This is a genomic window from Chloroflexota bacterium, from assembly GCA_038040195.1.
Classification (GTDB): domain Bacteria; phylum Chloroflexota; class Limnocylindria; order QHBO01; family QHBO01; genus DASTEQ01.
In genome coordinates, this window is record JBBPIR010000003.1 from 101672 (window position 1) to 143530 (window position 41859).

Here is a 41859-nt window from a genome sequence, read left to right on the forward strand (position 1 = left end):
GCCCAGGCGCTGCTGGCCGAGGCCGGCCTAACCAATGGCTTCTCGACGGTTCTGAACTACCGCGACGTGGTCCGGGGCTACCTGCCAGATCCAAACGTCGTGGCCGTGGACCTCCAGGAACAGCTCAAGGCAAACCTGAACATCGACATCACGATCGAGGTCCAGGAGTCGGGGACGTTCCTCGACAACGCGACGGCGGGTGCGCTGAGCGGGCTGTACCTGCTCGGCTGGGGCGCCGACTACCCCGATCCCACCAACTTCCTGGACTACCACTTCAACAACGACGCCAACCACCAGTTCGGGGACACGTTCCCGGCGGTGACCGAGCCGCTCACCACGGCCGCCACCACGCTGGACACGGAAGTGCGTCGCGCCTCTTACGTGGAGGCCAACAACGCCATCCGTGAGAACGTCCCCATGGTTCCCATCTCCCACGGAGCCTCGGCCACCGCCTGGCTGGCGGATGTCACCGGAGCCCATGCGTCGCCGCTCGGCAACGAGTCGTTCGCGCACGTCACGCCGGGCGACCGCGCCCAGATGGTCTGGATGCAGAACGCCGAGCCCATCGCGCTGTACTGCGCGGATGAGACGGACGGAGAGACCCTCCGCCTGTGCGAACAGGTGAATGAGCCGCTGTACCAGTACGAGGTCGGCGGCGTGGCCCCGATCCCGGCCCTGGCGGAGGAGTGCGTCGGCAACGCGGACGCGACTTCGTTCACCTGCAACCTGCGCTCCGGCGTGACGTTCCACAATGGCGCTCGCTTCGACGCCAACGACGTGGTCCTGTCGTACGCAGTGCAGTGGGACATGGCGCATCCACTCCATATCGGGCGCACCGGGTCGTTCGAGTACTGGGCCGGGTTGTTCGCCGGGTTCCTGAACGTTCCGGCGGAGGAGTAACCGAAAAGCCATCGGCGGGCGCGAGCCCGCAGACGAAACGTCGCAACGGGCGCCACCTCCGGGTGGCGTCCGTTGCTATTCCCCGCCTCGGGACAGCGCACTACACTCGGCGCCAATGCTCCAGTTCATCGCCCGCCGCCTGCTCCTGACCATTCCGGTCCTGGCCGGCGTCATCTTCGTGGTGTTCGCCATCGCGCGGCTGCTGCCGGGCGACCCGTGCTTCGTCGCCCTGGGGCAACGCGCCACGGTAGAGGCGTGCGACGCGTTCCGTGATCGGTACGGCCTCGACGAGCCGATCCCGGTCCAGTTCGGCATATTCGTCGGCGACCTGGTCTCGGGTGACCTGGGCACCTCGATCGCCTACGGGCGACCGATCTCCGAGATCCTGGTCGAGCGGATGCCAGTCACGATCGAGCTGACCCTGTTCGCGCTGACGATTGCGACCGTGGTGGGGATCGGTCTGGGGGTGGCCTCGGCGGCCCGTCGCAACTCGAAGGTCGACGTGGGGACCATGATGTTCGCCAACTTCGGGGTCTCGATCCCGGTCTTCGTGCTTGGCCTGATCCTGATCTTCTTCTTTGCGGTGGTCCTGAAGGACACGCCGCTCGCGCTGCCCCCCAGCGGGCGGCTGTCGGCGGGCGTGATCATCGTGCCCCTGGCCGAGGCCTGGGGCATGGCCGATCTCGAGGGTCCGCTGCGTGTCCTGGTCGACTTCGTCGGCAACATGTACCTCATCAGCACCCTCATCACTGGTCAATGGGGGGCCTTCGGCGATGCGGTGGTCCACCTCATCCTGCCCGCCATCGCGCTGGCCACCATCCCGCTGGCCCTCATCGCGCGCATGACCCGGTCCAGCCTGCTCGAGGTCCTCGGGCAGGACTACATCCGGACGGCCCGGGCCAAGGGGGTCATCGAGCGACGGGTGGTCCTGCGCCACGCGCTGCGGAACGCGATCCTGCCGGTCGTGACCGTGATCGGTCTGACCCTGGGCGCCCTGCTCAGCGGCGCAGTCCTGACCGAGACCATCTTCGGGCTGACCGGAATCGGCCTGACCATCACCCAGTCGATCCTCGGTCGGGACTACCCGGTCATCCAGGCCGTCACCCTGATCACGGCCATCCTCTACCTGACCGTGAACCTGGCGGTGGACGTGTCGTACGCGTTCCTTGATCCGCGGATCCGCCTCGAATGAAATCGCCTGATCCGGTCCCGGTCGCCCTGGACTCGCTTGGCGAGCAGGCCGTTGCGACCCTGTCTGTCGCGGAAGCTGAGGCCCTCACCGCGCGGCCCGGCAACCTGTGGCGGGACACGGTGCAGAGCATCCTCCGCCAGCGTTCGGCCCAGGTCGGACTGATCCTGCTCACCCTGCTGGTCGGGACTGCCGCCCTGGCGCCGCTCATCGCGCCGTACAACCCCGATGCGGCGGTTGGGATCGAGCAGGGGTTGACCACCGAGCAGAAAGGCCCGTGCGTCCACCTCCTCGGCTGTCCCGAAGCTCGACCCGAGCACTACTTCGGGGTCGACCGCAACGGGCGCGACGTCTTCAGCCGAGTCGTGTTCGGGGCCCGCGTATCGCTGTACGTGGGCGTGCTGACGGTCGGCTTCGCGATCGTCATCGGTTCGGTCATCGGGGCCCTGGCGGCCTTCCTGGGCGGCGGCGTGGACAACGTCCTGATGCGGATCATGGACGTGTTCCTCGTCTTCCCTGCCCTCGTGCTGGCCATCGCCATCGTCACGGTCCTGGGAGCCGGCCTGATCAATGCCCAGATCGCCATCGGGGTGGTGGCCATCCCGGTCTATGCACGCGTCATGCGCGCCTCGGTCCTGTCGGTCCGGGAGCGCGATTTCGTCACCGCCTCGCGCGCCCTGGGCGAGTCGGGGCGCGGGATCCTGTTCCGGCGCATCTTCCCGAACGCGTTGACGCCGCTGATCGTGGCCGGCACGCTGGGAATCGCCGGCGCCATCCTGGAGGTGGCCGCCCTGTCGTTCCTCGGCCTTGGCGCGCAGCCGCCGCTTGCCGAGTGGGGCTCGATGATCGCCCTCGACCGCAACCAGCTGTTCAACGCGCCATGGCTCATCCTGGCCCCCGGGATGGCGCTCACCATCAGCGTCCTTGGCTTCAACCTGTTTGGCGACGGCCTGCGCGACGCGCTCGACCCGCGCCTGAACCGATGAGCGTGGCCGAGATCGCGGACATCCCGCGACGGGTCGGTCGCCACGGCGATCGCCTGCTCGAGGTTCGCGGGCTCCAGACCTCGTTCCATACCCGCGACGGCGTGGTGCGGGCGGTGACGGGGGTCGACTTCCACGTCGATCGCGGCGAGATCCTGGGACTGGTCGGCGAGTCCGGCTGCGGCAAGACCGTCACCGCGCTCTCGATTCTGGGCCTCATTGCGGCCCCGGGGCGGATCGAGGCCGGCCAGATCGTGTTTGACAACCAGGACCTGTTGACCATCGCCCCGAACCAGTTGCGGAAGCTGCGCGGTGAGCGGATCAGCATGATCTTCCAGCAGCCGCAGAGCAGCCTGAACCCGGTCTACGACGTGGGTCGCCAGATCGCCGAGGTGCTCGAGATCCACAAGGGGATGAAGACCAAGACCGCCCGCACGCGGGCCGGCGAGCTGCTGCGCATGGTCGGGATCCCGGACCCCGAGCGACGACTGGAGGCCTACCCCCATTCGCTGTCGGGTGGCATGGCCCAACGGGTCATGATCGCCATGGCGCTGGCCTGCGAGCCGGAGCTGCTGATCGCAGACGAGCCCACCACGGCCCTGGACGTGACGATCCAGGCTCAGATCCTGGACCTCATGCGCGCGCTCCAGGCCGATACCGGTACGGCCATCATCCTCATCACCCACGACCTGGGAGTGGTGGCGGAAATGTGCGACCGGGTGGCGGTCATGTACGCCGGGGAGATCGTCGAGCAGGCCGACACCGCCACCCTGTTCTTCGATCCCAAGCATCCCTATACGCGGGGTCTCATTGGCTCGGTCCCCACCCTGGGCGACGTGCGTGACGAGCTGATGACCATCCCGGGCTCGGTCCCGAACCTGATCGACCTCCCGGCCGCATGCCGCTTCGCTCCCCGCTGCGTGCCACGGGTGGCACAGCAGGTCGCGCACAGCGAAACCGAGCATCCGGAGCTGCGCCCGGTCGGTGGCGCGGCCGCGGGACATGACGTGCGGTGCTGGATCTACCACCACCTTGACGGCGCCCAGATCGAGGGGGCGCGCGTCCTGTGACCGGCCCAGCGGCCATGAACGGGGCGTTGGTCCAGGTCGAGCACCTGTCGGAGTTCTTCCCCCTGCGTGGCGGCCTCCTCCAGCGCAAGGTGGGGGACGTGAAGGCGGTCGACGACGTCAGCTTCGAGATTCAACGCGGCGAAACACTGGGCCTGGTGGGGGAGTCGGGCTGCGGCAAGACCACGGTGGGTCGGACCCTGCTGCGGCTGATCGAGCCCACCGGCGGTCGGATCGTGTTCGACGGAACGGACATCACCGACCTGAAGGGCAGCGACCTGAAACCGTACCGACGCCGGATGCAGATCGTGTTCCAGGACCCGTATGCGTCCCTCGACCCCCGGTCGCCTATCGCGAGCGCCATCGGGGAGGGGCTCCGCATCCACGGCATCGGGAACGCAAGAGAGCGGGCCGACAAGGTCGCCCGCATGATGGAGCTGGTTGGCCTCCAGCCCTACCACGCCCGGCGCTACCCGCACGAGTTCTCGGGCGGTCAGCGGCAGCGGATCGGGATCGCGCGGGCCCTGGTCCTGGAGCCGGACCTGCTGGTCTGTGACGAGCCGGTCAGCGCCCTGGACGTCAGCATCCAGGCCCAGGTCTTGAACCTGCTCCGCGACCTCCAGCGCCGCCTGAGCCTGACGTACCTGTTCATCGCCCACAACATGGGCGTGGTCGAGCACATCAGCGATCGGGTGGCGGTCATGTACCTCGGCGCCCTGGTCGAGGTCGCCGGCTCGGTGGACATCTATCGCGTGCCGGTCCATCCCTACACCATCGCGTTGCTGTCGGCGGTGCCGGTGGCCCGACCGGCGGATCGCGCCACGCGGCGGCGGATCATCCTGCGCGGGGACGTCCCGTCGCCGGTCAACCCCCCGTCGGGGTGCCGATTCCATACCCGCTGCTGGCTGCGGACCCAGCTCGGCAACCCCGATCGCTGCGCCACCGAGCGACCCGAGCTGCGGACCGTCGGCGGCGGCCATCAGGTCGCTTGCCACTACGCCGAGGAGCTGCTCGAACCGACCAACCGTCAGCGGCGGATCGCGGCCGCCGCCGCCGGGAGCTCGGGCCTGGCCTCGGCCGAGGCGGCCGACGAAGCGGCGCCCGTCCCGACCGAGGCGCCGGTCGGCTAGGCTTGGCGACGTGGAGGTCCGCGTCGCCCTGGCCCAGGTGGCACCCCACCTTGGTGAGGTGGCGGCCAACCTCGAGATGGCCGCGGAGCGGGCCCGGGCCGCGGCGGCCGAGGGCGCGGACCTGGTCGTGTTCCCGGAGCTGGCGCTCACCGGGTACCTGCTGAGCGATCTCGTCCCCGAGGTGGCCATGCCAGCCAGCGACCCGCGTCTGGCCGCCGTGTCGCGCGAAACACCCGGAATACTGGTGGCCATCGGCTTCGTGGAGGAGACGGCTGAGCATCGGTATGCCAACACTGCCGCCCTCCTGCGCGACGGCGAGCTGGTGGGGCTCCACCGCAAGGTCTACCAGCCCACCTACGGGATGTTCGACGAGGGCCGCTTCACCCGCCCCGGCGACCGGATCCGGACCACCGAAGTCGGCGAGCCGCTGGGTCGGGTGGGCATCAGCATCTGCGAGGACTTCTGGCACCCGTCGCTGCCCCTGCTCCAGGCCCAGGACGGAGCCGCACTCCTCATCAACCTGGCGGCCGGCCCCGCTCGCGCCCCGGGGAGTGCCGCCGGCCTGGCGGCCATCGCCGGCTGGCACAAGATGCAGGAGACGTACGCCCTGCTGGGAACGGTGGCGGTCGCATTCTGCAACCGGGTCGGCAACGAGGAGGGGCTGACCTTCTGGGGCGGCTCACGGCTGATCGGCCCCGGCGGGGGAGTGCTGGCCGAGGCTCCGCTGTACGAGGAGGCGCTGGTGGTCGGCAGTTTCGACACAGACGACCTGCGGATGCAGCGCTACCAGCTCCCCATCCTGGCCGACGAGCGGCTGGAGCTGACCCGTCGCGAGTTGGACCGCATCATCGCCGATCGTGCCGGTCTCGAAGCGCCGGCCGAGGCCGCCGCAGAGGGATGAGCCCGGCGTCCGCGCCCGAGACGGCGCCGCTCCCACAGATTGACGCCCCCCAGGTCGTATCGGTCATCATCGGTTTCATCCGGCGCCAGCTCGAGCAGACCGGCTTCGGGCGCCTGGTGGTCGGGGTCTCGGGTGGGGTGGACAGCGCCACGGTCGCCCACCTGGCCGTCCGGGCGCTGGGCCCGGCCAATGTCTTGGCGGTCCGGATGCCATTTCGCAGCAGCGCTGCCGAATCAGAGACCGATGCGCTGCGCGTGGTCGAGGGCCTGGGCTGCGACTCACAGCGGGTGGACATCACGCCCATGGCCGAACCGATGCTGACCCTGATCGGTGACGGCGACGAGGCCGACGTCCGCGTCCGGCGCGGGAACGTCCTGGCCCGCCTGCGGATGATGGTCCTGTACGACCGCTCGGCCGCGTTCGACGCCCTGGTGTGCGGGACCTCGAACAAGACCGAGGCCCTGCTCGGGTACGGGACCCTGCACGGCGACATGGCGGCTGCCATCCAGCCCATCGGCGACCTGTACAAGAGCCAGCTGCGGGCCGTGGCGACCGAGCTGGGCGTGGCGCCTGAGATCGTCGCCAAGCCGCCATCGGCCGATCTGTGGCCGGGACAGACCGATGAGGGTGAGCTGGGCGCCACGTACGACGACCTGGACCGCATCCTGTACGCCCTGGTGGACCGTCGCTGGACCGTGGAGCGCTGCGTAGGTGCGGGCCTGGACGAGGCGCTCGTACGTTGGACTGCCGAGCGGGTCGCGCGATACGAGTTCAAGCGTCAGACGCCGCCGGTGGCCAAGGTCAGCCTCCGCACGCCGGGGATCGATCACCTCTACCCGCGCCGGCGCCCCGGTTCGCGACGCCGGGCCTGAGCCGGATGGCCGGACGGCTGCTGGTCGTCGGGACGCCGATCGGCAATCTCGGAGATCTATCGCCGCGGGCGGCCGACGCCCTGCGCGAGGCCGACCTGGTGGTCGCCGAGGACACCCGGGTCGCGGCCCGGCTGCTGCAATTCATCGGGGCGCGGCGGCCCACCCTGTCGTTCACCGAGCACAACGCCGCACAGCGGCTGCCGGTGCTGCTGGGCCGCCTCGCGGCGGGCGAGACCATTGCTCTCACGACCGACGCGGGCATGCCGGCCGTCTCCGATCCGGGGGCGGGGCTGGTGGCTGCCGCCCGCGCCGCGGGCCACGCCATCGAGGTGGTCCCCGGGCCATCGGCCGTGACCGCCGCGCTGGCCGTGGCGGGAGTGGCAGGCGTGGCGGGGAGCGGATTCGTATTCGGCGGCTTCCTGCCCGCCCGGCCGGTGGCCGCCCGCCGCGCGGCGCTCGAACGCCTGGCCGGTGCGGCGGGCAGCCTGGGATTGCCCCTGATCCTGTTCGAGGCTCCGCACCGGGTAAGCCGATTGCTGGCCGAGCTCGAGGCATTAACCGATGCCCATCCCGACCTTCGGGTCGCCGCCGGCCGGGAGCTGACCAAGCTCCACGAAGAGGTGGTCGTCGGCTCGCCGGCGGAGGTGGCCTCTGTCCTGGCCGCGCCGCGCGGCGAATTCACCCTGGTCATCTCGGGCCTCACAGCCCCGGTGCTCGCCGCCGGCCCGGACCTGGGGGCCATCACCGCGGCCGCGCGTCGCGCCGGGCTGTCTGACCGCGCCACGGCTGACCTCCTGCGCGCCGCGGGCGTACCCCGTCGTGAAGCGTATCGGTCTGCCCAGGCGGCCGGTAAGCCGCCCGTCAGCCGTCGGTAAGGACCTCCGTCTTAGCTTCTCCCTGCCGCCCACTCGCCGGGTGAGCCGATAAGCCCTGCCGGGCTGGAGGAGAACTTCCCATGAACAAGGTGCTGCTGGTTGGACGGCTGACCCGCGACCCGGAGTTGCGGACGCTGCCCAGCGGGAAACACGTCGCCACCTTCACCATCGCCACCAACGAGTACCGTGGGACCGGCGCCGAGGAGCGGACCGAGTATCACGCCATCGTGGCCTGGGACCGCCTCGCCGAGATCTGCGGCCAGTTCTTGGGCAAGGGGCAGCTGGTCGACCTCGAGGGGCGTCTGCAGACCCGTCAGTGGGACGACGACGCGGGAAAGCGCCATTGGAAGACCGAGGTCGTGACCAACTCGCTCGAGATGCTTTCTGGCCGCGGCAAGAAGGAATACGCCAAGGAGGCGGAGGCCGCCGAGGACGCCGCGAGCGTCACCAACGGCGCCGCCGAGGAGCCTTTGGAGGCCGTGGTCGCCATGTAGGCCGCGTGTCGAGGGCTCCAGACCGATCTGGCTAGGGCGTCCCCGGCGGCGGGGGCGGATAATGGCCTCAGCCGGCGGCGACCCCGCCGCACGGGTTCTTGTGTCGGACTCCCTGGCCATGTAGACCTACCGGGCATGGCACCGCGAGCGGTGCTGAGCGGGGAAGCGACCGTACTTCGCAGTGGAAGGGCCATTCATGGTAAGAGACGAAACCAGCGTCACGATCAACCGGCCTATCGAGGATGTCTTCGCGGTGCTGAGCAACCCCGAGACCGGCCCGAAGTGGTCCTCGATCGCGATCGAGGAGAAATGGACTTCGCCTGAGCCGCATGGGGTGGGCTCGACGTTTCGGTCCGCCGGCAAGATTCTCGGCAGGCGCATCGAGGCCGACCATGAGGTCACCGTATTCGAGCCGAACCACAGAGTCGCGATGAAGACCGAGTCCGGACCAACGGCTGGCCGGCTCTTGATGACTTTCGAGCAGGTCGAAGGCGGCACAAAGGTCGTGTTTGACGCGGAGTTTGAGGCACGCGGACTCGTCAAGCTGGCCAAGCCGCTCTGGATGAACCTTGGCAGGCGGCGGTGGAACCGCGATCTCGCCACCCTGAAGGGCCTGATGGAAGCGGGCAGGTTGTAAGCGCACTGCACCTCTAACGACTTGTGCGGTCGACGTCGAGGACTGGCGGGTGATAGCGGTCGACGGCGATCTGCATGGCCGCCTACGCGCGACGTTGATAGCCCAGCGGGCGGCGTTGCTGCGGGTGGCGTTGCGACGGTAGCGTGCAGGCGACCCCGGCCTCACCCTCAGATCAGGCTTGGGATAAACCTGACATTGGCGTAAGCGCCACTGGAAAACTGAGGTCGTGGCGAACTCGCTCGAGATGCTGTCCGGGCGGGGCAAGTAGGAATACGCCAAGGAGGACCGAGCCGCCGAGGAGCCTCTCGAGGCCGTGGTCGCCATGTAGGCCGCGTGTCGAGGGCTCGAGACCGATCTGGTTAGTCCGTCCCCGGCGGCGGGGACGGATAATGGCCTCAGCCGGCGGCGACCCCGCCGAACGGGAAGGAGAGGCCGATCCATGAATCGATTGTCCAGAATCGCCCTAGCAGCCAGTCTCAGCCTCGGGATGCTGAGCATGCCCACGATGGCGCTGGCCGCCACGGACGTAACCTATGCGCTGAGGGGCAGCGAGATCGCGGCGACCGAATTCACCGGTGTTTTCGTGGGCGTCGCGGTCGCGACCGATGACTACGGAACCTGGCAGGCGACCATCGACCACGATTCGGTGCCCACGAAAAAGAACAAGAGCGCCGAGGTCACCGGCGGCAGCTTTGCCTTCGACGGGGAACTCCGCGACCTGGCGGGAACATTCGACCCCGGCGGCTCAATTACGCTGGAGACGGACGTCCAACCCTGCGGCAAACAGACCTACCGCGTGGTCGGAGACCTGACCCTCACCGGGCCAACTGCGGGCACCGCGGACTTTGAGGCGGTCGTGACCCACCACCGGATCTTCCTGTGGGGGCACTGCATCACCTACGCCGCGACCGTCAAGGGGAGCGTCACCTTCCACCTGACGACGTGACGCCCCTCGGTCCCGAACGATGACGTTCCAAGGCTAACGCAGCCTGGGCAGGCGGCCTGTAGGAGCCGCTGGAAGCGCTTGGAAGCGTCCGAGCCCGACATCGGCGTCCAGAAAGGTCGACGTAAGGACGTAGTCGCCTTCCTGCCCGCGAGAGCCGGCCCACAAGCGGTGCTTGAGCTGGTGGCGCCGCTGTTGGCGCAGTGGTCGATGGTGAGCTGCGCGTGGCGCTGACGCGGGGGCGACGGCGGAACGGGCAGGGTTCCTGCGCATCGGCACTCAGCGAATGACCGACAGACCTTCCGACCACGACCGCCTTCTCGAGCGTTCGACCCCTGCACCACCACTGCACGGCTCGGTGCGTTCCGCCGACGGAGCTAAGACATAGAGCAGATAACTCCCGTACCGCTCAACTTCATCGGCGAGTGCTCGGAGGGTGTCAGTGGAAGGTCCAAGGCGCCACCGCTCGTTCTCGTGGACGACCGCGAGATCGGCGTCGCAGAGTCGCGCCAGCAGGTCGGCCTGCGCCCGACGACTCGCCAGCACACTGCTCCAGTCGTGCTCCTCGCCCCGAACGACGGCTTGAAGCATCTCCACGGGCCTTCGACCGGCGAGCTCGAGGCCGAGGAAGACGAGGTGGCCATAGGGGTCGACGAGGTACCCGAACGCGCCGCGGCTCGGCTCGCGGCCGGCAAGGAACGCCACGCGCGCGTCCAGGACGAGCACCTGGGCCTCGGGCGGCACCGCCTCTCGGATGTACCGGCTCATCCTCACGTACTCGGGAACGTAGCCGCCCGCGATCCGGCTCCACGACGGGAGCTGCTGAGCGGCCACAGCGACAAGCACGAGGATCAACGCTGGGACCTCCCAGCGCCGGATCAGTGCAGACACGGGTCGGACGCTCTTGAGCCACAGCGGTATGAGGCCAACGCCAGCCGCGAGAAGCGCCAGGGGAGCCAGGAGATGGAGCTGGTACTGCGGTAGGACGTGTCGGGTCGACGTGAAGACAAGGGCGTTGAACGCGGCCCACAACACGACGACGCGCCAGCCCGCCAGCTGCGGCCCCGCGAAGCGGTGGCCATCACGACCGCGGGGCCAGAGGGCGAAGGCGACCCAGATGGCCACGGAGATGGTCACAACAGCCAGCCCCAGTCCCGCCATGACAAGGATCGGCACTTGGTCCGGCCGCTCCGCCAACTGCCCGATGTGATCCATCAGCCCAATCTCTGTGTGCGGTCGAAGCAGCTGGAAGAAGACGGCCTGGGGCAGCAGCTCACCCGGCGCCGCGATCATGAACGGCGTCAGCACGATCGCGGAGACCGCGCCGGCGCCCAGGAGCATGATTCCTAACAGAGGCGCTGAGGGCACCTGCGGCTCGGCTCGTGGGCCGAGGCGGCGCCAGACCAGATCGAGGGCGATTGCGAACAGCACCGTCACGCCGACCGCCTTCGTGAGCGCACTCAGTGCGGCCAGTCCGCCGGCAAGCGCGAGCCCGGTCATCTGGCGGCGCAGCGTGACGCGAGGCGCCAAGGCCGGGTGCACGGCGAGGTACGCGACGATCGCGGCGAACGAGAACATGGCCATCGGCACGTCGATCCTCACCTGGGCGCTGAGCCCCACGACGCGCGGGTCAAGCGACCAGACGAGCGCCGCCGCGGTCGCCCCCCACCAGCCCGCGAGCCGATGGCCGATCGCGAACACCAGCGCTACCGAAATGAGGCCGTATGCCACCGACAGCTGGCGCGCCGCCAAGAACGACCCTGGACCGCCCCAGGCGCTCGAGTCGAACAGCATCGCAGGAGAAAAGACGAAGGCCGCCGCGGGCGGATGCGCGAAGAAGTAGTCGCGGTAGGGCAGAACGCCATGCAGGAAGAGCCGCGCCGCCGTGGCATAGACCCCTTCGTCGTGGTTGGCGCTGGACAACCCCGCCGCGGAATCGAGCTGCGTCAGCCGTTCGGTGACCGCCAGCAGCATGACCAGGAGCACGACGAGTAGCACAGCAACGCGGCGCATCGACGTTGATCCCTCCTTGAGCGCCCGGCTGGGCACCATCCATCCCTGGCGCTTTCGCCGGGGGCCATCACTGGCGTTGCGCAGCGCAGTCGGCGATGGCTTGCACCGCATCGGGAGCATAGACCTTCCGGCGGTTCCACCAGTCGGCAGGGACCGGGCCGCCCTGACACTGGCTCAAGCGGCACACCTACGCTCATTCGGATGCACTTCGCGGCGCCGATATACTGGCCGCCCGCGGCCCCGGTCCGCCTGTGGCAGGCGGCTCGACGCCGGCGCCGCCGCGGGCATCCGGGAGCAGCGATGGGGCAGGAGTACCCATACAACGGGCGGCTGAGCCGCTGGGACGAGGTGGCGGAGGGGCTGGCGATCGTCGGCGTATCCGCTAACGAGACCCCATTCCCGTTCACCCCGGGGCAGTACGCCACGCTGGCCCTGCCCGGGCCCGAGGGGAAGGTCATCCAACGCCCGATGTCGATTTCCTCGCCGCCAGACGACTTGTCCGAGTACGAGTTCTTCATTCGCCTCGTACCCGACGCGGAGTTCACCCCCTTGCTCTGGCAGCTCAAGATCGGCGACACGATCGGTATCAAGGGAGCCAAAGGCAAGTTCGTGCTCCAGGACGACGGCCGCCGCGCCCTGTTCGTGGCCTCCGGGACCGGCCTCGCCCCATACATGAGCATGATCGAGACGCTCCTGGCCCACGGAGAGCGTCGTGAGATCCACCTTCTGCATGGGGCCAGCTTTGAGCGCGACCTGGCCTGGCGCGAATGGCTGACCGAGATCGAGGCCGACGGCAAGCTGCCGCTCCACTATGCCGCCACCCTGTCGCGCCCGGCGGACAACCCCGGCTGGCAGGGGCTGACCGGTCGGGTGGAGACCGTGGTTGCGGACGAGCTGGACCTCCACGACCTGACCCCCGCCGACACGACCCTGTACCTGTGCGGGAACCCGGAGATGATCACCGCGGCCGAGGCCATCGCGCTGAACCGCGGCTTCCCGACGGAGCAGATCCGCAAGGAGCTGTACTGGCCCAAGGCCCGCCCTCACGGAGGGCCAGCGGAGTGACCGAGCCCTTCTACCTCACCACGGCGATCTTCTACCCCAGCCCGGGGCCAGCCCTGCACTCGCTGTTCGAGGCTATCGGGGCCGATGTCCTCGTGCGTTACCAGCGCCTTACCGGGCGCGAGGTCCGCTTCCTGACGGGCATGGACGAGCACTCGGCCAACCTGGAACGCCAAGCGCAGGAGCGTGGCGTGGAGCCTCGCGCGCTGGTCGACGAGTGGGCGGGCAATTGGCAGGCCGGGTTTGATCGGTTCGCCATCAGCTACGACCGATTCATCCGGACCACCGACCCCGACCACGCCCGGGCGTCGACCGAGATGGTCCGCCGCGCCCAGGCAGCCGGCGATATCTACAAGGGCACCTACGCCGGGTGGTATTGCACCGGCGACAACGAGTTCAAGACCGATAGCCAGCTGGTCGACGGGCGCTGTCCGGACCATCCGACCCTGGAGCTGCAGTTGCTGGAGGAGGAGAACTACTTCTTCGCCCTGAGCAAGTACCAGGCGGCGCTGGAGGAGCTGTATCGGTCCAATCCGTCGTTCTGCGAACCGGAACCGTTCCGCAACGAGGTGCTGGGCTGGCTGAGCGACGGGCTCCAGGACTTCTCCATCAGCCGCGCCGGCGGGACGTGGGGCATCCCGTTCCCGGACGACCCGGCGCATCGCATCTACGTCTGGTTCGACGCGCTCACCAACTACGTCACCGGTGCCGGCTTCCCGGACGACCCGGAGGCCTTCGCCCACTGGTGGCCGGCCGACGTTCACGTCATCGGCAAGAACATCACCCGCTTCCACTGCCTGTACTGGCCGGCGATGCTGATGAGCGCCGGGCTGCCGCTGCCGCGCCAGGTGTTCGCCCACGGCTTCATGCTCATGCGCGGCGAGAAGATGTCCAAGACACGAGGCAACGTGCTCGATCCGAACGTTGCCCAGGGCTTGTTCGGGGTGGACGGCGTCCGTTACCTGGTCCTGCGCGAGATCCCGTTCGACCGCGACGGCGACGTGACCGCCGAGGGCCTCGTGCGCCGCTACAACGCGGAGCTCGCCAACGACCTCGGTAACCTCGTCAACCGGACGGTCTCCATGGCAGGCCGATACCTGGACGGGCACCTGCCCGACCTGGACAGCCTCGACCTGAACGATGCCGATGAGCAGCTGCGAGCCATAGCCGAGACTGCGGTCGTCGAGTACCGAGCCGCCGTGGAGCGGCTGCACTTCGACGAGGCGCTCGCCGCGCTGGGCACGCTGACCCGTGCTTCAAACGGCTACGTCGAGTTACAGGCTCCGTGGGTACTCCACAAGGCAGGGGAGTCACATCGCACCGGTGCCGTGCTGGCCACCCTGGGGGAGGCGTGCCGGATCCTGGGCCACCTGCTGGCGCCCTTCTGCCCCGGGGCGGCCGCCGACCTGCTGGGCCAGGTCGGGACGCCACCCCCGTATGACGACCGCGGCGCCGGCGGCCCCGGGCTGGACGCGCTGCTGACCTGGGGCGCCGAACCGGGTCCTCGCCGGACCGGGCCGCCGGCGCCGCTCTTCCCGCGAGTCGAGGTGGACGCCGACGAGTGGGTCGTGGACCAGGGGGATTCGCCGCCCTGACCCGCCTCATCGTCCCGGACCGGCTGCCGGGGATCGTGGACGCCCACGCCCACCTTCAGCACGAGGTCTTCGCCCACGACCTCGATGCGGTGCTGGACCGCGCCCGCGCGGCGGGGCTGGTCCGGATCCTGGTTCCCGGATGGGACCGCGCCTCGTCCGAGGCCGCGCTGGCCCTGGCCTCCCGCCACCCGGACCTGCTCGACGCAGCGGTCGGGATTCACCCGCATTACGTCGCCGCGGCCACCGCTGCCGACTGGGATGCACTCGAGCGTATGGCCACCGACCCGGCTGCGCGGGCGGTAGGGGAGATAGGGCTCGACTTCTATCGCAACCTCTCCCCGCCGGACGTGCAGCGGGAGGCCTTCGCGCGTCAGCTTGACCTGGCGGCGCGCGTCCGCAAGCCGGTCATCGTCCACGACCGCGAGGCCCACGGGGACATCACCGCCGTTCTCCTGGACCATGCCCCGCGACTCTCCGGCGTGCCCGGGATCCTGCACGCCTTCTCGGGAGACGCACGGATGGCGACCGCATTGGCCGCGGCCGGGTACCTCATCTCGTTCGCCTTGCCGGTCAGCTTCCCGAAGAACGCCGGCCCTCGCGCTGCCGCGGCTGCGATCCCGGCTACGAACCTCCTGGTCGAGACGGACTCCCCGTACCTGGGCCTCGCACCGGATCAGCGAAACGAGCCGACCACCGTCCTGCGTACGGCCGCCATGCTGGCCCGCCTTCGCGAGGAACCGGTCGAGGCAGTGGCGACCGCCGCTGGCCGGGCCCTGGCCGGAATCCAAGGCCAGGCTTCGTAAGGGTCCTCGGGATCGTCCGTCCTGGGCCTCGTCCCGTTCGCCATCGGTCTCGGCGGCCTGCTTCCGGCATTGCGGGCACGCAGGCAAACCATCCCGCGGCGGTAGCGCCGGACAGCTGCCCAATGTTCATGACATGTACCGAACGGCCCGCCCGGCGCCGCAACTCGAGGCTCACCGCCCCCTTCCTGACGATTTGGTTCACCACACGGACAAGAACGACATCCAACGGCCACATTCGGCCCATTCCGACCCGACCGCGTGTTCCCTTTGGCCGATGTGTTCATGTGGTGAACATTGCCCGTGGGTCAATGCAGCCGCCTGGGACGGCTATCCTGCGCCGTTCGCCTTGACAGTCGCGCCCCGCACCTGATACCTTCCGTTTAGCACTCTCACTGGTTGAGTGCCAGAACCCGGAAACGGGGACGGATCGCATCGGTCCACCCGGCGCTCCCAGTGCGAGTGCATGACAAACGCCTTTGACGGTGCCGCCCGGCATCGGTTCATATCAGGAGGACATGGCTCTCATGGCCACTTCGGTCAACGCCACCGCGACCCAGCTCAAGCCCCTCGGAGATCGGCTGGTCGTAAGGCCCACCGCCCGCGAGGAGATGACCAAGAGCGGGATCGTCATACCTGACACCGCCAAGGAGCGCCCCCAGGAGGGGACGGTCCTGGCCGTCGGCCCAGGACGCACCCTCGACGACGGCACCCGGGAGCCGATGGAGCTCGCGGTCGGCCAGAAGATCCTGTTCCAGAAGTACGCGGGAACCGAATTCAAGCTCGACGAAGAGGAGCTCCTGATCCTGTCCCAGAAGGACATCCTCGCCGTCATCGAATAGCCCGTCTCAGTTTCGGAGGACTTAACTACCACCATGGCCAAGCAACTCCAGTTCAGCGAGGAGGCTCGGCGTTCCCTGAAGCGCGGCATCGACAAGATGTCCGAGGCTGTCAAGGTCACGCTCGGCCCGAAGGGCCGCTACGCTGTCCTCGACAAGAAATTCGGGGCGCCGACCATCACCAACGACGGCGTCACCATCGCTCGCGACATCGAGCTCGAGGACCCCTACGAGAACATGGGGGCCCAGCTGCTCGAGGAAGTCGCGACCAAGACCAACGACATCGCCGGAGACGGCACCACGACCTCGATCGTTCTCGCCCAGGCCATCGTCACCGAGGGCATGAAGAACGTCACCGCCGGCGCCAGCCCGATGGGCATCAAGCGCGGCATCGAAAAGGGCGTCGTGGCGATCGTGGATGAGATCAAGCGGCTGTCCAAGCCGGTGGCCACGCCCGAGGACATCGCCCACATCGCGGCCATCAGTGCCCGCGACGCGGAGATCGGCCAGCTCATCAGCGAAGTGATGGGCAAGGTCGGCAAGGACGGGGTCGTGACCGTCGAGGAATCCCAAGGCCTGAAGACCGAGGTCGAGTACGTCGATGGCATGCAGCTCGACCGCGGCTACATCAGCCTGTACATGGCAACCAGCGGCGAAGGCGGCAAGCTCGAGGCCACCCTCGACATGCCCTACATCCTGGTCACCGACAAGAAGATCAGCGCGGTGGCCGATATGCTGCCGGCGCTCGAGAAGGTGGTCCAGCTGGGCCGCCCGCTCCTGATCATTGCCGAGGACGTGGACGGCGAGGCGCTGGCCACCCTGATCGTCAACAAGCTGCGCGGCACCATCAACGTCCTCGCCGTCAAAGCCCCGGGCTTTGGCGACCGCCGCAAGGCCATGCTGGAGGACATCGCGACCCTGACCGGCGCGCACGTCATCTCCGAGGAGGTCGGCCGCAAGCTCGACAGCGTGACCGTCGAGGATCTCGGCCAGGCGCGCCGCGTCACGGCCACCAAGGACACGACCACCATCGTGGATGGCAAGGGCTCACCGGACGCCATCAAGGCCCGCATGAGCCAGATCAAGCTCCAGATCGAGGACACGACCTCCGACTTCGACAAGGAGAAGCTCCAGGAACGCCTGGCCAAGCTCTCCGGCGGTGTCGCGGTGCTCAAGGTCGGCGCGGCCACCGAGGTCGAGCTGAAGGAGAAGAAGCACCGGATCGAGGACGCCCTGTCCGCGGCTCGTGCAGGCGTGGAAGAGGGCATGGTCGCCGGTGGCGGCTCGGTTCTCGTCCATGCTGCACCGGCTCTCGACAAGCTCGAGGTCCTGGGTGACGAGGCCGTGGGCGTGGCCATCCTCCGGCGCGCGCTGGAAGAACCACTCCGCCAGATCGCCATCAACGCCGGCCTCGAGGGCTCAGTCGTCGTCGACGCCGTCCGCAAGCTGAAGCCGGGCCACGGGTACGACGCCGAGAAGGGCGAGTACACCGACATGTTCGTGGCCGGCATCATCGATCCGGCCAAGGTGACCCGTTCCGCGCTGCAGAACGCCGCGTCTGTCGCGGCTCTCCTGCTCGAGACCGAGACGGTCGTGACCGACATCCCCGAGAAGGAAAAGGCGCCGATGCCCGGCATGGGCGGCGGCGGCATGGACTACTAGAGAGTCCGATAGCGTCCGCTGGCATCCGCGCTAGCCGGACGCAAGCATGAAACGCGCCTAGAGGCGGGTGTCCCATCCGGGGATGGCCGCCTCTTATGCTGCCAGGATTGCTACCAACCGAGGTAGCCGGCTCCCGACGCTCACCCGGCTTCCTGGGCTTCCCGGAGGTCGATCGCCGGGAGTCTGGCGCGTGGCTCATGCCCCCGTACAATCCAAGCGATGCATCGTCGCGCGCCCACGGCGTCCTTCCTGATCATCGGGGCGCTCGTACTCGCTGCGTGCGCCGGCGGTTCGCAGTCCCCAGAGGTGAGCCCAACGGCCAATGCCGCGGCCGCCTCTTGTCCTAGCCTTGACCTGCGCGGCCCCGACGGCACGGCGCTGGATCTGAGTGGAAGCTGGATCGGGGTCGGAGACCGAAGGGCGCTGCTGAGGCCCAGCACGTATGAACTTAATCCCCTGAACAGTTGCCTAGCTTGGGTGGGCCGGAGCACCGAAGAGGGCGAGGAGGCTGGCGCGTCCTGGATGAACGTGTTCGACGGCAAGGTGAACTCGGACTTCACGATCTCGGGTGACTGGGCCGTGGTAGCGGCTAGTGAGGACTTCTGCCCCCCGGGGGCTGCAGGTGGAGCGCAGTGCGACAAGGCGCGGGGAACACTCATTCTGCGAATCGAATGGGTCCCCACGGCTGAAGGGAACCGAGTCCGTTTGCTGCTCCAGGAATACACCAAGATCGGCAGCGCGGGTGGGCTCGGTGGCTTCGTAACGTCTATCTGGGTCCGCCCGGGCGACGAGGCTCTCTTCGACGTGCCAGTGGAATAGTGGCTGGGCACTCCAAGCCGGCTCCCGACGCTCAACAGCCTACCTACGGAACCTCCAGCCACTGCTCCTCACGCGTCTAGCCGACCTTGCTGCGCTCGCCTCAAGCGGTGAGCGGCAGGTTGTCGGCCGCAGAGGCCGGCTCGGCGGCCGCCCGGAGGAGGTCGTCGATGTCCCGCACCGAGGCCAGGACCCGCTCCCGCAGGTCGTCGAGGAGACCGCCGACTTCCTGGGCGGCGGTGCTGATAGAGGTCAGCCGGCTCTTCATCTTGCGGACGTTGTCGACCGCGAACTGGATGTCCTGGAGCGCCTCACCGACCGCGGCCAGGTCGACCTGGCCCGTCGTATCGCGCAGGGTCAGCAGGGCCATCACCCGGGCCACACGGAACGCGGCCTCCAGGCCCACCCCGTCATCGATCTCCGGGTCGTAGACCGCGTACACGTCCGAGCCGACCAGGGCGAAAGGCACGACCCCGGCCGGGGCGTGCTCGGGAGTGAAGACCGCCAGGGCGATGGCCGCTCCCCGGTTGGCGCGGGCTGCGGTGAGCTCCTCGGCCAGCAGCCGGCGGCTCAACGAGCGGTCCTTGGCCTCGATCACGACCCGGAGGTCGCGACCATGGGTCCGGGTCGGGTCGATGGTCAACACGAAGTCGCCCTTCTTCGAGCGGAGCGCATCCCCGGCATCGGTCCCGGTGCGCTCGAGGAAGTCGCCAACACCGCGTGCCAGCTCCGCCAGCCGATCCGCGACGAGATCTTCGAACTCGATCCCTTTGGCCGTGCCCCGCGCCCGCTCCCCGGCGCGCACGCGGTTGGCGGCTTCCAGTGAGGCGATCCGCTCCCCGAGGCTGCGGAACTCACCGCTGACCTCATTGCGGAACTGGTACAGCGGGCTGGCTTCGCGGGTTGGGTCCAGCAGCTGGGCCAACCGCGACCCGTCGCCGTCGAAATAGCGACCCAGGACCTCGTTGAGCTGGCCGACGGCGCTGTCGCGGCGGTTCGGGTCGAAGAGAGCCGCGGTCAGCCGTTGGAGGCGCCCCGAATCGCCCAGGAACGATTCCAGCGTGCGAGGCAGCCGGCCCTCGCCGTCGGCGAAGTTGGCGCGCAGAGACGCCTCAAGCGCCTCGGCAGCGCGGGCGTGGGTGGCCGTCATGTGCTCCATCATCCGGTTGAACTCGGCACGCACGACGTCCACGTTGGCGCCGTTGCCGGCGTTGGCCATCGCCTGGAGCCCGATCCGCACCGCATTGGCGGCCAGGGCGGGGCGCTCAGCCTCCGGCACGCTGCCGACGAAGCCGGCGAGGCCCGGATCGGTCAGTTCGAGGTGGTGAATGGTGACCCGGTCGCCGAGCACGCTCAGCACGGGCTCGCCGGCAGGGCGAGTGGCAGCGGTCTTGCTCATGCCCGCACTTTGGACGGCGGTTGTGACACCTTCGGTGTCGCGCCGGGGCGCCCAGGGACGCCCGTTTCATCGGTACCAAGGGGCTATGGAGGGCATGGATAGGTCTGGTTAGGGTTGGTTCGATGGCCATCCGAGAGGAGACCGGCGTCGTCAGGCCGGCCGGGGAGAGCACGCCGCCAGACACGGTGGAGCTCCCGTACGCCCGCCGCCTGCGCGCCGCCGCCGCGATCTGGCGCCCCAGCCTACGCGTCTGGGTCACGCTCGGCGGCGTCGCGATCGTCGTCGCCACCGCCGCACTGACCGCCAACCTGTTCGCTGATCGGCTCCGCGAGCTCGCCGTCCTGGCTGCCCTGGAACACGCGGAGTCGGTGGTGCGCGCCAATCTCGACCCGGTGGTTGACGCCCACGCTCTGGACATGGGGGTCGCGAGCGACGCGGAACTCGACGAGCAGCTTGTCCGACTCGTCCAGGGCGGAGACATGAGCCGAATCGTGGTGTGGTCCCGCGATGGCCGGGCCGTGTACTCGTCCGATCCGGCACTCCGAGGTCTGCGCTTCTCGATCGGGGACCACCTGGCCGCCGCTTTCGCCGGGAGTTCGGTCTCCGAATACGGGACCGAAGCCGGGGACGAGGCTGCAGCTGTCGAGGGCGCCGCGCCGCTGCCGGTTCCATTCCTCGAGCTCTACGTCCCCATTCGCGGCGCCGTTGATGGCGATGCGATCGGCGTGTACGAGGTCTACCAGGATGCCGGCCCGATCGAGATGCTCGTCAGCCAGACCCGCTTCGACGTGCTCGTCCTGGCCCTCGCCGCGTCCGGGCTCCTGTTCGCCATCCTGTGGCTCGCCTTTGCGGGCGCGTCACGCCTCCTCGCCCGCCAAAACCGGCTCCTCCGCGAGCGGTCGGTTCGCGACCCCTGACTGGCCTGGCCAACCATGGCTTCCTGCTCGAGGAGCTGAACCGATACCTGGCTCGCCCCAGCCCTTCAGGCGCCATTGCCCTACTCGACGTCGACAACTTCCGCCTCCTCAATGCCGGCCACGGCCACCGGGCCGGCGACGAGGCGCTTCGCCGCGTGGCGGCCGTGTTGACCGCCGTGGCCCAGCCGGGCCAGCTCTACGGCCGATTCGGCCCCGACGAGTTCCTGCTTGCCTGTTTCGCGGATGACCAGGATTCGCTGATGCGCACCCTGGCCGCGCTGACGGGGGCCCTGGCCGAGGTCGACCTCAACTTCGCGGACTCGGAGCGCCTCCCGCTCAGCGTCTCGGCCGGCGTGGCCCGTGTGCCGCGCGACGGACACACCGCGCTGGACCTGCTTTCGGTTGCGGACGCGGCACTCCGTGAGGCCAAGACGTCCGGGGGTCAGGCCACGAAGGTGGCCGACCAGGCCACCATCGGCTCCCTGGCTGCCCAGAACACGGTCTTCGGCGTGTTCGAGGGACTGCTGGTCACGGTGGACACTAAGGACCATTACACGCGGGCCCACTCCGAGGACGTCACCGGCCATGCGCTCTTCCTGGCCGATGTGTTGGAGCTGACCGATGAGGAGCGCCGGCTGCTCCGCCTCGCCGGCCTGCTTCATGACATCGGCAAGATCGGCATCCCGGATGGGATCCTCCGCAAGCCGGCTCCGCTCACCGGCGAGGAGTACGACATCGTCAAGCAGCACGTGGCGCTCGGCGACGCGATCGTGGGCGCCGTCCCGCAGCTGGCCGAGGTCCGCGCCGGCGTCCGCCACCACCATGAGCGCTGGGACGGCACGGGCTACCTGGACGGTCTGCGGGGTGACGCCATTCCGCGATTGGCCCGGATTCTGGCCGTCGCCGACGCCTATTCGGCCATGACCACGACCCGCCCCTACCGCAAGGCGTTGTCCCCCGACGAGGCTCTGGCCCGGGTCGCTCAGGCTGCCGGCAGCCAGCTGGATCCGGATTTGGCGATGGCCTTCGTGACGGCCATGCGCAGCCGGCAGGTCGAAGCGGCGCGAGCGGGCCTGGACGCGGTAGGGATGACCGCCCATCGCCGCTCCGCGGCCGGTCAATCCGGTACGCTCCATTGGTGATGCGTCGGCCATCGCGAACCGCCGCCACCCTCATCTGGATCGGGCTGGCCCTGGCCCTCTCGGCGTGCGCCGGGCAGCAGGCCGCCAGCCGCACCGTGGAGCTCGCGACTCTCAACGATTCCGGGGTGACGGGGAGCGCCGTGCTCACGGATCTGGGAGATGGAACGACCCGAGTCGAGGTTGACGTCGACCCGGCCGGGCACCCGGACATGCCGGCCCACATCCACCCAGGCACCTGTGAGAATCTGGTCCCTCAGCCCACGTACCCGCTCCAGAACGTCATCGAAGGCCAGTCGGAAACCGACGTCGAGGCCACCCTGGAAGAGCTGTTCGCCGGAGAGCTCGCATTGAACCTGCACTTCTCGAGCGACGACTTCGGGACTTACACGGCCTGCGCCGACCTCGAGTGAGACACCGATAGAATCAGGGGACCGATGTCGCCTCCCAAAACCTCGACGGCACGTCCCCAGCTCGACCCTGACGAGATCCTGGCCGCCCTGAATCCTCCCCAGCAAGAGGCGGTCCGGCACACCGACGGGCCACTCCTGATCCTGGCCGGGGCGGGCAGCGGCAAGACCCGGGTCCTCGCCCATCGGGTCGCGCACCTGGTGGCCAGTGGCGTGCCCCCGTACCAGATCGTGGCCGTCACCTTCACCAACAAGGCGGCCGGTGAGATGCGGGACCGGATCGCCGGGCTCATCGGGGCCCAGGCCACCAGGGAGGCGACCATCGGCACGTTCCATGCCATCTGCGCTCGCATCCTGCGGCGCGAGGGCGAGCGTATCGGTCTGACCCGGAGCTTCACGATCTACGACCGCGCCGATCAGCTGGCGGTCATCAAGGAGTCCCTGCGCCGGCTGGACCTGGACGACAAGCGGTTCGCGCCCGCGGCCCTGCTGGTGTTCATCGGTCAGCGCAAGGACGAGCTGTCGGACCCGGCAACCGCCATGCGGCAGGCATCCGGCTTCTGGGAAGAGACCGCCGCCCGGGTGTACGAGGCCTACCAGCGCCAGCTGGCGGAATCGGACGCGGTGGACTTCGACGACCTGCTGCTCCGGGTCGTGCTCCTGTTCGAGCAGCACCCCGACGTGCTGGCGCGCTACCAGCGACGCTGGACCTACCTGCTGGTCGACGAGTACCAGGACACGAACCGGGCCCAGTACCGCCTGTGCCGGCTCTTGGCCGCGGTGCACCACAACCTGGCGGTCGTGGGCGATGACGACCAGAGCATCTACTCCTGGCGCGGCGCGGACCTGCGCAACATCCTCGACTTCGAGCGTGACTGGCCCGACGCCACGGTCGTCAAGCTCGAGCAGAACTACCGATCCACCCAGACCATCCTGGATGCGGCCCACGCGATCGTGTCCCGGCTCCCGGGCCGCAAGGACAAGCGGCTGTGGACCGATCGCGGGGCGGGGGCCGCGGTGAGCGTCTTCGACGCCTACAACGAATACGAGGAGGCCGAATTCGTGGCACGCCAGGTGGAGCGCCTGGCGTCCTCCGCCGACCGACGGCGCGGCTGGGCCAGCCTCCTGACCCAACGCGCGGAAGACGCTCCGGTGGGTGACGGGGCGGACGGGGCGGACGGGGCGTCGGGACCGTTGCGCTTCGGTGACATCGCCGTCGCGTATCGGGTCAACGCCCAGAGCCGGGTGCTGGAGGAGGCGTTCATGCGCTTCGGCATCCCGTATCAGCTGGTGGGCGGGGTCCGTTTCTACGAGCGGCGCGAGGTGAAGGACGCGCTGGCCTATGCGCGATTGGCTCGCAATCCGGCCGACCGGGTGGCCCTGGAGCGCGTCATCAATGTGCCGGCCCGCGGAATCGGGGACAAGACCGTTTCCGAGCTGCGGGCGTGGGCCGACGGCCGCGACGCGAGCCTGTGGGCGGCGGTCGAGGCAGCCACGGAGAACGCGAACCTGGCCACGCGGTCACGCGCCGCCCTGGCGGGCTTCGCGGAGCTGATTCGCGGGCTCGTGACCGTGGCGGCGGGGGAGCCGGCGTCTTCGGTCCTCGAGGCGAGCCTGGAGCGAAGCGGGTTGCGGGCCGGGCTGGAGGATGGGACCGAGGAGGGCGAGGAGCGCTGGGCGAACCTGGTCGAGCTGCGCAACCACGCCGCCGAATTCGACGAGGTGGCGGCGCCCGAGGGCCTGGCCCGCTTCCTCGAGGAGGTGGCCCTCGTCTCGGACCAGGACACGCTGGAGGAGCGGCCGGACCGGGTGACCCTGATCACCCTCCACGCGGCGAAGGGCCTGGAGTTCCCCATCGTGTTCATGGTGGGCCTCGAGGAGGGGCTGCTCCCCTACGCGCGGGCCCTGGATGACGAGCGCGAGCTGGAGGAGGAGCGGCGGCTCACGTACGTGGGGATGACACGGGCCAAGGACCGGCTGTTCCTGGTCCACGCCCGCCACCGCTCGGCGTGGGGGAGTGGCGGGGTGGAGGTCGAGCCCTCCCGCTTCCTGGCCGATCTGCCCGAGGACCTGCTGGAGGTGGGCGGCGGCCGCCGCGGCCCGTCCGGGCTGGGCTGGGTCCGGGACGGCGGCATGGATGATGGTTCGGGCTCGACGCCAACGGTATGGGGCCGGATTCGGCCCGGGCTGGAGCCTTTGCGTCCCGAGCGGTTGCCGGACCTCGACCTGGGGAGCGGGACGTTCGGGCGAACGAGCCCGGTGGGGACGGGGGAGGCGGCCGCGGAGGGGACGGGGGAGGCGGCCGCGGCAGAGGCAACCCCGCCAGAGCTGGCCTGGCGGGCAGGCGACAAGGTCCGGCATCGTCGTTTCGGGGACGGGATCGTGGTCAACTCGCAGTGGGTCAGCGGCGACGAGGAGGTCACCGTCGCCTTCGCCGGCCACGGCGTCCGTCGCCTGGTCGGCTCCTACGCCGGCCTGCAGCGTATCGGCCGATAACCCGGCTCTAAGCCGCCCTGAAGGCGTCGCCGCTACCGTCTGACGGCCGTGCCCAAGGATTACTCCGAGCCCAGGCTCATCAACCTGACTGTCCGGGTAGATGACTACGTGGTGCTCCATGCGCGATGGCGGGCTCTCCGTGAAGGGACGTCGGTGAATGCGGCGATAGCCGAGTTTCTCTCCGCATACTCCGGGGTGGAGACGCGGATCCGTGCCACCCGTCCGCCTCGTGCTCCGCGACCTCGAGACATCTACGAAGAGGGTCTTCGCCGCAGCCGCGCGGGTTTCTAGCCGCCCAACGGCCCACCGCCAAGGGCCAACCGCCGGGCTCTCAGAGTGCGACCCATGCTGTATCACAGGCATTCGTGCTATCGGGCTATCGTGCTACGCGATATCACGAACCACTGTGAGGCGGTGGGGTGCTCGCTGTCGGCTCCTCTGTTCTCCGGCAGCGGCCGACCGGGCGCTACCATCGGGCCATGGCTGATGCCCCCGAGCGGAACCAGGCGCTGGCGGACGACCTGGTCAACGCCCGCCAGGAGTTCCTGGACGCCGTGGCCGACATCGATCCTGCTCTGCTGACCAGTCCGGGCCTGGTCGGGGTGTGGTCGGCCCGCGAGCTGGTGGCGCACATGGGCTACTGGGCGGGTCACGCGGCGGAGGCGGTGCACCATGCGGAGCAGGGCCGGCTGGACGAGTTCGAGGTCGATGCCCCCAGCGTGGACGAGCGCAACGCCGTCGTGGCCCGGGTGGCGGGCGAGACGGAGATGGCGACCGTGCGCTCGCGGGAGGAGCTTGCCTTCGACGCGTTCCGGAAGCGGGTGCTGAGCGCCGACCCTGAATGGCTCTCCGAGCGGGACGCGGACGGCGACACGCTGGAGGAGATCATCCTGTACGACGGGGCGGACCACTACCGCGAGCACACCCACGACATTCGGGCCTGGTTTGCCGGCGGAGCCGGAGCCAAAGCCGAAGCCGAAGCGGAAGCCGAAGCCGAAGCGGAAGCGGAAGCCGAAGCCGAACCGCTGGATGACTGACCCGGCCGGGCGGCCCGCCAAGGCAGCCGTCAAGCGCGCGGCCAAGGCAGCCGCCAAGCGCGGGGCCAGGGCAGCCGTCAAGCGCGCGGCCGCGTTGCGCGCCGCCATCGAGGACGCCAACTACCGCTACTACGTCCTCGACGCGCCGATGATCGAGGACGCCGAATACGACCGCCTGCTGCGCGAGCTGGAGGAGCTCGAGAACGCACACCCGGAGCTCCGGACCCCGGACTCGCCCACGCAGCGGGTGGGCTCCGCTCCGGCGGCCGGATTTGCCGAGGTGCGCCACGGCGTGCCCATGCTGTCGCTGGGCAACGCATTCGGAGCCGATGAGCTGCGCGAGTTCGACAAGCGGGTGCGCCGGGGCCTGGGACTGACCGACACGGACCCACCGGTCGGCTACGTCTGCGAGCTGAAGATCGACGGCCTGGCGGTGAGCCTGCGCTACGAGGGCCGCTCGTTCGTGCGGGGCGCGACTCGCGGCGACGGCTACACCGGGGAGGACGTCACCCCCAACCTGCGGACCATCCGGGCCATCCCGCTGAACCTGCGCGGCGACCCACCCGGGACCGAGCTGGAGGTGCGAGGCGAGGTGTTCATGCCGCGCACCGCGTTCGAGGCGCTCAATCAGCAGCTCGAGGCGGAGGGCAAGCCGCGCTACGCAAACGCCCGGAACACCGCCGCCGGATCGGTGCGCCAGAAGGATCCCGCGGTCACGGCCGGCCGAAGGCTATCGGTATGGTCCTATTCGCTGGTCGGCGTGCCGGGGCTGGCCAGCCAAACCGCCTCGCTCGCGCTCCTGCGCGAGCTCGGCTTCCCCGTCAACCCGCACGTCCGGAGCGCCGCCGGGGTGGACGAGGTGCTGGCGTTCGTGGCCGAGTGGGAGCACAAGCGGCACGAGCTCGAGTACGAGACCGATGGCGTGGTGGTCAAGGTGGATGCCGTGGCCGAGCAGGAGCGGCTGGGCTTCGTCTCGCGCTCCCCACGCTGGGCGGTGGCGTACAAGTTCCCGGCCGAGCAGGTGACCACGCGGTTGGAGGCGATCGAGGTCTACGTCGGGCGCCACGGGGCGATGACGCCGGTCGCCCACGTCACGCCCGTGTCGGTGGGCGGGACCACCGTCCGCAACGCGACGCTCCACAACATCGACGAGATCCGGCGCAAGGACCTGCGGGTGGGGGACCTGGTCGTGCTCCAGCGGGCCGGCGACGTCATCCCCGAGGTCGTCCGCCCGGTGGTGGAGGCTCGCACGGGTTCCGAGACCGAGTGGTCCATGCCACTGACCTGCCCGGTGTGTGGGACCGAGGCGGTCCGCGACGAAGGCGAGGTGATTGCCCGCTGCCCGAACCCGTTCTGTGCCGCGCAACGGATCGGCGGCCTGGAGCACTTCGCCGGGCGGGGCGGGATGGACATCGAAGGGGCCGGCTACAAAGTGATCGTCCAGCTGGCCGACCGCGGGCTGGTCAGCGAGCCGGCGGACCTGTATCGGCTCAGCGTGGAGGGGATCGAGGGCCTGGACCGATTCGCCCGCAAGAGTGCCGAGAACCTGTTCGTGGCCATCCAGCGGTCCCGACGACGCCCGCTGTACCGCATCCTGAACGGGCTCGGCATCCGACACGTCGGGGAGCAGACCGCGATCGACCTGGCTCGGTGGCTGGCCCAGGACGTGCCGCCGGCCGAGGGTGAGTCGGATGCCGACTGGACGCGGCGGGTCGTGGAACGGCTTGCTTCAGCGTCGGCCGAGGAGCTGACCGAGGTGTACGGAGTGGGGGCCGTGGTGGCGGAGAGCATCGCCCGCTTCTTCCGCGACGAGCACACCGCGGACGTGCTGCGCCACCTGGTCGAGGCCGGGGTGGTCGCGGAGGCACCCGAGCCGAGCGCGGTGGCCGCGGTCACCAAAGGTCCCCTGGCCGGCAAGACGCTGGTCGTGACCGGGACGCTGCCCGGCTTCACACGCGAGGATGCGGAGGCCGCAATTCGGGCCGCCGGGGGCCATGCCGCCAGCTCGGTGAGCGCCAAGACGGACTACCTGGTGGCCGGGGAGAAGGCCGGATCCAAGCTGCTTCGCGCCGAGGCGCTGGGCGTGCCAGTCCTCGACGAGGACGGGTTCAGGCGCCTGCTCGAGACCGGGTCGGCCTAACGGCGGGCGTAGACCCCCACGAACCACACGAACTGGCGCCCGGTGTGGAGCGGACGAAAGCCGGCGGCGATGACCTTGGCTTCGACATCGGTCCGCTCGTGGATGAAGCGCGGGTGGTCCTCGCCCTGCAGCCGCGCGAAAAGGTCGAAGACGAACCACCGGGCGCGGGCGATCAGGCCCCAAAAGCCGCGCGATTCGGGCACGGCGATGGCGTACAGCCTCCCCGCCGCCGCGGTGGAGCTGGCGATCAAAGCGTCCGCATCCGGATAGCAGCAGATGACCTTGTCCAGGACGACCACGTCGTGCGGCTCAAGCGGCTCGACCGCCGCGTCGCCCACCCACAGGTCCACGCGATCCTCGAGCCCCGCCTCGCGCATCTGGGCGGAGGCCTGGGCGATGGCCTCGGACGACAGGTCCGCGCCGGTGGCGCGCGTCGCGCCCGCGTCCAGCGCCCGAACGATGAGCTCACCGGTCCCACACCCCACGTCCATGACGCTCGATCCCGCCAGGCCCTCCTGCTGGAGCCACCCGAAGAGCAGGTCGGTGGACGCGGGGCACACCGGCTGCCAGTCGCGCATCCGCTCGTCGAAGTGTTGCGCGATGCGCTCGACCTCGGTGGGTGATCGTTCGGGCGGACAGGCGCACGGCTCAGACATGTCGCGCAGTGTAGGACCGATGGGCTTTCCGCCCTAGAATCCCCGCCAATGGCTGCGCCACCGCCGACCGGATTATGGACGCGGCCCTTCCTCCTGCTCCTGCTCGCCTCGTTCGTCTACTTCACGGCCGACGGCATGACCTTCGCCGTCCTGTCCCGGTATGTCGACGGCCCGCTCGGTGGCAACGAGGTAGGAGCAGGGCTCGCGTTCGGCGCATTCAGCCTGACGGCGCTCGTCCTGCGCCCGTTCGCCGGTCGCCTCGCCGACCGCCGGGGCCGTCGCGCGCTGATGGTCGGCGGAGCGGCCCTGTTCGCGGTTGCGGCCCTCGGTCACCTGGCGGCGACCACGCTGCCCATCCTGATCGGCCTGCGGCTGACCATGGGCGTGGCGGAGGCATTCTTCTTCGTCGCCGCCTTCGCGGCCGTAGCCGACCTCGCTCCAGAGGGGCGTCAGGGAGAAGCCATCACGTATGACAGCCTCACTCTGTACCTCGGCATCGCCATCGGCCCGGTGTTGGCGGAGATCGCCCTCGGCGAGGATCGCTACTGGGCCGTGTGGATTGCCGCGGCATCGGTGGCGGCGCTGGCTACCCTGATCTGCCTGCTGCTCCCCGAAACCCGGCCGGCGCCCACGGGGGACCCCGGTAGCGGGCGGCTGCTCCACCGCGCGGGGGTGCTGCCAGGCGTCGTCCTGCTGGCCGGTGTCTGGGGCATGGCCGGCTACTTCACGCTTGCCCCGCTGTTCGCGGTCCGTGACCTGGGCCTGACCGGGGCATCGCCGTACCTGTTGGCGTTCGGGGGCGTTGTGATTCTCGCTCGCCTCATCGGAGCCAAGCTCCCCGATCGGGTGGGCGCGCGACGGCTGTCCGGCACCGCCATGATCATCACCGCCGGCGGGCTTCTCATCATGGGCCTGTGGGCCGATCCGATCGGCCTCATGGTTGGGACGGTGGTGCTCGCCCTCGGCGTCGCCTTCACGACCCCGGCCCTGGCGCTCCTGGCCATCTCTGGCGTCCCGGCCGCCCAGCGCGGCGCTGCGCTCGGAACGTTCAGTGCGTTCATCGACCTTGCTTTCGGGCTCGGTCCGGTGACGCTGGGCGCCATCGCGGCCGCGTCAACCATTCCGCTGGCGTTTGCGTCTTCCGCGGGGGTGGCGCTGCTGGGGACTTTCATGCTCTGGCTCGGCACGCGGGCACGGAAACCCAAGGCCGTGCCGGCGCCTCAGGACTGACGGTCGTCCTCGGCCAGGAACGCCTCGACCAGCGCGTCGTACCCACGGAACGACACCCGGACCGTGTGCCCGGAGTCGGGGTCGACCTTCAGCCGGGCCCCTGGAATCCGGTCCGCCACCAGCTGCGAGGCGGTCAGCGGCACCACCTGGTCCCCACCTCCGGCCAGGACGAGGGTGGGAACGTGGATCTCGGGCAGCCGCTGGGTCACGAACGAGGTCGGGTCCAGCGTGCCCCTCAGCTCGCCGATGAACCGCTCCGGGGTGGACGGACGCGGCTGGAGGCGGGCCACTGCCGCGAACGCGGCCGCCGGCGGTGAGTCGCTCTCCGGACCGCCGGGCTTGAGCTGCGCCCCCTGGCGCGCGAACAGCTCCCCCCACGCGCCCCGCTCGGCGAGGTCGATCCACTCGGCCATCCGGGCGGCCATGGGCGAGTCGGGTGGCGTCTCCGATGACGAGGCGGCCAGGACCAGCCGGCGGACGAGCTCCGGTCGATCCACGCTCAGCCACATCGAAATCCGGCCACCGCCCGACTCCGCTTCAACCGCGAAGGGACCGGCCAGACCCTCCAGGACGATCGCCACCCCCATCGCCGACACCCGGGGATGGAGCAGGGCTGCCGCATCGGCCCGGTCATCCGGGATCGGCCTGCCGACCACCGTTACCGGACGCGCCCGCGCCCGGTCCTCCCATCGGCGCATCAGGAGCTGCTCGGTGCCGGCCATCAGCCGCAGCCCGGTCTCGACCCCGCCCACGACGACCAGCGGGGCTCCGTGACCGCCGGGGATTCGCAGGCGTTCGATCCGACCGCCGGGCAGCGGCAGGACCTCGACCCGTGGCGCCTTCTTCATCGGCGCATTGTGGCCTGCTAGCATCGCCCCATGATCAGCCGAGCCGACGTGGAGCACGTCGCCGAGCTGGCCCGCCTGCATCTGACCGATGAGGAGCTGGACCGCATGCAGGACCAGCTGTCGCGGATCCTGGAGGCGATCGCCGTGCTCCGCGACGTTGACACCAGCCAGGTGGGACCCACCGCGACTGTCCTGGCCCTCGAGAACGTCATGCGCGACGACGATCCCCGCGACGGGATCTCCCGGGAGGCGGCGCTGGCCAACGCGCCGCTGCGCGAAGGAGACCACCTCCGTGTCCCGCTGATCCTCAAGGAAGGGCGCTAGTGGTGCGCCGTGCCGGGAACGAACCGGTGCGCATGCCTGGACTAGGCCGGAGCGCATAGTGCCGGGACGAACCCGGTGCCCCGTGCCGTATCACGCTCGCTCGTGGTATCGCGCTAACGTGCTACGCGATAGCACGAAGGCCTGTGACGCGCCGCGGGCCGCCGCTTGGCCCCAAGGCATGGGCTTCTGCAGAGTCCGGCCAGGGTTTCCCGCACCAGGCTTATGACCGAGCTCCCGCTCGCTGATCGCACCATCAGTGAGGTCGTCCCCCTGCTGGACGCCGGGGAGCTGTCCAGCCGGGACTTGGTCGAGGCCTGTCTGGGGCGGATCGGGCGCGATGGAGCCCGGCTGAACACCTTCCTGGCGCTGAGCGCGGAGGCTGCCCTGGCCGCCGCCGATGCGGCTGACGCGGCCCGTCGGGCCGGGGACGGTCGGCCGCTGCTCGGGATCCCGTATGCCCTGAAGGACATCTTCGTGACCCGGGCGCTGGACGACGAGGGGCAGCCCAACGGGGGACTGCCCACGACCGCCGGCTCGCGGATCCTGGCCGGATACCTGTCGCCGTATGCGAGCGACGCCGAGGAGCGCCTGACCGCGGCAGGTGCGGTCCTGCTGGGCAAGACGAATTGCGACGAGTTCGCCATGGGCAGCTCCAACGAGAACAGCGCCTACGGGCCGGTGCGCAACCCGTGGGACGAGACGCTCGTCCCGGGCGGGTCGAGCGGCGGGTCGAGCGTGGCCGTAGCGGCGGGCCAGGCGTTCTTCGCCACCGGCACCGACACCGGCGGGAGCATCCGCCAGCCCGCCGCGCTGAGCGGGGTGGTGGGCATGAAGCCGACCTACGGCCGCGTCAGCCGCTACGGGATGGTGGCCTTCGCCTCGTCGCTCGACCAGTGCGGCCCGTTCGGGCGGTCGGTGCGGGACGTGGCGGTGGTGCTGGGCGCGCTGGCCGGACACGACCCTCGCGACGCCACCAGCGTCGAGGAGCCGGTGCCGGACTACGCGGCCGCTCTCGATGGGGAGGTGCGCGGCCTGCGCCTGGGGGTGCCGCGCGAGTTCTTCGTCCCGGGCATGGAGCCCGGCGTGGAGCGGGCGGTCCGTGACGCTGTTGATGTGCTCGCCTCAGCCGGCGCGGACATCGTCGAGGTCTCGCTGCCGTCCACGGACAAGGGCCTGGCGACCTACTACATCATCACCCCGGCCGAGGCGAGCGCCAACCTGGCTCGCTATGACGGGATCCGCTACGGCCACACGGCCGGAGTAGACGACCTGCTCGAGAACTACCGCCTCACCCGGGGCCAGGGGTTCGGGCCGGAGGTCAAGCGCCGGATCATCCTGGGCACGTACGCCCTGTCCGCCGGCTACTACGACGCTTACTACCTCAAGGCGCAGCAGGTCCGGACCCTGATCAAGGCTGAGTTCGACGAGGTGCTGAGCACGGTCGACGCCCTGCTCGCCCCGACCTCACCGTCGGTCGCGTTCAAGATCGGGGCCAAGACCGAGGACCCGTTGCTTATGTACCTCAACGATGCCTGCACCCTGCCGGTCAACATCGCCGGACTGCCCGGGATTTCGCTGCCCTGCGGCCTGAGCGACGGGTTGCCGGTGGGGTTCCAGGTCATCGGCCGGGCCTTTGACGAGGCCACCGTGCTCCGCGTCGCCGATGCCTACGAGCGCCGGGCCGGATTCGCGCAACTGCGACCCCCAACTGCCCGGGACTAGATCTGGAAGTCGATGCGCATCACGACGCGCCTGAGCGTGGGGTGGCTCACCTCGGTGAACCCTGCGACGGCGAAGACGTTGCGGCTGCCAATGTGGAGCTCTCCCCAGGTGACCTCCTCTCCCGGTTCGGTGATCATCGGGTAGCCCTCGAGGGAACGAGCGCCGCGCTCGCGGGCGAAGTTGACCGCAGCGCGCGCCAACTCGTACGTGACGCCCCGACGCCGGAAGCCGGCGCGGGTAATGAAGCAGGTCACCGCCCAGACGCCGTCGTCGGTCTTGTCTTCCGCTCGGCCCGCCCAGGGGGTGCGACCGAGGCGCACGTAGGCGGTGCGCGGCTCGACCGCGCACCAGCCGACTGGCTCGGCGTCGAGGTAGGCGACGAGGCCGCTCGTCGTGCCTGCCTCGGGCTGACCGCAGCCGGTCTGCTGGCGCAGCCGGCGGGCGCGTTCCTCAACGGGAACCGAGCCCGAGTCCCACGCCCTGCCCCGGGTCTTGAAGCGCTGGCACTGGCAATTAGCCGCATAGCCCCGCGTGCCGAGAATGGCCTGCAGATCCTCGCAGGACGCTTCGTTCGCAGGGACGACGGTGAAAGCGTCGCTCATGCCGTTGCGTCGATCGCAGCCGCCGATCGGCCGGCGCCCTCGGCCCAGCGAAGCACCCGCAGCGCGCGGAGCGTGATCCATCGGCTCGGCTGATCCTCGGTTTCGCCGAGGTCGACGAGCAGCTCGTCGTGATGGGCGTGATCGAGCACCCACCGGCCGTCAGCGCCGCGCTTTGACTCGACGATGCCGATCGCCTCGGCCATCCGCTCGTCTGGCGCGACGCCCGCGTCCCGCAGGTAGTCGAGCGCGCGGAGGGGGTCGTAGTGCCAGCCGTTCGGGAACGCCAGGTAGAGCCAGCGCGGCTGCGCCAGCTCGCCGGTCGACAGCCGGCGGAGGAGGCGTCGCTCGAGGAGATACTCCTGCCCACGGACGCGAGCGGCGGTAACGTCCCCGTTCGCGCCGGTCGCCCGCTCGTATTCGAGCAGACCCTCGAGCACGTTGATCGTCGTCTCGAACGACCCGCGCGTCGAGCCTCGCTCCTGCTCGCAGTTCCAGCCGCCGTCCTCCATCTGCTCGGTCAGGAGTCGATCCACGATGACTCGGATGTCCTGGCCGAAGTACGCCCCGATCGCAACGGCCTGGCCGTTGATGCACGGCTCGACCTCGCCGTCGAAATACGGGAGATCGTCGTACTCCCACAAGACGTTCGCCCGGACGAGTTCCAGGGCACGACGCGCCTCCTCGGTCGCTGGGTCGAGGCCAAAATGGCGCAGCAGCTGGAGCGTCGCCGTCGCGGAGGTCCACTCGGGGAAGTACCCGCCGCCGCCGCCCCACCGCCCGTCCGGCGGCTGGAGCGCGAGCAGCCGAGCGCCCCACCCTTCATGGGTCACGCGCGCTCGCTCTGCCGCGACGTCCTCGGCAGGCGCGTCGGTGAGGTCCCGCATCACCTGCCAGCGGATCGCCGGGTCCGTGTCGAGGAGCCAGTCCATGACGGTCACAGATTTCCCTCCTGCCGGTTGCCGATTGGGTCGCGCTACGGCTTAACCGACGCCTGCCTTCGCGACGTCGCCGATGATCTGCGCCAGCTCCTGCGGGCGGGACCACATCGGCCAATGGCTGGTCGGCAGGTCGACCCAGGTCGCGTTGCGGAGCTCGGGGATGCCGGCGAGAAATGCCCAGTCGGGATGCTCCTTGGCGTAGGCCTGGTATTGCGCGGCGCTGAACCCCGTGCAGATCAGAGTGCTCGGGATGTCGCGCCGCGCGTCGTTGGTCAGCTCGTAGCTCTCCCGCACGACGCCGCCGGGGACCGGAACTGCCCGCTGGCGGAACGTCTCCTTCTGCTCCTCGCTGAGCCCGTCGAGGTTCTCTTCCTCCTCGATCTCCTTCCAGACCATCGGCTTCTCGACACCCTTGAAGTCCGGGTCCAGCGGTGCGAGTCCCGGTGCCGTGTCGACGTACACCATCGCCGCGATCAGCTCGGGGACCCGGTCGCTCGCGGCGTAGCCGGAAAACCCCGACGCGCTGTGGACGGCGAGCACGACGGGGGCGTCCGCCGCCCGTGCCGCGTCGCAGATGGCGTCGACGTGATCCGAGAAGGTGATTCCAGATCGGTCCGTATCGGCCGATTCGAGTCCGGGGAGCGTCAACGCGGTGACGTCATGGCCGTCAGCCCGCAACGCGGCGGCGACCTCGTCCCACGCCCACGCGCCGAGCCAGAACCCGGGAACCAGGATGATCGGCGCGGTAGTCATTGCTCGACTCTACGGGCGGGCACCGACATCGCGCAGGAAGTCCAGCACCAGCCGGGTGAACCGCTCGGGCTGCTCGAGGTTCAGCATGTGGGCGGCGCCCTCGAAGATCTCGAACCGGGAGCCCGGCACCGCATCGGCCAGGATGCGGCCGGAGGCATTGGTATAGGCCTCGTCCAGCGCACCGATGACGACCAGCACCGGCATGGTCAGCTGATCCAGGCGCTCGTCGGCCGGTGGGTCAAGGCGCTGGGGAATTCCCTCCTCCTTTTCGGCGGCATAGGTGGTGAGGATCCAGTCGTGCATCGACGCCCGAGCCGACGCATTCAGCCGACCGTCGGGCTGATCCGGGCCGTCGCCCCAGAACGCAGTCTCGAGGTCCGCCAGACGCGTCCAGTCCTTAGCCTCCAGCGCCTCTTCGGTCGCCTTGTCCAAGGCCTCGCCCGGTGCGAGAGCCTCTGCCGGCAGATCCGGCTCGCCGGCCCCGCTGGCGACCACGATCAGGCTGGTTACGCGCTCCGGGTGCGTCACGGTGAAGTTCAGGGCGATCGACCCCGAGCGCGAGGTGCCGAGGAGATGGGTCTCCTGCACGCCAAGGTAGTCGAGCACCTGCCCCAGATCGCCGTGGTTCGAGAACTCGACGTGCTCGCTCTCGCTGCGGCCATATCCACGCGTGTCGTACCGGATGACCCGGTACCGCTCCGCGAACGCGGGGACATGAGGGTCCCACTGCCGCAGGTTCGCCACTCCCGCATGAAGCAGGACCAGCGGCGGGCCCTCGCCGGACTCCTCGTAGTACAGCCGACCGCCGCTGACGGGGATGAAGCCGCTCTCGCTCATGCCGCCGATCTTACCGACTAGACTGCGGAGCCGATGGTCGAGATCAGCCACGTCCATCTCCTGGTCGCCGACCTGCCGGGCCTCAGCCGGCTCTTCCGGGAGGGTGGCGCGCAGCTCTTCCCACAATGGCTGTCGACCGACTACGTCGGTGAGCCGCGCATCGCGTGGTGGGGCATGCGCGGCGTCCCCATCGAAGCGCTCGAACCGCCGAAGGACGCCGCCCGGCGCGGCCTCTGGCCACGGCAATTCGACGACTGGACCGAGCCGCCGCGCGGGCTGGTGCTGGCAACGGTAGACGCGGAGCGCGCCGCAACCGACTTGGCCGCTGTCATCGGGGCGAATGAGGGCTGGTGGGAGGTCGGGGAAGACGCTGAGCTCGGTGCCACCTGCCGGCGGGTGACGGTTGGCCGCAGTGTCCTCGTCCTGGCCGAGCCGTCCTCGGAGGGCTATGCCGCCGCCTGCCTGGCACGATTCGGTGAGGGACCGATTGCGGTGGCCCTTGACGGCACAACAGCCGGGGGTCGTCCCGTGTCGGCTAACCCGGTTACCGACAGCCCGGCCACCTACGTCCGGTTAGGTCCCGGCACGGCGCCCACCTTCATCTTCCTCCCCGCCAGGGGCTGATGGCCGAGCGGCGCAGCGAGCTCGCCATTGCCCTGGTGCCCGTGGCGCTGGCCATCGCGACGCTCCTGATCCTGCTCAACCCAGCCATCGCCCCCGCCATCGTCAGTCCCCGGCTGGCCCTGGCAATTGACGCCACGGCGACCCTGGTCGCGGTGGCGGTCGCCGCCCTGGCATGGGTCCATTTCCAGGAAGGACCGGACCCGGCGGCCCTGGTTCGGGCCAGCGCCTTCCTGGTCTTCGCCGCGGTGAACGCGCTCTTCGTGCTGGTCACGGTGGCCGGATTCGAACAAGCCTTCGGCCTGTCCCTCGAGGCGCCCGGCCAACTGCCCCTGTGGGGGGTGGTCCTGGGCCGGGCGGTGGCCGCCGGTCTCCTGGTGGTGGCGGGCCTGGCTGCCCTTCGGCGCCTCGTGATCGAGCGATTCCCCTCGGCGCTCTTGCTTTGGCTGCCGGCCCTCCTGGTCACTGGGGCCGTCGTGGTCGCAGCCACCGTTCAGCCGTCGCTACCGACCCTGCTCGACCCGGAGGCCCTGGCCCGGCTGAGAACGGATCCCGCCGCGCGGCTGCTGGCCGCCGGCAGCCCGTTGCTGGTGACGCTCCAGGTCGTGATTGGTCTCGGCTTCCTGTGGGCGGCGGCGCTGGCCTACCAGGTCTATCGCCGGGATCGGCGCGGCATCGACGCCTTCCTGGCCGTGGGTCTGATGGTGGCCGCATTCAGCCAGATCCATTTCGCCATCCATCCTGGCACCTACGCCACCCTGATCACGACCGGCGACCTGCTGAGGGTCGCCTTCTACGCGCTGCTGCTGGTGGCGCTGGCCGCCGAAAGCCGGGGTGACGTCAGGGCCTTGAGGCGTGCCAACGAGGAGATCGTCCGTCTGCGCGAAATCGACCTGGCGCGGGCCACCGTGGAGGAGCGCGCTCGCCTCGCGCGGGAGATCCACGACGGTATGTCGCAGGAGCTGTGGTACGCCAAGCTGAAGCAGGGACGGCTCCTGCTGGGGTCGGGCTTGCCCGAGGAGGCACGGCGCTTGGCGGAAGAGGTGGCCCATGCGATCGAATCGGCCCTGGCCGAGGCACGCCAGGCGATCATGGCCCTGCGCCCGGCGGAGGGCACGACCTTCACCCAGGTCCTCGAGCGCTACGTGGAGGACTTCGCGGACCGGTTCGGGATCCCGGCCGATTGTGTGTGCGACCCTGCCCTCGAGCAGCTGCCGGCCCGCGCCCAGGCCGAGATGCTGCGGATCGTGCAGGAGGCGTTGAACAACGCCCGCAAGCACGCCGATGCCACGCGGGTCCACGTAGAAGGGTCGGCCGGACCGTCCGGGCTACGCCTCACGATCGCCGACAACGGGCACGGCTTCAACGTCGATCAGCCGACGACGGGCTATGGTTTGGGGAGCATGCGGGAGCGAGCGGCACTCATCGGGGCCACTATCCAGATCGAGTCGCAGGCGCAAGGTGGGACGCGGGTCGTGGTCGAGCTGCCGTCCCTTGGTGGAGGCTGATGGCCACGCCCACCGGGGCGCTGCGCCCGCTGCGCGTGATGCTGGTGGATGACCACGCCCTGGTCCGCTCCGCGGTTCGCCAGGCGCTGACCGCGCCGGATATCGAGGTGGTCGGCGAGGCGGCGACCGCCGAGGAGACTCTGGTCATGGCGCCCAAGCTGCGTCCTGACGTGCTCCTGCTGGACATCAATCTGCCGGGGACCGATGGATTGCGTCTGCTCCGCGAGCTGGCGCCTCGACTGCCCGACACGCGGATCGTGATGTTGACCGTCTCCGACAGCCGGCGCGACCTGGTCGAGGCGATGCGCCAAGGGGCGGCTGGGTACGTGACCAAGGACCTCAGTCCCGATGCGCTCCAGCGTGCGGTGCGAGGCGTGCGCTCCGGGGAGCTGCCCATGTCGCGCGCGATGGCCGCGGAGGTGGTGCGACACCTGGCGACTGGGACCGGCCGCGGCACCACACCGGTTGAGGGTGAGCTCCTGCCCGGGTTGAGCGACCGCGAGGCGGAGGTGCTGGGTCATCTGGCCGAGGGTCTGACGGACCGGGAGATCGCCGAGCGTCTGGGCATTTCGCCCCGCACGGTCGAAACCCATGTCGGGAGCATCCTCCACAAGCTCGGAGTGCGGAATCGGGCCCAGGCAGCGACCCGCTATCGGGAGGCGCTGGACCCAGGGGGGCGCTAGCCGGCTGGCTGACTGGCGGGCTGGCCGCTGGCTGCGATGCCCTGCTCCGCGGCCTCGCCGACCCGCGTGGCCACCAGAGCGGCGGCGATCTGCACCCGAAGGAGACGCGGCCGATCGGTGTCGATGGCCAGGTGGGTGCCGTCATGGAGACGAACCAGGAGTAGCCGCTCGAGGGCAACCGCCATCTCCTCGATCTCGCCCAGCGGGATGCTGGTGGCGTCGGTCCCGACATGCACCAGGCGCTCCGACGAGAGGTACAGGGTGCCGGCCTGCGGAAGCGGCTCGGGGGCGTCGATCAGCGTGCGCTCCAGCAGCGCGTTTTCCCGAGAGGCGTGGAGGACTTCCCCGGGGAGCGCCAGCGGCGCAAATCCGGCCTCGGGCTCAACAACCGGCAATCCATCGGTCTGGTACCGACGACGGGCTTCGTCAGAGGCCGCCTCGTCCTCGGTGACCCGGGTGGCGATCGCCCGCGCATCGCGGAGCGCGGCCGACTCGGGCTGGGGACCTTCCATGGGAGGCGAGTGTACGGTGCGTTAGGCGTCACTTCATCGGTATCGCGCTCGGGACTTGTACGGAATGGGCCCTCCGTATCCGCAGGCCGCGATCCGTGGCTCGCTCCGTACCGTCACGGATGGCCACCTTCGCGTGAGCGTCTAGCCTGACGCTCTGCCGGCTGCGCCCCGGTGCCCTGGGGCGCGTCTGCCGGCCGGACGGAAGGTGCCTGTGCCCATCGCTCCCGGTTCTGCCGCCCACCGAGGTATGAAGACCTGGCTCACCCTGGTTCAGGTCTTCGTATTCGTTTTCTCCGCGATGGCGCCCGCGGCGGCTCTGGCGGGGGACCCGACCCCGACCGAAAGCCCAACACCTGAGGCCACAGCCAGCCCGGAGCCATCGCAGGAGCCCACCGCTGCACCGGAGCCGACGGCCGAGCCGACGCCTGAGGCGACCTCCACCCCTGAACCGTCCATTGAGCCGGCTACGCCTCCGCCAACGACGTTCGCCGAGCCCTCACCCGACCCGATACCCGACCCAACGCCGCCTCCGCCTCCGCCGAGCGCCGAGACCGTCACCTTTATCGTCACCTTCGCACCTGGTGGTGACCCTGTCGCCCAGGCCCTCCTTCTCGGTGCCGTCGGGGCTCAGGCCGGAGGCTCGATCCCTGAGCTGGGGATGCAGGTGGTGGACCTTCCCGAGGAGACCTTCCTTTCAGGGCTTGACGCGCTGCGTGCCTCCCCACTCGTGGAACGGGTCGACATCGACCGCACCCGTGCGGTAACCGCGGCCCCGAATGACACCGCGTATCCGATCCAGTGGGCCCTCCCGCAGATCGGGTGGGACCAGCTCTTCGGCTCGGTGACTCCGGCCGGCACCGCGACCGTCGCCATCCTCGACACCGGGGTGGATGCCAGTCATCCGGACCTCGACGAAATCCTCGTCCCGGGCGCTTCCATCCTCGCCGGCTCGAGCTGGTCATCCGATCCCAACGGTCACGGCACCTGGATGACCGGCATCGTCGCCGCCGAGGCCGATAACGCCTACGGCATGGCCGGCGTTGGCTACGCGGGCGTATCGGTCATGCCGGTGGTGGTCCTGGGAGCCGATGGCACCGGTCAGGACAGCGACATCATCGCCGGCGTGGTCTGGGCCGCCAACCAGGGCGCCGACGTCATCCTTATGGCCTTCAGCAACCCCGGCTACTCGCCGGCCCTTCAGATTGCGCTGGACTACGCCTGGGCGCAGGGGGCCGTTCTGGTCGCCGCCACCGGCAATGACGCCTCGTCGTCGGTCACCTACCCGGCCGGCGATCGAGGCGTCATCGGAGTCGCGGCCACTGACCAGACCGATGCGCTGGCTTCGTTCTCCAACTGGGGCGAGGCGGCCTTCTTGGCCGCTCCCGGCGTCGACATCCAGGCCAGCGAGCCGGGTGGGACGCGCGCGACGATCTCCGGAACCTCTGCGGCGGCTGCCCATGTCGCCGGTGCGGCGGCGCTGCTCAAGGCCAACGAGCCATTCCTGACGAACGGCGTCATCGTTTCGCGTCTCGGCCGAAATGCCGATCCGGCCGGCGACCCCGCCGCCAGTGGCAACGGCCGCCTCAACCTGCTCCGCGCCATGGCTGACACCTCCACCGATTCGGTCCAGCCGGCGGGCGCTGCCCCCGTCGGCTCCGGCGGCCCACTCGTCGGCCCATATGTTGCCGCGGCGAACGGCACCGTGTCAGGTACTGTCACCAGTTCAGTTGCACCGTTCGCGGCAATCGATGGGGCGACGGTCACCGTCACCTGTTCCTCGCCTGGATGCTCGAGCGACCCTGCCACTGGAACGACGAACGGCAGCGGCCAGTACTCGATCTCGATCAACTGGTCCAACGGGACGCGCTCCGGCACCGCTGTGGCATCCAAGGCAGGCTTCACGTCGGGAAGCGCTTCATGGGGGCCAATCGGCAACACGGAGACGGCGTCAAACGTCAACATTGCCCTCACGCCCTCGAACGACGCGCCGACCTGCACCGACCCGCAGAGCGGCAGCACCGACGAGGACGTCAACCTCCTTGCCAGCGTGGTGTGCAGCGACGTCGACGGCGACTCCCTGACCTACAGCCTGGTGACTGACGCCAGCAACGGCAGCGTCACGCTGGCCGCCGACGGCAGCTTCACCTACGACCCCGACCTCAACTTCAACGGCTCCGACAGCTTCACCTTCCAGGCCAGCGACGGCGTGCTGGACTCGAACATCGCCACCTACGACATCACCGTCACCCCGGTCAACGACGCGCCGACCTGCACCGACCCGCAGAGCGGCAGCACCGACGAGGACGTCA

General features: G+C 69.5%; 39 protein-coding genes (1 of these 39 running past the window's edge). 30 read left to right on the forward strand and 9 right to left on the reverse strand.

What is annotated here, in order from left to right:
• The 11 genes from AABM41_05945 to AABM41_05995 all read left to right on the forward strand — a co-directional run.
• Positions 1 to 900, forward strand: partial view of an ABC transporter substrate-binding protein gene (locus tag AABM41_05945; GenBank protein MEK6191849.1) — the 3' portion only. Its footprint begins 783 nt before the window's first position; only the last 900 of its 1683 coding nucleotides appear in the window; its start codon lies off the left edge, out of view; its stop codon occupies positions 898 to 900.
• A 115-nt stretch (positions 901 to 1015) separates the two neighbouring features.
• Positions 1016 to 2092: an ABC transporter permease gene (locus AABM41_05950; protein MEK6191850.1), complete on the forward strand. Its 1077-nt coding sequence runs from the start codon at positions 1016 to 1018 to the stop codon at positions 2090 to 2092.
• Entirely contained in the window at positions 2089 to 3075 is a 987-nt protein-coding gene (locus AABM41_05955) for an ABC transporter permease (protein MEK6191851.1), read from the forward strand. Before AABM41_05950 ends, AABM41_05955 begins: the two co-directional genes overlap by 4 nt.
• Positions 3072 to 4142, forward strand: a complete 1071-nt coding sequence (locus tag AABM41_05960) for an ABC transporter ATP-binding protein (protein ID MEK6191852.1) — start codon at positions 3072 to 3074, stop codon at positions 4140 to 4142. Before AABM41_05955 ends, AABM41_05960 begins: the two co-directional genes overlap by 4 nt.
• 14 nt (positions 4143 to 4156) lie before the next feature.
• Positions 4157 to 5269 carry an oligopeptide/dipeptide ABC transporter ATP-binding protein gene (locus AABM41_05965; protein ID MEK6191853.1) on the forward strand — a complete coding sequence of 371 codons (1113 nt, stop codon included), beginning with the start codon at positions 4157 to 4159 and terminating at the stop codon, positions 5267 to 5269.
• Between the two features lie 10 nt (positions 5270 to 5279).
• Entirely contained in the window at positions 5280 to 6170 is an 891-nt protein-coding gene (locus tag AABM41_05970; protein ID MEK6191854.1) for a nitrilase-related carbon-nitrogen hydrolase, read from the forward strand.
• Entirely contained in the window at positions 6167 to 7042 is an 876-nt protein-coding gene (locus tag AABM41_05975) for an NAD+ synthase (protein ID MEK6191855.1), read from the forward strand. The genes AABM41_05970 and AABM41_05975 overlap by 4 nt, the downstream gene beginning before the upstream one ends.
• A gap of 5 nt (positions 7043 to 7047) precedes the next feature.
• Positions 7048 to 7917, forward strand: a complete 870-nt coding sequence (gene rsmI, locus AABM41_05980) for a 16S rRNA (cytidine(1402)-2'-O)-methyltransferase (GenBank protein MEK6191856.1) — start codon at positions 7048 to 7050, stop codon at positions 7915 to 7917.
• 80 nt (positions 7918 to 7997) lie between these two features.
• Positions 7998 to 8411, forward strand: a complete 414-nt coding sequence (gene ssb, locus AABM41_05985; protein MEK6191857.1) for a single-stranded DNA-binding protein — start codon at positions 7998 to 8000, stop codon at positions 8409 to 8411.
• A gap of 181 nt (positions 8412 to 8592) precedes the next feature.
• Positions 8593 to 9048 carry an SRPBCC family protein gene (locus tag AABM41_05990; protein MEK6191858.1) on the forward strand — a complete coding sequence of 152 codons (456 nt, stop codon included), beginning with the start codon at positions 8593 to 8595 and terminating at the stop codon, positions 9046 to 9048.
• A 439-nt stretch (positions 9049 to 9487) separates the two neighbouring features.
• The gene (locus AABM41_05995; GenBank protein MEK6191859.1) at positions 9488 to 9994 is read left to right on the forward strand and encodes a hypothetical protein; all 507 of its coding nucleotides are present in this window, start codon (positions 9488 to 9490) and stop codon (positions 9992 to 9994) included.
• 276 nt (positions 9995 to 10270) lie between these two features.
• Here the strand turns inward: AABM41_05995 and AABM41_06000 are convergent, their stop codons facing one another.
• A complete protein-coding gene (locus tag AABM41_06000; protein ID MEK6191860.1) occupies positions 10271 to 12004 on the reverse strand; it encodes a glycosyltransferase family 39 protein in 1734 nt (577 codons plus the stop codon).
• 201 nt (positions 12005 to 12205) lie between these two features.
• Between AABM41_06000 and AABM41_06005 the strand changes: the two genes are divergently transcribed.
• The 6 genes from AABM41_06005 (at position 12206) to AABM41_06030 (ending at position 18781) form a co-directional block, all read left to right on the forward strand.
• Positions 12206 to 13069, forward strand: coding sequence for an FAD-binding oxidoreductase (locus tag AABM41_06005; protein MEK6191861.1), 864 nt, complete (start codon positions 12206 to 12208; stop codon positions 13067 to 13069).
• Positions 13066 to 14661 (forward strand): methionine--tRNA ligase, encoded by a 1596-nt coding sequence (gene metG / locus AABM41_06010; GenBank protein ID MEK6191862.1) that lies wholly within the window; start codon positions 13066 to 13068, stop codon positions 14659 to 14661. The genes AABM41_06005 and metG overlap by 4 nt, the downstream gene beginning before the upstream one ends.
• Positions 14628 to 15464 (forward strand): TatD family hydrolase, encoded by an 837-nt coding sequence (locus tag AABM41_06015; GenBank protein ID MEK6191863.1) that lies wholly within the window; start codon positions 14628 to 14630, stop codon positions 15462 to 15464. The genes metG and AABM41_06015 overlap by 34 nt, the downstream gene beginning before the upstream one ends.
• Before the next feature lie 524 nt (positions 15465 to 15988).
• Positions 15989 to 16303: a co-chaperone GroES gene (gene groES / locus AABM41_06020; protein ID MEK6191864.1), complete on the forward strand. Its 315-nt coding sequence runs from the start codon at positions 15989 to 15991 to the stop codon at positions 16301 to 16303.
• Positions 16304 to 16336: 33 nt separating this feature from the next.
• Positions 16337 to 17962, forward strand: coding sequence for a chaperonin GroEL (groL, locus tag AABM41_06025; GenBank protein ID MEK6191865.1), 1626 nt, complete (start codon positions 16337 to 16339; stop codon positions 17960 to 17962).
• 477 nt (positions 17963 to 18439) lie between these two features.
• Entirely contained in the window at positions 18440 to 18781 is a 342-nt protein-coding gene (locus AABM41_06030) for a hypothetical protein (GenBank protein MEK6191866.1), read from the forward strand.
• Positions 18782 to 18881: 100 nt separating this feature from the next.
• Here AABM41_06030 and AABM41_06035 read toward each other — a convergent pair whose 3' ends face one another.
• Positions 18882 to 20177: a hypothetical protein gene (locus tag AABM41_06035; GenBank protein MEK6191867.1), complete on the reverse strand. Its 1296-nt coding sequence runs from the start codon at positions 20175 to 20177 to the stop codon at positions 18882 to 18884.
• 122 nt (positions 20178 to 20299) lie between these two features.
• Here AABM41_06035 and AABM41_06040 point away from each other — a divergent pair, with 122 nt between their 5' ends.
• The 6 genes from AABM41_06040 to ligA all read left to right on the forward strand — a co-directional run bounded on the left by AABM41_06040 (position 20300) and on the right by ligA (position 28316).
• A complete protein-coding gene (locus tag AABM41_06040) occupies positions 20300 to 21094 on the forward strand; it encodes a hypothetical protein (protein MEK6191868.1) in 795 nt (264 codons plus the stop codon).
• Positions 21013 to 22236: a diguanylate cyclase gene (locus tag AABM41_06045; GenBank protein MEK6191869.1), complete on the forward strand. Its 1224-nt coding sequence runs from the start codon at positions 21013 to 21015 to the stop codon at positions 22234 to 22236. Before AABM41_06040 ends, AABM41_06045 begins: the two co-directional genes overlap by 82 nt.
• Positions 22236 to 22646, forward strand: coding sequence for a hypothetical protein (locus AABM41_06050; protein ID MEK6191870.1), 411 nt, complete (start codon positions 22236 to 22238; stop codon positions 22644 to 22646). Before AABM41_06045 ends, AABM41_06050 begins: the two co-directional genes overlap by 1 nt.
• A gap of 24 nt (positions 22647 to 22670) precedes the next feature.
• Complete coding sequence (locus AABM41_06055; protein MEK6191871.1) at positions 22671 to 25139, forward strand: UvrD-helicase domain-containing protein; 2469 nt, start codon at positions 22671 to 22673, stop codon at positions 25137 to 25139.
• Positions 25140 to 25618: 479 nt separating this feature from the next.
• A complete protein-coding gene (locus AABM41_06060) occupies positions 25619 to 26176 on the forward strand; it encodes a maleylpyruvate isomerase N-terminal domain-containing protein (GenBank protein ID MEK6191872.1) in 558 nt (185 codons plus the stop codon).
• A complete protein-coding gene (ligA, locus tag AABM41_06065; GenBank protein ID MEK6191873.1) occupies positions 26169 to 28316 on the forward strand; it encodes an NAD-dependent DNA ligase LigA in 2148 nt (715 codons plus the stop codon). The genes AABM41_06060 and ligA overlap by 8 nt, the downstream gene beginning before the upstream one ends.
• On the opposite strand, the gene AABM41_06070 is transcribed toward ligA, so the two are convergent.
• A complete protein-coding gene (locus AABM41_06070) occupies positions 28313 to 28972 on the reverse strand; it encodes a methyltransferase domain-containing protein (protein ID MEK6191874.1) in 660 nt (219 codons plus the stop codon). The two genes, ligA and AABM41_06070, sit on opposite strands and share 4 nt — an antisense overlap.
• A gap of 48 nt (positions 28973 to 29020) precedes the next feature.
• On the opposite strand from AABM41_06070, the gene AABM41_06075 reads away from it, so the two are divergent.
• Complete coding sequence (locus AABM41_06075; GenBank protein ID MEK6191875.1) at positions 29021 to 30202, forward strand: MFS transporter; 1182 nt, start codon at positions 29021 to 29023, stop codon at positions 30200 to 30202.
• Here the strand turns inward: AABM41_06075 and AABM41_06080 are convergent.
• Positions 30193 to 31050 (reverse strand): alpha/beta hydrolase, encoded by an 858-nt coding sequence (locus tag AABM41_06080; protein ID MEK6191876.1) that lies wholly within the window; start codon positions 31048 to 31050, stop codon positions 30193 to 30195. The two genes, AABM41_06075 and AABM41_06080, sit on opposite strands and share 10 nt — an antisense overlap.
• Positions 31051 to 31080: 30 nt before the next feature.
• Here AABM41_06080 and gatC point away from each other — a divergent pair, with 30 nt between their 5' ends.
• Together gatC and gatA are read left to right on the forward strand one after the other, a co-directional pair.
• Positions 31081 to 31374, forward strand: a complete 294-nt coding sequence (gene gatC / locus AABM41_06085) for an Asp-tRNA(Asn)/Glu-tRNA(Gln) amidotransferase subunit GatC (GenBank protein ID MEK6191877.1) — start codon at positions 31081 to 31083, stop codon at positions 31372 to 31374.
• Positions 31375 to 31596: 222 nt separating this feature from the next.
• Positions 31597 to 33096 carry an Asp-tRNA(Asn)/Glu-tRNA(Gln) amidotransferase subunit GatA gene (gatA, locus tag AABM41_06090; GenBank protein ID MEK6191878.1) on the forward strand — a complete coding sequence of 500 codons (1500 nt, stop codon included), beginning with the start codon at positions 31597 to 31599 and terminating at the stop codon, positions 33094 to 33096.
• Here gatA and AABM41_06095 read toward each other — a convergent pair.
• From AABM41_06095 to AABM41_06110, 4 genes are read right to left on the reverse strand one after another with little or no spacing between them, the layout of a single operon-like run.
• Positions 33093 to 33698: a GNAT family N-acetyltransferase gene (locus AABM41_06095; protein MEK6191879.1), complete on the reverse strand. Its 606-nt coding sequence runs from the start codon at positions 33696 to 33698 to the stop codon at positions 33093 to 33095. The genes gatA and AABM41_06095 overlap by 4 nt on opposite strands.
• Complete coding sequence (locus tag AABM41_06100; protein ID MEK6191880.1) at positions 33695 to 34627, reverse strand: hypothetical protein; 933 nt, start codon at positions 34625 to 34627, stop codon at positions 33695 to 33697. Before AABM41_06100 ends, AABM41_06095 begins: the two co-directional genes overlap by 4 nt.
• A gap of 51 nt (positions 34628 to 34678) precedes the next feature.
• Complete coding sequence (locus AABM41_06105) at positions 34679 to 35389, reverse strand: alpha/beta hydrolase (GenBank protein MEK6191881.1); 711 nt, start codon at positions 35387 to 35389, stop codon at positions 34679 to 34681.
• 9 nt (positions 35390 to 35398) lie between these two features.
• Positions 35399 to 36226 (reverse strand): alpha/beta fold hydrolase, encoded by an 828-nt coding sequence (locus AABM41_06110; protein MEK6191882.1) that lies wholly within the window; start codon positions 36224 to 36226, stop codon positions 35399 to 35401.
• Between the two features lie 33 nt (positions 36227 to 36259).
• Between AABM41_06110 and AABM41_06115 the strand changes: the two genes are divergently transcribed.
• The 3 genes from AABM41_06115 to AABM41_06125 are packed head-to-tail and all read left to right on the forward strand — an operon-like array spanning position 36260 to position 39038.
• Positions 36260 to 36850 carry a hypothetical protein gene (locus AABM41_06115; protein ID MEK6191883.1) on the forward strand — a complete coding sequence of 197 codons (591 nt, stop codon included), beginning with the start codon at positions 36260 to 36262 and terminating at the stop codon, positions 36848 to 36850.
• Positions 36850 to 38355, forward strand: a complete 1506-nt coding sequence (locus AABM41_06120) for a sensor histidine kinase (GenBank protein MEK6191884.1) — start codon at positions 36850 to 36852, stop codon at positions 38353 to 38355. The genes AABM41_06115 and AABM41_06120 overlap by 1 nt, the downstream gene beginning before the upstream one ends.
• On the forward strand, positions 38355 to 39038 hold the full coding sequence (locus AABM41_06125) for a response regulator transcription factor (protein MEK6191885.1): 684 nt from the start codon (positions 38355 to 38357) through the stop codon (positions 39036 to 39038). Before AABM41_06120 ends, AABM41_06125 begins: the two co-directional genes overlap by 1 nt.
• On the opposite strand, the gene AABM41_06130 is transcribed toward AABM41_06125, so the two are convergent.
• Positions 39035 to 39550 carry a hypothetical protein gene (locus AABM41_06130; protein ID MEK6191886.1) on the reverse strand — a complete coding sequence of 172 codons (516 nt, stop codon included), beginning with the start codon at positions 39548 to 39550 and terminating at the stop codon, positions 39035 to 39037. The two genes, AABM41_06125 and AABM41_06130, sit on opposite strands and share 4 nt — an antisense overlap.
• Before the next feature lie 247 nt (positions 39551 to 39797).
• On the opposite strand from AABM41_06130, the gene AABM41_06135 reads away from it, so the two are divergent.
• Positions 39798 to 41859: S8 family serine peptidase (locus tag AABM41_06135; protein ID MEK6191887.1), on the forward strand; the 2062-nt coding region annotated here is incomplete at its 3' end.

Excerpts from the sequence above, each read along its gene's own strand:
- gatC (MEK6191877.1), top strand. The coding sequence starts at position 31,081 with ATGATCAGCCGAGCCGACGTGGAGCACGTCGCCGAGCTGGCCCGCCTG.
- AABM41_06080 (MEK6191876.1), bottom strand. The coding sequence starts at position 31,050 with ATGAAGAAGGCGCCACGGGTCGAGGTCCTGCCGCTGCCCGGCGGTCGG.
- AABM41_06035 (MEK6191867.1), bottom strand. The coding sequence starts at position 20,177 with ATGAGCAAGACCGCTGCCACTCGCCCTGCCGGCGAGCCCGTGCTGAGC.
- AABM41_06105 (MEK6191881.1), bottom strand. The coding sequence starts at position 35,389 with ATGACTACCGCGCCGATCATCCTGGTTCCCGGGTTCTGGCTCGGCGCG.
- ligA (MEK6191873.1), top strand. The coding sequence starts at position 26,169 with ATGACTGACCCGGCCGGGCGGCCCGCCAAGGCAGCCGTCAAGCGCGCG.
- AABM41_06095 (MEK6191879.1), bottom strand. The coding sequence starts at position 33,698 with ATGAGCGACGCTTTCACCGTCGTCCCTGCGAACGAAGCGTCCTGCGAG.
- AABM41_05955 (MEK6191851.1), top strand. The coding sequence starts at position 2,089 with ATGAAATCGCCTGATCCGGTCCCGGTCGCCCTGGACTCGCTTGGCGAG.
- AABM41_06070 (MEK6191874.1), bottom strand. The coding sequence starts at position 28,972 with ATGTCTGAGCCGTGCGCCTGTCCGCCCGAACGATCACCCACCGAGGTC.
- AABM41_06075 (MEK6191875.1), top strand. The coding sequence starts at position 29,021 with ATGGCTGCGCCACCGCCGACCGGATTATGGACGCGGCCCTTCCTCCTG.
- AABM41_06055 (MEK6191871.1), top strand. The coding sequence starts at position 22,671 with ATGTCGCCTCCCAAAACCTCGACGGCACGTCCCCAGCTCGACCCTGAC.
- AABM41_06125 (MEK6191885.1), top strand. The coding sequence starts at position 38,355 with ATGGCCACGCCCACCGGGGCGCTGCGCCCGCTGCGCGTGATGCTGGTG.
- AABM41_06060 (MEK6191872.1), top strand. The coding sequence starts at position 25,619 with ATGGCTGATGCCCCCGAGCGGAACCAGGCGCTGGCGGACGACCTGGTC.
- AABM41_05995 (MEK6191859.1), top strand. The coding sequence starts at position 9,488 with ATGAATCGATTGTCCAGAATCGCCCTAGCAGCCAGTCTCAGCCTCGGG.
- AABM41_06005 (MEK6191861.1), top strand. The coding sequence starts at position 12,206 with ATGCACTTCGCGGCGCCGATATACTGGCCGCCCGCGGCCCCGGTCCGC.
- AABM41_06130 (MEK6191886.1), bottom strand. The coding sequence starts at position 39,550 with ATGGAAGGTCCCCAGCCCGAGTCGGCCGCGCTCCGCGATGCGCGGGCG.
- AABM41_06040 (MEK6191868.1), top strand. The coding sequence starts at position 20,300 with ATGGCCATCCGAGAGGAGACCGGCGTCGTCAGGCCGGCCGGGGAGAGC.
- AABM41_06115 (MEK6191883.1), top strand. The coding sequence starts at position 36,260 with ATGGTCGAGATCAGCCACGTCCATCTCCTGGTCGCCGACCTGCCGGGC.
- groL (MEK6191865.1), top strand. The coding sequence starts at position 16,337 with ATGGCCAAGCAACTCCAGTTCAGCGAGGAGGCTCGGCGTTCCCTGAAG.
- AABM41_06120 (MEK6191884.1), top strand. The coding sequence starts at position 36,850 with ATGGCCGAGCGGCGCAGCGAGCTCGCCATTGCCCTGGTGCCCGTGGCG.
- AABM41_06100 (MEK6191880.1), bottom strand. The coding sequence starts at position 34,627 with ATGGACTGGCTCCTCGACACGGACCCGGCGATCCGCTGGCAGGTGATG.
- AABM41_06050 (MEK6191870.1), top strand. The coding sequence starts at position 22,236 with ATGCGTCGGCCATCGCGAACCGCCGCCACCCTCATCTGGATCGGGCTG.
- rsmI (MEK6191856.1), top strand. The coding sequence starts at position 7,048 with ATGGCCGGACGGCTGCTGGTCGTCGGGACGCCGATCGGCAATCTCGGA.
- AABM41_05965 (MEK6191853.1), top strand. The coding sequence starts at position 4,157 with ATGAACGGGGCGTTGGTCCAGGTCGAGCACCTGTCGGAGTTCTTCCCC.
- gatA (MEK6191878.1), top strand. The coding sequence starts at position 31,597 with ATGACCGAGCTCCCGCTCGCTGATCGCACCATCAGTGAGGTCGTCCCC.
- AABM41_05950 (MEK6191850.1), top strand. The coding sequence starts at position 1,016 with ATGCTCCAGTTCATCGCCCGCCGCCTGCTCCTGACCATTCCGGTCCTG.
- AABM41_06110 (MEK6191882.1), bottom strand. The coding sequence starts at position 36,226 with ATGAGCGAGAGCGGCTTCATCCCCGTCAGCGGCGGTCGGCTGTACTAC.
- AABM41_05975 (MEK6191855.1), top strand. The coding sequence starts at position 6,167 with ATGAGCCCGGCGTCCGCGCCCGAGACGGCGCCGCTCCCACAGATTGAC.
- groES (MEK6191864.1), top strand. The coding sequence starts at position 15,989 with ATGGCCACTTCGGTCAACGCCACCGCGACCCAGCTCAAGCCCCTCGGA.
- AABM41_05960 (MEK6191852.1), top strand. The coding sequence starts at position 3,072 with ATGAGCGTGGCCGAGATCGCGGACATCCCGCGACGGGTCGGTCGCCAC.
- ssb (MEK6191857.1), top strand. The coding sequence starts at position 7,998 with ATGAACAAGGTGCTGCTGGTTGGACGGCTGACCCGCGACCCGGAGTTG.
- AABM41_06000 (MEK6191860.1), bottom strand. The coding sequence starts at position 12,004 with ATGCGCCGCGTTGCTGTGCTACTCGTCGTGCTCCTGGTCATGCTGCTG.